The sequence below is a fragment of the Pusillimonas sp. genome, from assembly GCF_044464525.1.
GTDB lineage: Bacteria > Pseudomonadota > Gammaproteobacteria > Burkholderiales > Burkholderiaceae_B > Pusillimonas.
Window position 1 is genome coordinate 1 of the sequence record NZ_JBIQLE010000005.1, and the last position, 56,915, is coordinate 56,915.

The following is a 56,915-nucleotide window of genomic DNA, read 5'->3' on the forward strand; positions in this document are numbered from 1 at the left end:
GCCTTGGCCGCCTAACCTCTACTTTTAACGACCGTTAAAAAAGGGAGGATTACCGTGGAGCCCCACACAGCCGAAGGGATACCAATACCTGCTACCGGCACGACGCATGCCGCGAAGACAAATTGAATATTGAAGTAGCCGGGCGTTGCTGGGCGATCTTGGCAAGACATGCTTCATCTCCTTGAGCGTACACATGATTACGTCTCTAGCAATGTATGCTTACCGGCAGCAAACTATGTAGTGAGGGCGTCTCACACCACCTTGTTTTCGTCTCAACAGTTCTGTCATGGCAAGAGGCTCAAGGCGGATTCTCAGACAGAGGGCGCCCTTCCCGAAGACCGCGCGGACTAACACCAAAGCGCCGACGAAACAGCTGGCTAAGATTGGCGGGGTCGAGCAGGCCGCAGCGCTGCGCCAACTTCGCGATAGGCTGTTCGTCACACGCTGTTTGCAGCAGATCGTACAAGCGCTGCAAGCGGCGCTCTCGTATATAACCCGCCACAGTCAAATTATTCTTCTTGAATGCCCGATACAAAGTCGCCCGCGAGCAGTTGGTTACGGCACAAATCCATGCAGGGCTCAGAGAGGGATGATCGAGATGCTTTTCAATGAATCGCTGTGCAGTGAATATCAGCGTGCTCTCGGACCCCCCCTCCAGATTGAGCTTGTCCTGCATCGCACCGCGCAACATGGCCAACACAAAATCCTCACTGGCCTCCAGCATGGCATGCCGCTCTTGCGTGGCCATACGCGCCGCAGCATTGGGAAACTGCATCAAGTGCGTTTTTAGCAAAGGAGACAGCCCGCTACTGGCAAGGGCGCTGTTCACCAGAGCCGGAGTAGGAGTCTTGCCTGCAAAAATGGCTTGCAGGGCTAACCTGGGCAGATCGATCTGCACCAACTGGTGGCGAGAGACTTCTACCCTCTGTGGCAGTCGTGAGTCATACAGGAAGAAGTCGCCGGCGTTGGCGACAAAACCTTCCCGATCAAAAGCCGCTTTTATCCGGCCTCCGATAACAAAAAGCAGAGCAAGATCGTCTTCATTATTCGACCGCGCAGCCTGAGCACAGCGCTCTCCGCTAAAGCCATCAGAGAACGAATAGTGCATCTCTTTTGTCAGTGAGACCATGGAAACGATCTTGGCCCGGAAGTCTTGTCGTTGCTTTGGATCGGGCGGGTCGACTTTCACGCTTCGAACTTGCGACCCCGTCCAGAAGTGGTAGCGTTCGGATGGCGCAACGTCGTCGGACCGGATGGTCTGAAAGACTAAGTCTGAAGGCCTGCCCCTGGAAAACAAATGGGGAGGCTCTGGAACCCAGGCCGACTGCAAGGGTGGGCGATTCGTCTGTTTAGACACGCCACGCTCCTAAGTTAGTGAGCTTGCCGAGAGTTTACCAAACCCAATAAACATCCAACTTCGGGCACGCGGTCGCACTTAACGGCGTAACGCTGGACTTCCCCCTCATACGAACGCATAATCACGGACTAATTTTGTCCTAATTTTTAATATACCTAGCTCGCTTTTTTGCAGGGCGTTCGAATAATTATAAAAAGGCTTGGCGTCGTGAGACTTCTATCTTTTATTTTTCTTCTCTTCACCCTGGTCGGATGTAGCAGCGGTTCAGGAACCGACACCGACACCGACACTGACTCGTTACGCGCGAACGCGAAAGACGCGTACACCTACGGCTATCCACTGGTATTGATGGAGCGTACAAGACAAGTTTCGACCGCCGTGCCAGGCACCGAGGGGTCGCGCGCACCGATGAACCAGTATGCGCACATCAAGACGTTTCCAGACCCTGATTTCAAGGATGTAGTCTCGCCCAACGTCGACACTTTGTACTCGATTGCATGGCTTGATTTATCTTCGGAACCCATCGTGGTTGCTGTGCCGGATGCGCGCAACTATGCGCCGACCGGCGCTGACGCCAGATACTACTTGCTTCAGATGCTCGACGCCTGGACGAACGTTTTCGATTCACCCGGGCTGCGCACACGTGGGCCGCAAGCACGCGACTTTCTTTTGAGCGGGCCAGACTGGAACGGAGAGATTCCTGCTGGTTTGGAGCACATCCCATCACCCACTGCGCTCGTGTGGATCACTGGTAGAACCCAGGTTATTGACGACGCCGACTTGCCGAACGTCCACGCCTTCCAGGAACAACTAAAGCTGATCCCGTTATCAAACTGGGGCACAGCTTATACACCACCTACTAACGTGCCCGTCGAGGAAGGCATCGACTTTTCCACGCCTCCCGCTTCGCAAGTCGATAAGCTCAGCGCACAAGAATTTTTTGCAGAGTTGTCTTTGCTGATGTCGCGTAACCCTGCAGCCACTTACGATGCCGCGATACTAGAAAGGCTTGCAACCATGGGCTTTGTTCCTGGAGAGCCTTTTGATCTTTCCAGCCTGCCGAGAGCGCAGGCAGCAGCCATTGAAGCCGGCTACAGGATCGGGCGTGAGCGGCTACTGCAGCTTGCATCACGCAGTGGGGCCGACCCTGTCAATGGCTGGACGGTGTTGACGAGCGAGATCGGCTCGTACAAAAACAACTACGACATGCGTGCGATTACCGCATTGGTAGGGTTGGGGGCCAATCTGCCCGAAGATGCCGTGTATCCGCGTACAGCGATTGACGGTACCGGCGAACCGTTATCGTCTCAGCATCAATACACTCTGTCTTTCGAGGCAGGCAAATGGCCGCCTGCAAACGCATTCTGGTCGCTAACCCTTTACGATTCTGATCAAGCGTTGGTAGTGAACCCGATTGATCGATACGCCATCGGCAGCAGAGACGGGCTGGTACAAAACTCCGATGGTTCTCTGACCATTTATATCCAATCAGACGCTCCGGCCGGAGCCATGCAGAACAATTGGCTGCCTGCCCCTCAAGACAAAGAACAGCCATTCAATCTGGTCATGCGCGTTTATTGGCCGAAAAACGAAATGCTGAACGGAGATTGGGTTGTTCCCCCCGTTGTGAAGACTTCGAAATAGGCCGGAACGGCACCACTTAAGCCGCCACCCCGTCCAACGATTTCAACGGTACTTCAGTATTAACCGCCAAAGCACGATCCACAGGCTTGCCACCAGCAATCAGTTTGCGGGCCGCCATATGATCCGCGGGCATATTGATCGACTCGACGACCTTGAGCACGTCACCCTCAAAACCCAGGACAGAGAATTTGCCGGACGTGAAAGTTCCGCGCACTTCATATTCGTACTTAGGCTGAGCTAGCCCGGCAATCTGCAGGCGTATGTCCCCTTGATCCGACCAAAACCAGGGTAACGCGCCATAACTCTGTTCTTTTCCGAGAAGGTTGGCAGCGACGCAGCGGGCCTGATCATTCGCATTCTGTACAGATTCCAGACGAACCAGATGCCCCAGTATATGAGAGGGGAACCGGACACAATCACCCATGGCCCATATTGCCGGGTCTGCAGTGCGTAAGTGCGAGTCGACGACAATGCCGTCGTCGCAGTACAGGCCCGCTTGCTGGGCGAGACCGTCGTTGGGTTCAGCGCCGATGCCGACAAGCATTAGATCGGTGGGCAAGGTCTGCTCACCCACCTGCGCCGATACCACGCGACCGGCCTCAATATTGACTTGAGAAATTCGGCTATTGAGGAGTAGCTCTACCCCACGAAGACTATGATGAGCATGCAAGAACCGCGCAATCGGCTCGGACACCGAGCGGCCCAACAATCGTCCCGCAGCTTCAAGCACGGTAACGCGCTTGCCCAATTGTGCTGCGGTTGACGCCACTTCAAGCCCGATGAACCCACCCCCCACTACCAGGACACGCTGTGCCGACTCAAACTGAGCTCTCAAGCGATCGGCATCCGCAATAGTGCGCAGGGAATGAACATTAGAAAACTGGCTTGTGTCCAGGTCGGGCAATGGCCGAGCACGAGTGCCCGTTGCCAATACCAACTGGCCATACGACAGAAGCGTCCCGTCACTAAGCGACAGCCGCCGTGCCTGCCTATCGACACCGACAACTTCCGTACCCAACTTTATCGTCACGCCATGGGTCGAATAATAGCTTTCAGCGCGCAGCCAAGCCGGTGCAGCATCCGCATCCTTCAAATAGCTTTTAGATAATGGCGGTCGCTGATAGGGCACGTGCGACTCAGCGGTGATCATCACTACACGGTCGCCGGCACCGGCTTCAACCAAACTGGCACATAACTGGGCGGCAGCGTGGCCACCACCGACAACGACGATTCGACTCACAATGACTCCTTTTTTTCTGATTCCCAGTTGCTTTGAGGCGGGCATCCGTAACCCCTAGGGTATCAACCCGGATTTCGAGAACGGTCCGACGTGGGCTCGAGCTTGCCGTGAACGCGCGAGTACGAAAGTAGCGTTTCTAAAGCGAGTCACCCACCGAAACTTAAATACAATAAATTTTGACCAGTGAGTTTATTTTATTCTTTTGAATCATCAAGTTACGAGACACTCCAAGTTAAGTCACATTCCGTCAGATTATATTTTGGATATTGTACACAAAATTACTATTAAGTCTTGGTTGACACGCATTTTCCCAACTCTCTGGATAAGATGGCATAAAGTCCAGGCTTGATTCCATGGAACCCTGACCGCAAGAAACCGCGACTTCATTAACCGACCATCATTCTATTCAGAGACGAATCAATCTCTAGAAGTCCCAAAGTCAGAGGCTGAAGCATCTACGGCTTGCAAACCAACATCGGCGCTCGACCCTACCTAATGTGGGCTCTGCCCCTCTCGGAAAGTACCGTGCAATAGAAACCATACTGGCCGAAATAGCAAATAGAATATTAAATAAATATTCTGGTTCGGCTTCACCGTCTCCTTTTTACCGCAATAACAATATCTTCATAGGGGTTTTCCCGTTTCGAGGGGAAACCCTATTTCGCGAACTTTGGATATTGTGCACAATATACTTACTCATGGATGGAGACGTCCGTTTGAGGAGGTAGAACAAAGTTCCGCGGGTCCCAAAATTCGAAATGGAAACAGGAGCAATATCTCTATGACAACAACGCATCGTCCAGGCAACGCCCCGTGGGGACGCCCACTGGCCAATCTGCTTAACGTCATCTGGCCTTTCCTCTTGTTGATATCCCTGTGGCATGCTTGGATCGTCATCGACGAAGTACCGCAACTTGTAGCCCTGTCTCCTTGGCTAGCGCTCAAGGGAATGGTGAGCTACTTCGGCGAACTCGTACCCGATATGCTCGCAACCAGTGCAGTGATCGGTACTGGCTTGCTAGCGGGAATGCTGATGGGCGTCGCACTGGCGTCGTTCGCTTGGTTCTCTCCTCTGTTAGGCGGAATGCTTACGCCTGCAGTGGTATTGATAAATGCCGTGCCCTCAGTCGCCCTGATCCCTATTGTCGCGTCCATCTTCGGCTTCAACACTGCCGCCGTGGTGGCCATTGCGGCCCTGATCACGTTCTTTCCCGCCTTCGTACTTACTCGCTCCGGGCTCGATGCCGTCCCGCCTGGCTCCGACGACCTATTCAGCGTGCTCGGCTCGAGCCGACATGCCCGATTCACGCATTTGGCATTACCGGCCGCATTACCTAATGTAGCCACCGCTCTACGCATAGGCGCCATGCTAAGCGTGCTGGGTTCACTCACTGCCGAATGGCTGCTGGGTACGCAGGGCTTGGGATACCGTCTGGCACTAGCGCAACAAATTATGGATACAGAGCTAGCGTGGAGCATCTGCATGTTGGCTATCGCCTTCTCGCTCTTGGTCTTCGGTTCAGCGACCTTGTTGGAGCGATACATAGCATCGCGTTTTCGTTGATCGATTAACGCCCGATCTCACACACCACTATTCGAATACTGACAACAAGGAGCAAACCATGCGAGCAACCGACACCAACCGTAGAAAATTCTTGCGTTCCGCCGGTGCCGCCGCACTGGGCGGTACAGCCCTGCAGCTGCTTGGGCCATCCGTCGTGCTGGCAGCCCAAGACAATACCGTCTCACTCCAATTGAACTGGATACCCAGCGTTGACTTCGCTGGCTTCTACATCGCCGACTCACTCGGCTACTACAAGGATGAAGGGGTTAACGTCCGGTTTCTGCCTGGCGGCCCGAATATGCAAGCCGTGGAACAGGTGTTGGCCGGCGGCATGGGTACTGCCGGGCTACCCACATTCCTGACCAGCACCATCCAAGCGATACAGCGGGACGCCAAGTTGACGGTTATCGGCACAGTCTTCCAGACTTCCCCTCTAGCGTTGATTAGCCTCGAAGACTTGCCGCTGCGCAACGCTGAAGATTTACGTGGGAAACGAATCGGCGCAGCTCAAGGTCGCCAACGCGAACTGAACGCCGTGTTCCGAATTAACAACATGCCAACTGACTCCTATCGCTTTATGCCCATTGGCTACGATTCGGCGCCGTTAGTTAGAGGGGACGTCGACGTGATCAGTGTCTATGCAACCTCCGAACCCTTAGTACTGGCTGAGAGAGGCGTAAAAACGAACCTCATCTTATATGCCGATCTGGGCCTGCACACTTATACCTGTCCCATAGTTGTAAGAACAGACGCTATCCAGAACAACCGAGACACTTTGCTGCGGTTCCTGCGCGCATCAATCAAGGGTTGGGAAATGAACGCCAAGGACACCGCAATCGCACCCAAGCTCGTAGTTGAAAAATATGCTGGCTCGACAAAAGTGGAACTGGCTCACGAACTCAAAGTCAATGAGGCACTGACTCCTTTTACTCAAAGTGATCTAACTCGTAAGAAAGGCATGCTATGGCTCGACAAGACGCATATCTCGGGGCCTGTCTATCGAGGGCTCACCGCAGCAGGCGAATCCAATCTGCCTGATGTAGATTCCTACGTCGATACATCTTTGCTCGAAGAAGCCTTCGGCGATCGTACAACCCTATTGTCGTAAGGAAACGCATGCCCATCCAACGTCAACCGGCACTCATGAAAGAAGCGATTACTCCGACGCTGGGAGCCTACAAGGCAACCACAACTGGCACTACTACATCCGAAAAGGACTTTGTTCGGCTGGAGTCGGTCAGCAAGCAATTCAACGACGGCACGAAGGAGTTCCTGGCGCTTGATCGCGTAGACCTCACCATCAGGCAGCACGAGTTTTTAGCGCTAATCGGGCCCTCTGGTTGCGGCAAGTCAACCATCTTGAGGCTCATAGCTGCCCTCGAAACACCCACTGCAGGGCGCGTGCTGGTGGAGGACGGCGACGACCCAAAGTCATTGCTACACGGCAATCGGCTCGGTGTTGCCTTCCAGGACCACGCCCTGTTGCCTTGGCTCAGCGCCTGGGACAACATAGCCCTGGCCTTCAAAATCGCTGGACGCACACCAGACGCTCAGCACATCGCCTCGCTGTTTCAACTGATGGGTCTGAAAGGCTTTGAACGAGCCAGGCCGCGCCAGTTGTCAGGCGGCATGCGCCAGCGGGTAGCCATCGCCCGCGCGCTCGTTCTCAAACCGGACATCCTGCTGCTAGATGAGCCATTCGGCGCGCTGGACGCAGTAACGCGGCGCCGATTGAACATCGAACTGCAAACTTTATGGAGCCAAGAAAAGCTCACGACGCTGCTAGTTACCCACTCGGTGGACGAGGCTATCTTCTTAGCTGACCGCGTCGTCGTCATGTCGCCTCGACCCGGTCGGGTAGCGATGGAACGCATCATTGATTTTCCCCGTCCGCGTACGCCAGACATCATGCGAAGCCCCGAATTCCATCGCCTATCCGACGAATTGACCGCCGCGCTGGACGATATCGAAACCCAAGTCCATGACCAGCCCGAGGCATGAAGCCGTCCAGGACCCAAGTTAAGTGAGTGTAAGAAGATGGATCTACAACATCACCGCAATTCGCTATATCCAGTATGTGGCACATTGCTACTGCTAACTATCTGGGAACTGCTGGGGAGAACTAGTTTTTTCGACGGGGTAATGCCTCCCCCCAGCGAAATCCTAAACGCGGTGCTGTTTACACCAGGCCGCTCGCTGTACTTTGAAGCGCTGATGATCACCGGTCGTTCAGCCATCATCGGCTATCTTCTGGGCGTAGTTATCGGTGTGTGCTTGGCCACACTGGCACAATTGGTGCCTGTGCTACGCGCCGGCATAGTACGCTTCGGCGCTATTGCCAACGCCACCCCCATTATTGCACTGGGCCCCGTCCTAATGGCTACTATTGAACGAGCCCATCTACCCATTGCCGTGGCCGCGTTCTTCGTCTTTTTTAGCATCTTTATCGCCCTGCTTTCTGGCTATAGCGAAGCCACACGCACCCACCACGACCTATTCACTGTACTGGGGGCCAGTCGGCAACGACGTTTCCTTTACTTGGAAGGCCCTGCGGGCCTGCCGACGTTCACTGCCGGCCTGAAGGTCGCGGCCCCGGCCGCCGTGGTAGGCGCTATTTTCGGCGAATGGTTCGGGCTTGACACCGGCATAGGACCGCTCCTGATTTCGTCCATGCAAAGTTATTCGCTCGGCGCGCTCTGGGGCTCGACGTTATTAGCAGGCATGGTGGGCATGCTCGCCTACATGTTGCTGTCACAAGCAGAGAAAAAAATTACGCGGCGCTTCCGCTAAGCGGTTCGCAACAAACATTTAACTAGGAGTAATCATGCAAGCAGTCAAACCAGCCCTCTTCCAACCGGACCGGTTCGCCCATGCTAATTTGTTCGTTGCCGATGTAGACGAGTCCGTGGACTTTTACCGTGACTTCTGCGGAATCAACGTGGTATTCAGGGAGCCAGGCGTAAAGGCAGGTTTTCTGAGCAACGGAGCTACGCATCACGATGTTGGGCTCATGCAAGTCTCCGATAAGCCCCTCATAGGCAAGGACGGCAAAGTACAGAACTCCATGGAGCGTGGGCGCACGCCAGGCTTGAATCACATAGCCTTCCATGTAGGCAGCGAACAGTCGCTCGTCGACGCTTATCGCGACGCTGCAGAATATGGCATACGCATCGAAAAGGCGTTGGATCACGGCCTTTCGCGTAGTCTTTACCTATTCGACCCGGACGGCAACGCAGTCGAATTCTACATCGACATTGTAAATGACTGGCGCCAGTTTTATCGCGACCACCAGAATGAGCTCATCAGTATTAATTGGGATCCAGCCGGCGAGCCGCTTGCGCCGCGCATAGAGCCCGAACTCAACATGGATGAACCGGTCGCCGACGCCCCCGTGCACGCCCTGGAGATTTGCGGCGCAACCTTGGTTACCAGAGGGTTAACCAAGGCTGTCCAGTTCTATACCGAGGTCGGAGGCCTGCAGTTGCTGGCGCTTAATGAAAGTGACGGCGTGGCGCTGCTAGCGTTGCCGGGCAATGATTACCCCAGCCTGGCCTTATGCCAGGCTGGCGCCGACGTCAGCGAGGCTGGCCTACATTCAGTCTGGTTTCTTGCTCGCGGAGATTCCCCTGTATTTAACCAGAAGCTCGATCGACCTTCCTATACATACCTGCTTGAGCCTGACCGGCGGTGCTCAGTTGTCGACCCCAACGGTTTTCATCTAGTGTTCTATCCCGGCACCGACAAGCTGCCAAGGACACCGACTCGACACGAAGTTGTATCTGGCATCACTACCTAGGAAGCATTTGCCATGCAGATCCGTTACATACAGGCAGGTGGGGTTCGTACACGCGTGTGCGAAATTGGTAGCGGCACACCCCTGATGCTTTTGCATCCTATTGGATTTTCCGCCGATGTATGGTTGCATAATTTCACAGCACTTGGCGCGCAGGCTTCGGTTTGCGCGCCAGACCTGTTAGGGCATGGATACACTGATTTTCATGACGCGCAGGGCCGTCTTTACATCGGAGCGATGCTTGAACACCTGACGGACCTCTGCGACACACTGGGCTGGGATCACTTCGACCTCATAGGCAGTTCGTTTGGAGCCCAACTTGCGGCATTGATGGCGTTGCGCATGCCGCATCGAGTGCGCCGCCTCGTTATTGTGGGCAGTGCCACCACCGTGCAAACTCCCGAAGAGGTTTCGGCTACCCTGCGCCGAACATTAGCTAATGGCGGTAGCGCATTCGATAAACCCACGTGGGAAAGCTGCCAGCAACGCCTGGCAAATCTGTGCTATTCCGACCACGTGGACGGATCCGAACTGATGCTCAGCCAGCTAACTGCTTACGCGCGGGAGGGAGCAGCAGACGCATACAAGGCGTTGTTAAGCTCACTGTTGAACCCCGCGACTTCGGAACCCTTCTACGTATACGACAAACTAGGACATATTGAAGCAGCCACACTCTTGATCTGGGGTAAGCAAGATCCGCGCGCCAGTTACGAGCGTGCACGAGAAGCCGTAACGACATTCCGTAAGGCCCAACTCGAGGCGCTGGATGAATGCGGACACCTGCCCTTTCTGGAACACCCACGGCGTTTCAATGAGCTGGTATGCCAATTTTTGGCAAAGGCTTGACGCAGTTCATTCTGTGATGCGGCCGATGCTGCGCTGCCTTTCAGTTCTTAAGTAGTGGCAATACTGCTTCGACCGTAGCCTTCAAGTGACTGCGCGTGATGTCGGCCGCACGCTCGGCGTCGCGCTTTCTAAGCGCTCCAAGTAAATCACTAAACTGGTTGCGATGGAACGGACGCTTGGTAGCACCGATCAGTAAATTCACGTAGGGCTCAGCGCGACGCGTCAACGAGCGAATGATTTCCAGCAAGTGAATTTTTCCGCTGGCGCTATAGAACAGCTCACGAAACTGGCGATTCAAGTTGATCAGGTCGGCACGCCGATCCGATTCGTCCATCGACTGCACGATTTTTTCTACTTCAACGAGCTGCTCAGCAGTGATGGCCAGAGCGGCATGATAGGCCGCATGGCTTTCGAGCAGGATGCGGATCTCGTAGATTTCTTCTAGTTCCGCGCGAGTGGGCTTGTATACCACCGCGCCCCGATGCGGCTGGTTAATTACCAACCCTTCGGCCTGAAGAGTGATGATTGCTTCGCGCAAGGGCGTTCTAGATACGCCAAGACGGGCCGACAACTCATCTTGGCGTAACGGCTCGCCGACACCTAGGTCGCCGTTAAGAATGAGCTGCCGCAGGCGATCAGTTGTAATCGCTGTTACGGTCTGGGGCTTGGCTGGCTGCATGAAATGTGATGACATGTCGTTTTCTTCAGATCTGCGCTTCCGGTAGTCGTATGATAAGCCCATCGAGAGCATCATCCACGACAATCTGGCAGCATAACCGGCTGTTATTTTTAGGAGCCACGGCGCATGGAATCATCTCCAACTCTGTTTCAGAGGCTGGAGGTATTCTATCCAACCAAGCAGAGTCTACGTAGCCATGACAGGTAGCGCAACTGAGGGCGCCTCCGCAATCGCCCACGATGCCTTCCACCATATTATCCACTGCCAATTGCATTACCGTAGTTCCAGCGCGTCCTTCCACCAGTGTGGAGGAACCGTCGTGATGCACGAACACTACTTTGGGCATGGTTGTTGGCCTCGAGTTAAGGAGCCGGCGCGGCAATAATGATGTCAAGGTCCTCCAGATCCTGCGTGGTCAATTGCCATTGCGAGGCGGCGACGTTTTGCTGCACTTGCTCGGCGCGGGTAGCGCCAAATAGCACGCTAGCCACACCGGGGCGATCAACCACCCAAGACATCGCTAATTCGAGCAGGCTGTGGCCGCGCTCTTGTGCATAGGTGTCCAACCGTTCCACCAATTCAAAGTTTGCGGGTGTCATGACCTGGCTAAATGCGGGGAGTACTGCTAAACGCGAATTGGGGGGAAGAGACTGCTCACGCCGATATTTACCGGTCAATAAGCCCGAAGCCAGCGGAAAATACGGAATAATTCCAGTACCGAAATGCAGTGCCGCTGGCACGAGCTCACGCTCGATGTCCCTTGCCAGCAAACTCCATTCAGCTTGAGCTGCGATGAAGCGGCTACCTCTGTGACTCCGGGCCAAATGATCCGCGTCCGCCAACTGCCAAGCGCTGAAATTGGAGCAGCCGATATAGCGCACTTTACCTTGATTTACCAAACAGTCTAGCGCGTCCAAGGTCTCGTCGACGGGTGTCTGCGGATCAGGCTTATGTAAGAACAATAGATCTATATAATCAGTGCCCAAGCGACGAAGACTGGCCTCACACGCCCGGATGACGTGGCTACGCGAACCACCTCGCGGAGCTTGGCCTTCCTTCACAATGCCCAGCTTGGTAGCAATGATCGCCTGGTCTCGCCGGTTGCCTAACGCCTGCCCCAGCATACGTTCCGACTCTCCGCCACTATAGATATCAGCGGTATCAAACAGTGTGATACCGTGCTCCAGCGCGGCCGCAACCACAGCGTCGGCATCGGCTTGTTCTATACGCATGCCGAAATTGTTGCACCCCAACCCCAACGACGACACTGCCAAGCCACTGCGTCCTACGCTTCGGTATTCCATGTAACCCTCCCTTTTTAGATCAATGTCACTTGATCGGCACGCAGAACAGCCAGCACATGGCCCTTCAACGTCAGACCTTCGAAAGGTGCTCGATCTGGAGTCTGCCAGGGCCAAGCGCGCACCTGCTCTTCGTGCGTAGGATCAACCAGCAACAAGTCTTGCGGGGCGGGCATGCCAAAGATATGGGCGGGCGCTGTGGTTGCTTTTTGCCAAATCGACTCTAGATCCCAGCCGTGCTGCTCGCAGAGCGTTAATAAAGCAGGCAAAAAGTGCTGTTGAGTCTGCAGCCCTGGACTAATTGGCGGGCCGGCGTAATGCGGAGAAACGTGGTCGCTAGCGATAACATCCACGCGATCAGGAAAAGCGGAAACTAGACTTAAGCGAGCCTGTTCACTTGGCGGAGACGGCAGTACCGTCAGATTCTCATGCTTCCCCTTGGCCAACTCAAGCATGAAGTGCGGACTGCTCTGAATGGTAGCTTCAGGGGCGCGGCGCATGATATCTACCACGGGGGCTGACGTGGCGTGGCGCAGATGCAGGGGGCGCTCGCCAGCGTGTGCAACGACGCGCTCCAAATCTGCATCGTTGACGCACCACACCATCGGCTTGATGCCATGTTCCCATGCTGCATCGAGATTACGCTCGAGGTGAGGGTCAGCCGAATAAAACTTGCACACGCGCGGCATACTCTGGGGCCATGTGCGAATTTGGCGAGCCAGCCACGATCCGAAACCAGCGCTGTCCTCATGCGGCCAAACCGACAGCAAAGGGACAATGCGCACAAGTGCCTCACTCCCCATGTCTTCAGCCAATGCCCCAAGATCGGATTTCGCTACAAGTTGCCAGGCAACCGCAATATTTGTTTGACTGACACCGCCTGCGAGGGCACGTAACGCGTCGCTTCGGCGCACGCCAAATTGCACATGCGGCGCATGTGCGTCGGCATCGTACAACGCTGGAAGCAACCACCATTCGCTGCCATCAATATCTCGGCCCTGCTCAGGCGGCCAGTTGGGCGCATGCTGCGCCGGCATACCCGCCGACCAGCGCAGCGAAACTCGTTTTTGAGTCCGTCTATCCAACACGTCGTGGACGGTTGTCGTGAGGGGTGTAGGCGCAGACATACGATCTCCTTTTATCGTTGACAAGGTTTCTTCGCTCGTCTAAGCTGTATTTTATCCAATATCCAATCTAAAATCCAATTTTATTTCCCGTCACTATTATGAACAACGACTTGACGCGTTTAACGGCACGGCTGGAGACCCTGGAAGCTCAGGATGCGGTACGACGGCTACAGGCCGAGTACATGCAGGCCTGCGACGATAAGCGGGGGCGTGCTGTAGCCGACCTCTTCTGGGCGGATGGTATCTGGGAAGGAACAGGGGGATCGCGAGCGGGCAAAGTGCGCGGGATGGAGGCCATTGCCGCCATGTTCGAGTCGAGTCCGAGCGTACTGACGTTCACTGTGCACTATCTAACCAACGAGTCGATAACCGTTGAAGGTGACCGCGCAACAGGCCGTTGGAAACTATTCGAGCCCTGTACCTACCAAAACATCCAAGCCTTATGGATGGGAGGCCGCTACGAGAATATCTTCGAGCGCCGCAATGGAGTCTGGAAAATCCTGCATTTAAAGCTAGACGTCGAGTTCCGGACACCCTATGAGCGAGGCTGGCTTCAGCAACGGCATGCTGTGTTAACTCCCACCGCGTCGGAACCACCTGCGCAAACGGTCGATGCGGTGGCCTGCCGCGCTATTGACCACATCTCATTGACCGTTCCAAGCCTACGCCAGGCGACCGATTTCTTTGTTTCTGTGTTTGGCGCCGATCTTCTGTATCGACGTGAAGCGGCGGGAAACGGCTCGGAAGCTTTTGCGCTTAGTTTCGGCGTAGACCCGCGGGCAGGCTTCAAATTGGCCAAGCTTGTACTAGCGGGAGTCGCACTAGAGCTTTTTGAATACTACGGCCCCGACCTACGCTCCCGTATGTCACGCAATTGCGATCCTGGAGGCAGCCATTTCTGCATTGAGGTATTCGACATGGATGCAGCGATAGCTCGCTTAGCGGTCGAGCCTGATGTACGCCTGTTAGGCGAGCCCTCGGTGCTTCCGGAAGAACATCCACTGGCAGGACGTCGTTGGATTTACTTTCTCACGCCGTGGGGCCAGCAGCTTGAACTCGTATGCGACCGCGATCGATAGCCAGAACCTAGCCACGAAGGAACCGACCATGTCCCGCATACTAATTAAAAATGGCCACATTGTTACCGCCGACAACGCGGACCGGTGCTTCGCACCAGGGTATGTAGTTATCAAGAATGACCGAATCATAGATGTGGGGCCCTGGCCGCCAAAGCACGACTCGCTTGTCGAAGCCGATTTCGACGAGGTTATCGACGCCACCGACCGCATCGTGATGCCGGGTTTCATCAATGCCCACATGCACTCCAATGAAAGCTTCGAACAGGGCGCGTACGACAATCTACCGCTCGAGCTATGGCTCGCGCGTGCCTATCCTCCCTCCGGAGTGCCCGCTCTCGGTCCGGAGGAAAACTATCTGCGCTCAATGATTGTCGCCATTCAAAGTCTGCGCAGCGGCGTAACGACTATTCAGGACGATGTCATTAATTCTTATGCCAAAGAAGACTTCGTGGATGCCGCGGTGGAAGGTGCGGTGCGCGCCTATGCAGATGCAGGACTACGCAGCGTTGTGACAGTAAGCTTCATCAATACCAATTTCGCTGATGGCCGGCCGTTCATGCGTGACATTCTGCCCGCCGATAAATTGGCGCATGTAGACGCATCGCCCGCGCCCGATTATCGAGCGCAAATCGCGCAGTTCAATGATCTGTATGCAAAATGGCAAGGATACAAAGGGCGGACAAATATTATTCTTGGGCCCATGAGTCCACAACGCATTACCACGCCGTTCTGGGAAGAAATCAACGACATCTCACGCTCGCGCGGTATCGCCGTCCATTGCCATGTGGACGAAACACGCAATCAAGCAGTAACTGGGCGGTTATTTTACGGCTCGTCGATGATAGAGCACTTGGCCACCATAGGCGCCCTGTCGCCCCGCCTAACCATCAACCATGGCATATGGGTGACGGATCGCGACATCGAGTTGCTAGCCGAGCATGGATGCTCCGTGACACACAATCCTCTGTCCAATATGAAGCTGGGTAGTGGCGTCTGCCCCGTGCGAAAAATGCTTCGCGCAGGTGTAAACGTCGCAATCGGTACCGACGGCACCTCCACCAGCGATACAGGTGACATGATAGAAGCCATTCGCGCCGCCAGCCTTCTGCATCGCCTAGAGGGCAAACACCATGATGAATGGATAACCGCGCTCGATGTATTCAACATGGTATTGCAAGGTGGAGCCCGCAGCACTTTGATGCAGACCGAAATCGGCAGCATAGAGGCAGGCAAGAAGGCCGACATCATTCTTCTGGATCGAAACGACTGGGGCTTCATACCGTTAGCCGACCCTGTGCGCCAACTGGCGTTTAGCGTCAACTCTGGTGCCGTGCGGACCACTATCGTCGACGGGCAAGTCGTGATGCGGGATCGCGAGCTCTGCCACATCGACGAGAATGCGCTCAGAATCCAGGTCAGCGCGTTGGCCGAACGTTACCGAACCGAATACTGGCCCGCTATGCAGCAAGGCGCGGAAAGCATACTTCCATACCTTGAAGAGATGTTACGCCGCAGCGCAATGTACCCAATGCCGGAGTTTGCAGCCGAACGTAATGCGTATTTGAAACGACCCGCCTGACGCGCATCAGCCGCGTCAGGACAAAAAAGAAAGCAGCGTATCCAACGCTGCATGAACCCTCGCCGCGATCGCGGCATTAGATTCAGGAGCAGGAGCATGAAAGCCAATGATATACAGCAGCGTGATTATATCGCCGACTTGCTAAGCAAGATGGAGAGCTCGGCCGGCGACTATACTCGCGCGCGCTCGCTACCGAGCGAACTATATACCTCGCCAACCTTCTTCGAGTTTGAAAAAGAGGCCATTTTTTTCAAGAACTGGCTGGCGTTAGGCCACAAAAACCAAATTCCCAATCCGGGCGACTATTTCACGGTGGAAGTCGTCGACGAACCCCTGATCATCATCCGACAGAAGGACATGAGCATCAAGGTATTGTCTGCCATCTGCCAACACCGCGGCCACCCATTGGTATTTGACTGTGCCGATGAGAAAACGGGCAATATCAACACACTTACGTGCCCCTATCATGCTTGGAGTTACCAGATAGACGGCCAGTTGCGTGGCGCCCCCTCGATGTCGAAGACCGTTCCCCTTACTGAGCAGCGTAGCGACACTCGTCTCCCCGAACTGAAGGTAGAGCTATTTCACGGCTTTATCTTCGCCAACTTTGACCTTGATGCTGCACCGCTGGCCCCTACCCTTGCACGTGCCGACGCCGAGCTCAAAAATTATGACTTCGAAAATATGGAAGTTATGCCTACGCAGATTCACGCCGATTATCCGTGGAACTGGAAGATCTCGCTTGAGAACGGCTTAGAACCATATCACACGTCATATGTGCATCGAGGCTTTCACGAAGTTGCTCCAGCTGAGAACGCACGCTTCACAGACTACGACGACTACACGCCGGGCGAGAACTACCTGACTCATATCACTTATTTCGAAAACATGCGTGCAGACGCGGCATTCAATCCCACTGGTTTTGCACAATTTCCTATATTAGAAAAACTGACCGAAGAAGAGCGAAAACGCACTGTGTTCTCGGCTGTGCCCCCCACGCTCTTCTTCTGCCTACTGCCAGATCAGGCCTTTACCTTCCGAGTCTTCCCGCGATCGGCCGACCGCCTCGATCTGTTCGTAAACTTCTACTATCCAAAGGAAACAACCCAACTACCCAAGTTCGACTGGATGCGATCAGTGCAAGTGTCGTCCACCGGCACGTTCGGTGAGCAAGATGAGCTCACGAATAAAACCATGCAAAAAGCCTTCAAGTCGCGTTTCGCTCCACGTGGACGGTATTCGCATCTGGAGGCAATCCTGCCCGAGTTCAACCGGTGGCTGTTGGAAAAGTATAAACGCGCGCTCTAACTTGCCCGGATCGAAATAGAATCAAGCGCCTCGAACGCTGCGCCGGCTGTATGAAACAACAGCTGGCGCCGTTGATCTATGGATAGACTTATATCTTGATATCGAAAACTGTTTATCCGATGTTCGCGGCGGCTTCGTCCTCGAGCAGGCAAACTCCTTTGACAAGTCGGTCTACTATAACTAAGCCATCCCGAATGGTGTATTCAGCCCTGGGCAAATGCTTAGACAAGTCGAAGTGTCAGTTCGTCGAACTTACTCGTCAACACAGAGCACACCCGTGATCGCCTGTTGTCACGCTTGCCCACGTTTGACACAGGACCCAGGCCCCATCAACGACTAAATGGGGACGGGAAATGAAACTCGCCCCACCAAGCCATCGCGACGAGTTCTTCGTCGCAAACATACGTAATGACGCCACAAAGCGACCTCTGAGTATCAGCGGACGCGAAGCTGAAGACTTGGTCGAATTTATTGAACCCCTTAGCATCAAATAAAAGCAGGAACAGAGAAGGCGAGGCGGAAGCCGAAATTATTTCCATCGACCATTCGCGCAACCAAAGCCCAGACGATCCCCTTCTGTTCGGCATGCTGGCCGTCCGCGAGCTCGCGCTGGTTCCCCTCGGTCGCTTTGATGAGGCCGCTGAACGGGCCATGAAAGCAACGGCGCCTCCAAACGCCCATGTACACATCCAAGCCATCGCAGCTCACTGTCTTGCAATGGCGGACAAACTTGACAAAGCGCGCGGTATCGCTGCGTAACCACACAACGCTGCCAGATGGGGCCAACGATTTCATTGCTGCGTTCCGGCTTTCCGGCAATGCGGAACAATTGTTCCGCAACGCTGCTGAGCGTATCCTTGAATAAAGCCAAATCCAGCGGCGATGACTATCCCCCGTCGTCGCCCATAACCATTCCAAGCATTTTCGATCAGGAGGCACGACATGATAGAGATGGTCATTGAGCAGCGCCGACGTCGCTTAGCCGGAAGCTTTGAAGTGGGTCGGGTGTTGCCCTTTGCAAAACGACGCATGGTCGGGCCCTTCATATTTTTCGACCACATGGGTCCGCTCGACCTCGCACCGGGCATCGATCGCAGCACCGATGTTCGCGCGCATCCGCACATTGGGCTATCGACTGTCACTTACTTGTTCTCCGGCGAAATCATGCACCGGGACAGCCTCGGGGTCGAGCAAGCGATTCGTCCTCGCGAAGTGAACTGGATGACCGCCGGGCACGGAATCACGCACAGCGAACGATTCGAGCACGCAAGAGCGCACGGCGATCATTTGCATGGCATACAAGCATGGGTGGCGCTGCCGGCCGAGTACGAAGAAACGGATCCATCCTTTTCCCATCATGCGGGAAATGATCTGCCCCAGTGGAACGAAGCGGGCGTAACCGGCCACTTGATTGCAGGCAGCGCCTACGGAATGACTGCTGCGGCCGAAACGCATTCTCCGCTGTTCTACGCGCATCTGGACATGGCGCCGGGCGCGACCGCTGAATTACCAAGCGGACACGCAGAGCGCGCACTCTACATTGCGGCAGGCGAGGTAGAGCTTGGCGGCACCCGCTACGACGCGGGCAAGATGCTGGTGCTCGGTGCAAGCGCTTCGCACGTTCGAGCTACACAACACGCAACCGTGATGGCTCTAGGCGGCGAGCCTGTGGGCGAACGCTTCATTTATTGGAATTTCGTCTCGTCGTCGAAAGACCGGCTTGCACAGGCGGCATTAGACTGGAAGGATGGGAAGATGAAGCTTCCCGATGCCGATAATGCCGAATTCATTCCATTACCCGACGCGCCTGCTCCACCGGCCTTTTCGTCAAAACCTGCAGACGCTCCTTAATTAAAAGCAGCACGTCTCTCCGAAAACCCGGCCGAAGGTACCGCCGCCACTGACAGGTTTCAGGCTGGAAACACTGGGCACGAAGAAATCGTATAGGATAGGGAGACGCACCTCTCGTAGCCATATGCTTATGAATTTAAAGAAAAAAGGACTCAGCGCACACACGAATGACCAAAGATTTTCACATTGCCCAACGCTTTACGACCGAACTCCACATCCTCGAAGACCTTATTGCCAAGGCGTATCGCACACACGGCGCCCTACCCGCAGGGCTTGCACACAAAATCGCCCAAGATCTGGCAAAACACGTCCAACGTCTGCTGAATCGACACCTTCATGCCGCCCAGGTACAGCATGATTCGGCAAGTTCCCACCACGAGCAGCTCGGCCGATTGTTGAACGCCATCAGCCCTGAGCTTCTGCTTTCGTTAAAGCTGGACAACGTGCAGCTCAAGCACAAGATCGCCATGCTGGCATTGGGCCATCCCGAGCTGGCCCATGTGTCGCAACCCCTGCCCATGGAATTTGACCATGCGTCAAACGAATTTTGCTTGCGGTATTACTACATGGGCGCCCAGCCCGAATTCCGGGTACAAGTAGACAGCCATGCACTGGCGCCGTTCGCGGCCAAGATTCGCGCGCATCGCTTCTTCGACACTACGCTGTTCAAAGAGCAAATTGCCTGGTTCAGTTGGGCTAGATCAGGTGCGTTACGCATCGAAGTCAACGGAAAGCCCGTGGCCGCCGCGCTGCCCCACGCCGGTCAGTCCTCGTTGTCGGATGCCGCCGGCACGGCCGACTCGCTGCAAACCCGCCATCATCCTCAAGAGGCTCAGCTACTACGCATGCTGGCGCGCATGCCCGCTTATGTGCGGCAGTTCAAGCAGGCGTGGCTGTTTATGGACCGCGACACGCAGGCCGACGACAATGCGGAACATCTGTATCGCTACGTCAGGCGACGCCAACCGCAGGTGAACGCGTGGTTTATTCTGCGCGATACGTCGCACGACTGGCAGCGGCTCGAAGAAGAAGGGTTTCGTCTGCTGCGCTTTGGCAGCCTGGATCATAAATTGGCGCTGCTTAACGCCGACCACCTGCTGTCGTCGCACGCCGACCCTTATGTAGCGCAGTATCTGCCTATCGACTATTTCAGCGACCTGTTGAAGTTTCAATTCACCTTTTTGCAGCACGGCGTCACGCAAGGGGACTTGTCCGAATGGCTTAATTATCGTCCGATACGCCATCTGATCACGTCGGCCTCGACCGAACGGCAATCCATTGTGTCTGACGATACAGGTTACCGATACACGACGCGCGAGGCAGCATTGACGGGCATGCCGCGGCACGACAAGCTCATCCGCAAACGCGCCATCCACCGCCGGCCTCGACGCATTGTTATCATGCCTACCTGGCGCGAAAGCGTGGTGGGTGAGGCGCTTGATATGACCAACGCGCGCAGGCGCAATCCGCAATTTCGGCAAACCGCTTTTTTCAAGGCGTGGCACGGTTTGTTGACGGAGCCGCGCTTTCTACAGATGGCGCAGCGGCATGGGCACGAAATTGTGCTCTTTCCCCATGCCAACCTGCAACCCTACCTTGATGACTTTGCCGGCTCGCAAATAAAGGTTCTGGCTCATGGCGACGTAGCCAGCATCCAGGACCTGTTCCTGGACACGGCGGCGCTGATAACCGATTATTCATCTGTCGCGTTTGAGCTGGCATATCTAGAACGCCCGCTTCTTTATTACCAGTTCGATATAAACACGATATATCGAGGCGGCCACTTTATCCGCAAAGGCTATTTTGATTATCACGAGCACGGATTCGGCCCAGTGTGTGCCACCAAGAGCGCGCTGCTGGATGAATTGGAATCCTTGCTTGAGGCCGACGGCAAACCGGCCGAACCCTATGCCCGGCGCATGAAGGATTTTTTTGCTTTTCGCGATGGGCGATGCTGTGAAAGGGTGTATAAGCTGGTGGCGCAAACCGGCGTATATGACACGTACACAGAGGAACCCCCTGCCGCGCTTCCCGCCTCTTTACGCAATATCTAGGCACACCCTTGCGACCCGGCTGAATCAGTATTCATGTTTCAAACTGATAACACTTGGCCGAGAAAAAATCGTATAGCATGGCATGTGCAGACGCCCATCTCAGGCGTTTAAGTAGTGTGCCCGTTTTCCGGGGTGCATCTGCTCCGGAACCAGGCCGGGTATCCCCCGGAAAGGAGCAACCATGAGTACTCGCAAAGCCATTTTTGCGCTGCTGCTGGGCGGCTTGCTGTCCGCTCCAGCTTTGGCCGAACCACCCAAGACTCAAAACGGCCATTTCGTCGACTCGAGCGGCGCCACGCTTTATACCTTCGATAAAGACACCCCCGGCAAAAGCAACTGCGCCGACCAGTGTGCCCAGAATTGGCCGCCTGCTTTGGCCGGTCGGGACGACGTAGCCAGCGGCGACTGGACACTGGTGGAAAGCCACGACGGAAAACCGCAATGGGCATACAAGGGCCAGCCTTTATACCTATTCGCCAAAGACACCAAGCCCGGCGATACCACCGGCGACGGTGTCGGAGGAGTATGGCACCTGGCCAAGCCCTAGCGCGACGGCAACGCATAGTCAGACAAACGCAGCCCTTCCTCTTTTACCAGAAGGGCTGCTGCCCTCTAGTGGTGACGCCACCTGAGCACCGTGGGGCCTGCCAGGTTGGAACCACACAAACCACGCTCAATAGGGTAAACACCCGGTTTCCCTTCCCCATCTTCCGGCTAGAATATTTTGTGCATAAATTAAATTTTATGCCCAATAATGTAATTTACACATAGTCTTAATTAGCGTGGAATGGAGACCTCTATGCAAAAAAAAATGCCGCCGCCCAACTCACCAAGCATTGGCTCTTTGCTAGCTGCTGCTCGACGAATTCCGTTGAAAACGGTATTGGCGTCGTTCACGGCCGCCCTGGTCCTGGCGCTTTCTCCCGGGTTGACCCAAGCTCAAGCTGAAGCGCCATCCAAAGAGATGGTCGTTACCCTGCTTGGCACGGGCACTCCGCTGAACGACCCCAAGCGTTTCGGCTTTTCGAACTTGGTGCAAGCGGGCGGGTTGAATCTGCTGATAGACGCAGGCAGGGGCGCCAGTATTCGCCTCGGGCAACTGGGGTTCCACTTGGAAAAATTGACGCGGTGTTCATCAGTCATTTTCATTCGGACCATATCAACGGCCTGGGCGACATTTATGCAACCGGATATATTCCTGTACCGACCCTGGGCGGGCGCAAAGAGGCGTTGAATGTCTACGGGCCCGCCGGCACTAAACGTTTGGTCGAAGGCATGCGTGCAGCTTTTTCGCTTGATGTCGAAACCCGTATGGCCGACGGCGAAGTAAAGGAAAGCGCCACGCAAATGTTAGGCCACGAGTTCGACGAAGGAGTCGTGTTCGAGCGAGAAGGCGTGCGCGTCACCATGTTCAAGGTGTTTCATGGAGAAAACATTGAGCCTTCGGTCGGCTATCGGGTGGATTACGGCGAACGCTCTGTTACTTTCAGCAGCGACACCAAATACCATGAGAACGTGGTCAAGTATGGAAAAGGCGTAGACCTTCTGGTTCATGAAACCGGAGCCGCTCCTGTGGAGACAATGAAGAACCCCGTCGTCCAGACGATTCTGAATCATCACGCAAGCCCCGAAGATGCGGGCCGGGCCTTTTCGGAAGCTGCGCCGAAAGTTGCAGCCTATTCCCATGTGGTCAGGCTATTTGGTCCAAACGGCCAGGTAAGCATGGCGGAAGTTGTAGAGCGCACCCGAGAAACCTATTCCGGGCCGCTGGTTGTCGGCGAAGATCTTATGCAATTCCGTCTCTCGGATAAGGGCGTAAGCATTATGCAGGCGGTAACGGTTCTGTAAGTACCGTCATTGAGTACCGTCATTGCGGCTTTATCTGGCAATCTTGGCTATGCGGCGCTCTCGGTAGCGCCGCATCCGCATCCGCATCCGCATCCGCATCCAAGTATCGATTGTTGATGAAGTAAATCTGTTTCCAAGGTTAAAAAGCCGTTGACCGCCTGGTTTCAGGCATATAAAATTCGTAGATAAAATTTATCTACGATAGGAAACCGCGTGAAGCTCAGTGATGGCATAGAACAAGCGATTCACAGTGTGACCATGCTGGCCGGGCTTTCTTCCGAAGGTGTATTGTCGGCTGCAGCGTTGGCAGAGTTTCACGGAGTGTCAGCCAGCTATCTTCTTAAGCATCTGCAGGCGCTTTCCCGGGCGGGGCTGGTGCAAACCCTGCCAGGCCCAAGAGGTGGGTACCGTTTGGCGCGCCACCCCTCAAGGATCTCGCTGCTGGATATCGTGCTCGCCGTCGAAGGGCCGGCACCCGCTTTTCGCTGCAACGAAATCAGGCGCCGCGGGCCTAATCCGCTTCCCTGTGGGGTGCTGACCAGGCCTTGCAGCATCAATTCGGCCATGTTGCGCGCCGAAGAAGCGTATCGGGCCGAACTTGGAAAAGTCAGCATAGCCGACATTCTGTCCGATGTAAGTGCGATGGACGACGGGTCGATCGCGCAAAGAAGTTGCTCATTCCTGGAAGTCCACGAGCGTAGGCCATGAAGAAATGGTGAACCCGCCCCGGGCCTTCTCAACACCCTCAAAAGGAGTAGAACCATGCAAGCACGTTTCGATTTCCGGAAAGCCTCGCCGGATGCCTATCAGGCCGTCGCCGCTCTCGAAAAGTACGTGAAGGAAGAATCGGGTCTCGATGCTCGGCTGCTTCATCTAATCAAGCTAAGGTCGTCTCAGATCAATGGCTGCGCCTACTGCGTGGACATGCACGTCAAGGAATCACGCCGCGACGGGCTTAGCGAGCAGTGGATCAATCTGGTCAGTGTTTGGCAAGAGTCGCCAGTTTTCTCCGCACGAGAGCGGGCAGTTCTTGCGTGGACCGAGGCGATAACCAATGTCGCTCAAACCCGGGCCCCGGATGCTGATTTTGAGCCGCTGCGCGACTTCTTCTCGGAAGCTGAGATAACGAAACTGACGGTGGCTATCGGCACGATCAATGTCTGGAACCGCCTTTGCGTGGCCTTCCGCGCTCAGCACCCTCTGGATGAGGCAACTCAAGCAGCCTGAAATCCCTCCGGCCGTAGGCTTGCGCGAGTATGCTTCACGTCATGGATACACAATCAGCCATTCAAAAACTTCCCGGCCGGGGCGTACGTGTTGCAGCGGCCTTGTACTTTGTGTTGTGGGCTGCGCTGGGTATTTCACCCGCCGATCGCTCTACCTGGCTAATTGAGAACGCCCTGGTCTTGGGCTTGGTGTTATTGCTATGGCTGGCTCGGCGCACATTCAGGTTTTCCGACATATCGCTTTACTTGATTCTGGCTTTTCTCGCGCTTCACTCGCTAGGCTCGCACTACACTTATTCTGAAGTTCCTTACGATAGATGGTGGCAAACCCTTACCGGGAACAGCCTGAACGAAGCCCTGGGCTGGCAGCGCAATCATTTTGATCGTCTGGTTCATTTTTGCTATGGGCTGCTGCTGGTCTATCCGATTCGGGAATTCTTCCTGCGCGTGGTCGAGGTGCGCGGTTTTTGGGGCTACTTTCTACCTCTCGACGTCACGCTAAGCACGTCGGCCTTGTACGAACTGATCGAATGGGGCGCCGCCGAACTGTTCGGCGGAGACTTGGGCATGCATTATTTGGGCACGCAAGGCGATATTTGGGACGCCCACAAAGACATGGCCCTTGCGGCGCTGGGAGCGCTGATCGCAGTATTGATCATTGCCTTCATCAACCGGAGGCTGGAGCACGATCCAGCTTGGGAGTGGTCTAACAAAATGAAGACTCAGGCAAAAGGCGGGACACGTCGATAAAGCCGCAAAAGGGCGCGGCCGGCAGTTGCCGGCTCCGCATATAACGCCCGTTATAATAACGACCATTATGCTCGACTTTTAGTCTTTCCCGCTTTATTCAGGCAGGAACTCATATTTTTCAAGGGCCGCTTTCCTGCTTCATTTAAGCGGTAACGCATATTTTTAAAAGGCCAATCCAATGGGACGCCGTCGCCAATTCGATGTGGATGAAGCGCTCGACGCAGCGCTGCGTGTTTTTTGGCGCAAAGGCTACGAGGGCGCCTCTTACACAGACCTCACCGAAGCCACCGGCGTGGAGCGACCAGCGCTCTATTCGGCCTTCGGCAACAAAGAGGCACTTTTTCGTCAAGCGCTCGATCGCTACTACAAGCACCATCAAAGCTTCATACCAGAGGCGCTTGAATTGCCAACAGCACGAGAGGTGGCTGCGCACCTTCTTTACAGCTCGGTCGATCTCACCACGCGCCATCCCCAGCACACGGGCTGCTTCATCATCAATGGGGTCATGGCCGGCACAGACGACGCCGAACCTGTTCGCCAAGCCCTGATAGAAACTCGCGCCGAGGGCGAAGCGCAGCTTCGTCAACGCTTCGAGCAAGCAAGGGCCGAGGGAGATCTGCCTGCCGACGCCAAGCCTGATGTACTGGCCGCATTTTTACTGGCTGTACTTCACGGCATGGCGGTGCAAGCCAAAGCCGGGTTCAGCCGCAAGACACTGGAAGCGGTGGCTGAACAGGCGCTGTCAAACTGGCCCACGAACGAGATCGTGTCGTCTTGAAAAGCCGGGCCGGCACCAAGCGCAGAGACCGTTTGCCCCTTGCCCCTTGTCAGATGTGACACATGCGACACATCGCCCATCGCCCATCGCCCATCGCCCATCAAACATCAAACATCAAACATCAAACATCACAGGCCGCTTACATGGCAAATACAATACAAAGACCTTAAATGCCCTATAACCAACATGTCAATAAAACAAGGCTGAATATTCAGGAAAGCGACGGAGTGCGAACGCTGCATTTCGGCTCGCCTGTCGTACAGGGCGCCATGCGCATCGACCAGCCCAACAGCATGGAACTGGAATATGTTCAGCAAATGATGATGTGGCAGCTGTTTCGCGAAGACGCTGCCCATATTGTGCAGCTTGGCCTGGGCGCCGGGGCGCTTACCAAATTCTGCCACCATCACCTGCCTGCGGCTCGGGTTACCGCTGTGGAACTGGATGCAGGTGTAATCAATATCTGCCGCAGCCACTTTGCGTTGCCGCCCGACGATCAGCGCCTAAGCGTGCTCAATATGAACGCATCAGACTATGTGGCTGATTTTTCCCGCCGTCGCTCGATCGATATTCTTCAAGTCGATTTATACGATGCCCAGGCCAAAGGCCCGCTGTTAAGTAGTGACGCCTTCTATGCCATGTGCGCCAGCTGCTTGACGTCAAACGGCATGATGACCATCAACTTGTACTGCGATTGGCCGGAACACCTGCAGCATATCCAGATGATGGAAAAATCTTTCGCAGCGGTGGCGTGGCTGCCCGAGGTTCATGATGGCAACATGGTGGCCATTGCCTTCAAGCAAGCGCCGTCAGTAGATTTTGATGAGCTTTACGAGCGCGCCCAAGAAATACACGCAATAAGCGGGCTTCCTGCCCGTACTTGGGTAGACGGCCTGTACAAATGGATGGCCCACGACGAAGAGCAGCTTTAAGCGCTACGGCACACACCTGGCGAAACTTCATTCCAGCCCTCGTGCGCGCGGCGACACACTCTCGATAGCGGGCCGGCGCAAGGCTATTAATGCTACGAACGCCTCATTCGTGTTGTGATCGGCGCGGGCTCAGACCTTGGGAATAACCTCGTCGCCCATTTCCGCGATTATGTCCGTCATGGGCCGGTCGCTCTTGGGCAAATTGAATATCACATGCCCCACCCCAAGCTCTTTTAAGCGGCTCAGATAATCGACCAGGGCATGCCGGCCAGTACGCATGCCTAAATCGAGCGGCTCTGGCTGGGCTGAAGGCGACTTGAGCAGATCTAGCTGCATCGACTGGATAAAAGGCTTGTCGGCGCCGCTTGCGCTTTGGTCCAAAGCACCGCGCCATAAGCTGATGCGGCTTTGTTGCCGCGTCTCGGGACGATGATAGGTGGCCCACGCTTCGCTATGTGCAGCGATCCACTGCACCGACTGGCGTGCAGACCCGACGACAATCATGGGAATTCGGGCTTGCGGAGCGTCCATCAGGTCGTAGCCATCGGTAAGCTCGAGCAAGGGTCGGCGGTCATTTGCATCGGGCGACAAGGCCGAGCGCACGATATGCCACCGCTCACGAAACACCTCGCGGCGCGCTTCAAGATCTTCTCCGAACGACTCGAACTCGGCCGGCCTGTCGCCCGACCCCAGGCCAAGGATGAAGCGCCCGCCGCTAAGGCGATCCAAGCTCAACGCTGCTTTGGACACATGCAAAGGATGGCGCAAGGGCAACACGATGGCAGCAGCGCCCAATGCGATGGTTCGCGTTGCATTGGCAAGGCCGGCCAGCCATAAGAAAGGGTCATCGAGCGCACTGATGGAGCTATCGCTGCCCTGCGGAATCATCAACGGCACGTCGCGGGCCCAAAGGGCTGCAAAGCCATGCTGGTCAGCCAGTTCGGCTTGTTTGAAAGCTTCGTCAAGACGAGCCGGCTTGCCTTCGTGAGCGAGCGGAGTCATCAAGCCAACCGTTAACCGGCCAGGCTGGAAAACCTTTTGGTATGCGGCGTTGAACCCAGACATATCCCTCCTACCGTTGCGCGAAAGCCCGGCCGGCCCCATTAACCGCTATTACCGCCACCGCCAGAACAAGGGGCACAAAAGAGACCCAAAGCACCATGTCCCAATCATAAGCCGCCAATATTCCGCCCGAAGCGAACGAGCCCACAGCCATCGTGCCGAATACGACGAAGTCGTTCAGCGACTGGACCCGGGCTTTTTCTTCGGGTCGGTGGCATTCAAGGACCAAGGCCGAAGCACCGATGAAGCCGAAGTTCCAGCCTACGCCCAGCAGTACCAGTGTGATCCAGAAATGGGCTATTTCCAGGCCGGTCAGGCCCACAGCCACCGATATACCGATAAGAGCCAGCCCGAGCGCGACAATGCGCCCGGCTCCAAAGCGGGAAATGAGTCGGCCGGTGAAGAAGCTGGGCGCATACATGGCGATGACGTGCCACTGAAGCCCAAGATTGGAGCTTTCCTGTGAGTGGCCGCACAGCCGCATAGCCAGTGGAGCGGCTGTCATGAGGAAGTTCATGAGCATGTACGAAACCGCGCCGCAAATGACCGCCGTGATGAACAACGGCTGGCGCGCGATGATGCGAAGCGGTCTTCCGCCCGCTATTTCGGCTGCGGTAGGCATGGGCAGCTTGACGCCAAGCAGCACGAGCGCTGAAACCGCGGCGACCGCAGCCTGCGCAAGGAAGGTGGCGGCAAACATATAGGCCGGCCATATATACATGGTGTGGGTAACCAACTGCGGGCCCACGATGCCGGCCGCCACGCCGCCGCCCATTACGAACGACAGCGCCCGCGGCCGCATGGCGGGGCTGACGCCGTCGGCGGCGGCAAAGCGGAACGACAGCACGACGGCGGCATATGCCCCGCCGAAGAACGTAGCCAGGCAAAACAGCCAGAAGGAACCCCATAATACGGCCAGCGCCCCTACCAACCCCGCCAAAACACCGCTGCCGGTTCCGGCCAGGAACGCCGCGCGCCGCCCGTAACGTTGGGCTATCACGCCGGCGGGCAAAGTACACACAGCCATGCCCACCACAAAGATGGAAATGGGCAGGGTCGCCAGCGCTTCGTTGGGCGCGTACATGTGACCCACAATGGCCCCGGTGGCAAAGACAATGACGGCGTTCGCGCCGGCCAGCGCCTGCGCAGCGGTAAGACGCGCAATGTTGCCGCGTTGGTCACGCCTGGAAAGCGTTTGAGGCTCCGATTGCGCGGAAGAAACTGCTACGTCTGGCAAGATATACCTCGAATAAAAACAGTGGCGGGAGCACTTGGCCTTTGACCAAAGAACGCTGGGTCATACGTGCGAATATGAGTAATGTAGTCCATCCGGCTGTAATCCTAGCCAATTCCGCACCCCTTCGCCCGCCCACAAGCCTTGAGCCAGGCAGGCGGTCAGCAAATAGCCGCCGGTGGGCGCCTCCCAATCCAGCATCTCGCCAGCCACAAAAACGCCCGGCAAGGCTTTGAGCATCAGATGCTCATCGACCTCATCGAAACGCAGGCCGCCCGCCGAGCTGATGGCTTCGGCCACCGGACGGGCGGACGTCGCAGTAACAGGAAGCGATTTGATTGTATGCGCCAGCCGCACTGGGTCGGTCGCGGCATTCTTGCCAAGAGCCTCCCACAGCAACGCCATTTTTACACCCGAAATACCCAGCCTGCCCTTCAGATGGCTGGATAATGAACGCGCACCACGCGGATGCTGCACACCTGCCAGAACCTGCTCTATGCTTCGGCCGGGAGCCAAGTCGATCATGAAGGTGGCGTTACCCTTGGCTGCGATGGCTTCGCGCAGAGCTTGCGAGCAGTGGTAGATCAAACTGCCCTCGACGCCGTAGTGGCTGATAATGAGTTCGCCCTGGCGCTCGCTGACCCGCCCAAGCGCGTCTGTGAAGCGCAACGCCACCGATTTCAATTGTGCACCTGCGTGTTGTTGGCGCAAATGGTCGCTCCAGGCCACGTTGAACCCGCAATTTGCGCTTTGCAAAGGCGTCACGGCAATGCCTTTTTCTTGCAACCAGGGCAACCATGACCCATCGGAACCAAGTTGCGGCCAACTTCCGCCCCCAAGCGCGAGCACGGCCGCGCGGGGCCGCACACCAAGCTCGCCTTCGGGGGTGTCAAACAGAAGGCTTCCGTCCGCTCTCCATCCAAGCCAACGATGACGTAAACGGAATTGCACGTCCAGGCCCCGCAGACGCTGCACCCAGGCTCGCAGCAAAGGCGCCGCCTTCATCCCTTCGGGAAACACTTTGCCCGACGACCCCTCGAACCAGCGCACGCCAAGCGACTCCATCCAGTCTCTTACCGCCGCCGGCGGAAAGCGATCCAACATGGGCTGCAACTTTTCTTGACGATCACCGTAACGGGCAAGAAACAGCGGATAACTTTCGTTGTGGGTGATGTTCAGGCCGCCGATACCGGCGCGAAGAAACTTGCGCGCAACTGAAGGCTTGGCCTCATAGACGGACACAGCAAAGCCATCATTGGCAAGCGCTTCGGCGGCCATAAGCCCCGCAGGCCCTCCACCGATGACGGCGACATGGTCTTGGGTGGGATGAGGCATGCATGGGCTTTCTGAAAAAAAGGGAGCTTATTGTAATGCGACCCCAATTTGGCCACCTCAACACGCGGTCTGATTTTTGCTGATTTTTACGTCGCCACTTTCGCAAGGGCGAAGGCGCCGGCAAACTACCCGGCGAAAAAATGCAGCCTACTGCGTCGCCTACGCCTGCTTTTTTTTACGCCAAACCCGCTATCCTGGCTGCCACGGCGCGCCTTGCCATCGGCAGGCTGCCTGCACAGGCAAGAACGAGGTTGCGCGTCCAGCGAAGGGCCGGTGCTTGCAGCGTGGCGATGCGCGTCAGTCGTGCGGTCATGGCCAGCACTTTACGCGCGGCGGTTCTGCGCTCGGCAGCGTAGCGATCCAGATCTGCATCGTGCGCCGACCCAAGCACGTTTGCCAGGCAGTCGCCCAACGCAACGGCGTCGCGCAGGCCAAGATTCATTCCCTGGCCGCCCGCCGGGCTATGCACATGGGCAGCATCGCCAACCAGCAAAACAGGGCCGGCGCGGAATTGATCCGCCAGCTTGTGATGAACCTGAAACCGCGACCCCCACAACAAGTCATGAACCATGGCGCCCGAGCTAAGACCACGTTCGTTGATAATGCGCTGTACATCACCAATGGCGGGCTCTGACGGAGCGTTCTCAAGTTGTGCCACCACCCGATAACGTTCGTTCGACATCGGCACCACAACCAGAACACCGCCTTCCGCGAAGAACAGGGTCACCTCGCTTTTGGGCAAGGGCCAATCCATGCGAACATCGGCAAGCAGAAAGGAACCATAGGTGTGGCCTGGAAACGGAATGCCCGCGCAACATCGTACAGTGCTTTTCTCTCCATCGGAGCCCACAATGTACCGTGCCTCGACCACGACGCTGCCGTCGGGGCCATCCACCGTCGCGCGCACGCCTTCGTTCGTGGACTCGAACCCGCTCAGGCGGGCCGGCCTGATTATTCTCTGGCCAAGCTTCGCAAGGCGGTTGATTAGAATCGCCTCGGTCTCGTCCTGCGGGATCATCAGGGCATACGGCCAAGGGCCGGGTAAAGATGAGAAATCCCCATGAAACAGCACCGCGTCTCGCTCGCGAACCCGGAAGTGCGGTACTTTGATACCCTGGCAGATCAGTTGGTCCGCCACGCCCAGCTTGCCCAGGCTTTGCAGCGTGGCCGCATGAATAACGGCCGCCCGGGAAGTATTTTGCGCTTCCGGCAAGGCATCGACGATTACGAACTTGACACCCGCCTGGGCCAAACTGACGGCGGTGGCCAGGCCGGCCGGCCCGGCGCCGACGATCAACACTTCAGTAGATAGCTTGCTCATGCCGCTTCCCCTTGATGCCGTTTTTCGGGTCGTGCTCGTGGCATCATAATGATGCTGAACATTTAATAATATAGCGCCACTTCTCTGGCGCACCATCACCCGTTTCAAGTCCTGAAGATGAAGAAAATCGCGAAGGCCGCGCTCCGGCCGTGCCCGTGCGGAAGCGCCCTATTTGAAGGCAACGCGGCAGACATGAAATGGTTGGGCTTACAAGTGCGCAGCCACAAACAACACGACGCCGACCACGCTACGGTCGAATTTATTGCGCGCTCTCGTCTTCAAGGGCGAGCGAGCCGGCTGCATGAGATCAGCCGCTTCGTTCGTGAAGACGGGCGATGGTTGTACGTGGATGGGAGCTTCGTGGAAAAAGCACTGTAGCGTCGGCCTATCTGCCCACGTAATTGCGCTGATACACCGTCGGCCCCATCGCCTTGATTTGCTGCTCGACCATTACGTGGAATGGTCTCAACAATGGCCGAAAATCTTGCGCGGGCTCAAGGATGCCAAGCGCATGCACGATCGCCTCGATAGTCGACAGCGCATGAGGCTCACGAGCCCTGCGCACGATATATTCCGATGCTTCGGCGCTGTGCAGGCTCAGGCGCGGCAGAGCTTGCAAAGCCGTATTCGCATTGACAATCCGGCGAGCTTTTCGCCATGTTCCATCTGGAACAATCAGAAGCCGGGCCTTGCTCTGGGCCGATGACGCCTCTTGCGGCGGGCAAATCGCAGGCTGAACCGCATCTTCTTCAGTGACTAGCGTTTTCTTGGTTTTTTCCGACGCGCTTTCATCCTTGGCGGGGAACAACAAAACCGCGTCGCCCGCCAAGACCAGTTGGTCATCCAGATCAGGAAAAGTCTCGCCGACAAGCAGGTTGGCATGCCGCAACCCCAGCACCGCCAGTCGGGCGGTGTTCATCGGGTGCTTGGCCTCGTCCGGGTGCTGCAGTATCAAGACTTGCGTGTGATTATCAATGACACTGATGTGCGCACACAGGCAGTGCGACACTGGACGTCGGCAATGCTCGCAACGAGGCCTGGATGATTTTTCCTGTAAGGGCATGGCTCTATTCTACGAGAGCCTCTGGCTACACCGATGCAACCGGCGGGGGTGGCTCCGATGCATCGTTTTCTTCTTCAACTGACGACGTCAGCCATTCGAGCAGTTCGCTTTGCGGCTCCAGCTTATGCAGTACGGGCGAATAGCGCTTGCGCAAGCGCATCTGCCACAGCGCAAAGGGTATCCGATAAGGCTCCATGTCGCTGTACTGGCTTAACGTTTCAAAAGCAGACTCGCGTATGGCCAGGTCGGCATACATGCGCTTCTTCAAGCCCTGCAGCACGGCCTCTCCTGGTTGACCTGGGCAGGCGCGTCGAGGGCCCGCGTGCTGGCAGTAATACACCTTGGCTCGCGGCGCCGGGTATAAGGGAATCTGCGCCATAGCCGCCCGCAACAGGAACTCATCATCCTCCTGCGAGGTCAGCACCGGGTTCCACGGCCCAATGTGCTCCAGAGCCGAACGGGTAAAGAGATATCCGTGAATCGGCACGAACCACGTGCCCTGGATCATGGTTCGAAGGGCGTCCTCGGCGCCCACTGCCTCCGGATAAATGCAGGCGCCCAATGGGTTGCCGTTCTCCCAATATTGATAAGAGGCCATCGCGATGCCTTTGCGCGCATCTTTAAGCGCATCGGCAAGATGAGCCAGCGTATCCGGACACATAAGATCGTCGTCATCCAGGAACTGGATCAGTTCCCCTTGGCCGGCCTCCACGCCCCGGTTGCGCGCAGTGGCCGGCCCCTGGTTCTCCTGCCATTGATAACGAACGGCGAATTCGGGCCTGGCCTGCTTTTTCCAATGTTGCACGGCTTCGCGGGTGGCGGGGCCGGAACCATCGTCCACGATTACCACTTCCAAAGGCCGGTACGTTTGCTTAGCCACGCTGGTCAAGGTGCGCAGCAAAAGCTGTGGACGCTCGTGCGTGGCGATGATGATGCTGATGAGTCGGTTGTTGTTAGTACTCAATTCTCCCTCCAAAAGACGAACGAAATCGGCCCGCGCGAAATATCGCACGAGCTGTCGTGACTACTGAGTTTTCCAGATCAGTGGGGTTTGATCGCGGCTTAAGCCGCTTTGGAACGCGCGCTAGGCGCAATGCGGCGGAGCAGTACTTCCGTGGCTCCAGGATATGGGATTTGGTACAGTCATCGTAACCTCCTGTAACAGCGGGCGCACTAAAGAAGGCGCTGCCGGAGTATCCAGCGGCGCCGGAAAATAAATATTCAGGGCACCCGTTAGCCATATGGGGGCGACAAGGCGAATTTCAAGGCGTTTGCACGTGATAAGCGCTTTCTGTACAGTGACGGCACGCCTCGAAGCCATCACGGAAGCACTCAATGACACAGCCCCAGTGGATGATATTGGCCGTTCTCGTTGCAACTCTGGGCCTGTTTCTATATGGCCGCTGGCGCCACGACATTGTCTCGGCCGCCGCTCTGCTTGCCACGGTCCTTCTGGGCCTGGTGTCCGCCGAAGATGCTTTCCTGGGGTTCTCGCACCCGGCAGTGGTTACAGTGGCCTGCGTGCTGATTCTTAGCGGCGCCTTGCTGCATACGGGAGTGGTGGATCATCTGGCGGAACGCTTGCTACCCACTGATACCGGGCCGACCATCGCCATTACCGCCCTGTGCTGCCTGGCGGCGGTGCTGTCCAGCTTCATGAACAATGTGGGCGCCCTGGCCTTGCTGATGCCCATCGCCATGCAGATGGCGCAGCGCCAGGGCATCGCGCCCGGCAAAGTTCTGATGCCTCTGTCGTTCGCCACCATGATGGGCGGCATGACCACCCTCATCGGCACGCCTTCCAACCTTATTGTCTCCGGCTTTCGAACCTATGACGGCCTGAGCGGCTTTCGAATGTTCGATTTCGCGCCGGTGGGCGTGGCGGTGGCCGTGGGCGGCCTGCTCTTCATCGGGCTGATCGGCTGGCGCATCGTGCCCGCGCGTGAACGTGCGGGGGCCGACTCTTTTGACACCGGCGCCTATCTTACCGAAGCGCGCGTGGCGCCCAACTCCAAAGCTATCGGCATGGTCTTGAACGAAGCCGAAAACGCCCTCGAAGAAGCTGACGCGCAAATTATCAGCCTGGTGCGCAACGAGGTGCGCGTATCGCCATATGCCGCCGGTCCTTTGCGGGAAGGCGATGTTGTGTTGATTGAAGCCGACCCGGAGACATTGGCCAAGGCCCTGGATAGCCTCGGGCTCGTATTTGGTGAAGATAAGTCGAAAGAAAGCGATGAGGAGGCGGACGAGCAAGAACAAGATGATGGCCAAGATGAAGAACAGGTAGAACACGACCGCGAACAAGTGGAGAACGACAACCCACCCGGAAACCGGGCTGCCCCCGAAGAGGCGATCGACAAAAACGACACGGACGCCGACGGGCAAACCGACGAAGAGAAACAGAACAAGAAAATCGAACGTTCCGCCAAGCTGGCCGACACCGAACTTGTAGAACTGGTGATCTTGCCGGGGTCGGCGTTGCTGGGCCGCAGCGCCACCGATCTTGACCTGCGCAAGCGCTACGGCATCAGCTTGCTGGCCATATCCCGGCAGGGATCGCGCATACATAGCCGCGTGCGCCACACGACGCTGCGTGACGGTGATGTGCTGCTGATGCAAGGACCAAGCGACCTGATTTCAGACTTCGCCTCGGACACTGGCTGCGCCCCGCTGGCAGCCCGCCCTTTGCGCACGCCAAATCGCCAAAACATGCTTACCGCCGCCGCCATCATGGCATTGGCAGTGGGCCTTACTTCCGTGGGCGTGCTGCCGGCGGCGATCAGCTTTCTACTGGGTGTGCTGCTATTAATGGTGTTGCGCGTATTGCCTTTGCGCAAGATGTACGAGTCTGTCGATTGGTCGGTAATCGTGTTGCTGGGCGCGCTGTTGCCGGTGGCCCAGGCCATGGAAAATACGGGTGCGGCTCAATTAATTGCCGTGTTCTTGCTGGAGAACGTGGCCCAAGGCAACGCCATTGTTGCGCTTGTGGTGGTGCTGGCGGTTACCATGACGATGTCCGACGTGATCAACAATGCGGCCACGGCCGCCATCATGTGTCCCATCGCCATAGGCACGGCCAATCAGTTGAACGCGAACCCCGACGCCTTTTTAATGGCCGTGGCCATCGGCGCGTCGGCCGCCTTCCTGACACCCATCGGACACCAAAACAATACGCTTATCCTTGGCCCCGGCGGATTCCGGTTCGGCGACTACTGGCGCCTGGGGCTGCCCCTGGAAGTGGCCCTGGGCATAGTCTCTGTCCCGATGCTGTTGTTGATCTGGCCGCTTTAAGCATGCGGAACACCGAAGCGCGGCGCTTTTTTAGCGACTACCGCGCTGCCAGGCCACGCCATACTGCAGCATGCCGGTTTGGGGATGGCAATTGACGTACTCAAAACAATTACCCATCAACAACACAAAAAGCTCATGCCAGGTAATGACCTCGCGCTTTTCTTTGTGCAGGCGATTCATGGCGATGGCGTGCCGGTAGATATCAAGATGAGTTTCATGGCTGGCAGCCCATTTTTCGAGCTTGTGCATGGAAGAAAATGCACCCAGCACCGAGGTTTCGGCCCGGGGGCTGCCGTCTTCGTTCAAGTTGGTCATGATGCGCAATGACATGCAGCCGGTTTCAGCCTTGTTTTCAGCCAGATAGCGCATGCCTCGAAGAAGCTTGGGCTGAAGAGCCTCCATGTAGTCTTGCAACTGCTCTTGGCCGGCGCCTTCCCAATACTGGCCGGAGCGCAGAATGGTGACGTTATGAGGCACCTGCACCATCAGGTGCCGGCCCAGAGTTGAGCGATTGGAGTGTGGCACAGGCTCAAGGGGTGCATCCAGAACGTCAATCGCGGAAACCGGCAGGCGGTCGCGAGCTGCGCCGAAGAAGCCATTATTGGTAATGGGCACCACCACTGTATCGGGGGTTCGACCGAAACCGATACGATAGTCTGGCCCGGAATAGATGGTCTCGTGGCGGTCGTATGGGACCACAATGGCTTCCCACCAATAACCTGCGCCGGCATCCAGATGGCTCTCTTGGTTGTACCACTGGCGGAATCCAGATTGCTCAGCCCAGCGGGCATAGCGGGTTGGATCGGTCCAGTAAGCCGCAACGATGCCGTTGGTATAGCCGGCCTCATCTTCGCAGCGCATTATTTCGTAGGATTCCGGCGCATCTTCCCCTGTGAACATGCCGCGCAGCATTTCGTAGAATGCGTTTTCCACCGACCAATCCAGCGGCTTGGCCTGAATGCCGAAATACACGCTGGCCAGAGCAGGCACCGGGCGATTCCAGCGCAGCGAGAACCGAGGCGCGGCCGGCTGGTGTCCTTCCGGGCGCCGGGCCGGAACGGTTCTATCGTATTCAATGTGAAAAGGCATTTACATGTCTCCTGTTGCTAGCCTTCGGATGCAGAACGTACTACCTTCATGGCCCTGTCCTGGATGGTAAGCTGGAACACATCGGGGCGGCCATAATGGCCCACCACATCAAAGTCAATCTTGCTGCGGACCAGATCCTTGGTATCCAGCTCGGCTGTTAATATGCACTCGCCCGAAAAATCGGGTCCGGCAAGAACCATTCCGTAAGGATCGACGATGACGCTGCCGCCGCGCATCAGCACTTCACCGGCATCGTCAGTGATATGGTTCTGGAACACGTCGGGAAACTGATCTCGGGTGAGATATTGGCAAGCCGATAAAACAAAGCAACGGCCTTCGAGAGCCACGTGCTGCATCGTTGGAACCCAGGTATCGCGGTCGTCCGCGGTGGGGGCGCAATAAATCGCGAGATTCTGGTTATACATGGCGGTGCGCAGCAGCGGCATGTAGTTTTCCCAGCAGATTACTGCACCCATATTGCCCCAGGGTGTGGGCACTGCCGCCAAGGTGGAGCCATCGCCGAACCCCCAGCATAAACGCTCGGCGGCGGTGGGCATGAGCTTGCGACGCTTACCCAATAGCTCGCCCTCGGGTCCGAAAAATAACGCCGTGCAGTACAGGGTGCCGCCATCGCGCTCGATTACGCCTATGGTGACGAATATGCCGGCATCATGCGCCGCCTGCCCGATGGCAAGGGTCTCTGCACCTGGCACGGCGATGGCATGTTCGAAATACGCCCGGAACTCTTCACGGCCTTCAAAGGTGCGCCGGCCTATGGATATGCCGAAATTCGCCCCCTTTGGATAGCCGCCGATAAATGCCTCGGGAAACACCGCCAACTGGGCGCCCCGCCTGCCGCACTCTGCTATTAGATCTGCCGCCTTTTCAACCGTCGCTGCGGTATCAGCCGCCACTGTCGACGCTTGAACCACTGCTGCTACAAACTTTGACACGTTGTTCTACTCCTTAGATGCCCAGATATGTCCGTCGGATTTCATCGTTCTCCTCGAGTTGCCGCGCCGTGCCTTCCAAGGCAATGTGCCCGCTTTCCAGCACGTAGGCGCGCGAAACAACCTTCAGCGCGCTGGCCACGTTTTGTTCAATTAGCAGCACGGCTATGCCCTCTTGGTTGACCTTGAGGATGGCCTGGTGCACCTCGTCGACCATCATCGGCGCCAGACCATGGCTGGGCTCATCAAGCAGCAGCAACTTGGGATCAGCCATTAATGCCCGGCCCAACGCCACCATTTGCTGTTCACCGCCAGACAACGTGCCCGCGGCTTGGTCACGCCGCTCTGCGAGGCGAGGAAATAAATCGAAGCAGCGCTTCAATCCGGACTCCAGCGACGCCCTGCGCCGATGGTATGCACCCATCAAAAGGTTTTCGTATACGCTCATTTCGGGAAAGACGTGCCGGCCTTCGGGTACGCATGCCATGCCCAGACCAACCCTTCGATGCGCCGGCAGACGGATGAGATCGCGTCCACTGAACTGGATGCTGCCCTGTACTTTGGGCAGCAAGCCGCATATGGCCTTGATGATGCTGGATTTGCCCGCCGTGTTGGCGCCCAGTATGGCTACCGTTTCTCCTTCGGCAACGTTGAGGCTGACCTCGTGCAGCACGGGCCGCGCGCCATAGCCTCCGGTAAGCTTAGTGATGTTGAGCATGATCGCCTCCCAGGTAGGCCTTGATGACGTCTTCGTTGCGCGACACTTCGGAAGGAGACCCATCGGCGATGAGCTTGCCGAAATTCAGCACCAGCAGCCTTTCGGAAAGCCGCATGATGGCGCGCATGTGATGCTCCACCACGATCAGGGTCAAACCGTCACGGTCGCGCAGCTCGCGCAAGGTCTGAATGACTGTGTCCATCTCGATGGGAGTCAACGCAGCCATGACCTCATCAAGCAGAAGCACACGCGGCTGAGTGGCCAGTGACCGCGCCACTTCGCCAAGCGCCCGCTGCGGAAACGTCAGGTCGTCCACGTCTACGTCCGCGAAGCGCTTAAGCCCCACCCGATCGAGGCAATCCATGGCCAGCGCGCGTGCTTCGCGCAAGGGGTGGCGCAGCAACCCCGCGGTGGTGACGTTATCGAGCAGGCTCATTTCGGGAAACAAAGCCGTGTTCTGGAACGTTTTGGTCATGCCTTGCCTGGCGATGACGTGTGGCCGCTTGCCATCGACACGCTCTCCATCGAAATGGATGGCGCCCTGGGTGGGCTTCTGCAAGCCAACCAACATGCTGAACAATGTCGTCTTGCCCGCGCCATTGGGGCCGATCAAGCCAATGATTTCTTGCGGTTCAACAGTAAAGGAAACATCATTGACTGCGACGAGGCCGCCAAAACGAACAGTAAGGTTTTGCGTCTGCAATACGGTCATGTCTTGGCTCCTGCACGTGCTTTCGATGCGAAGCCCGAACCTTGTCCTGTCGCCTCGCCGGCAGCCTCCGGCTCCACGCCGCTGCCGCGGCGGCTTCTGAATATGGATACCAGCCCGCGCGGACGCAATATGACGACCGCCACCAGTATCAGGCCAAAGATGAAGGGCGCGATTCCTGCCGCATCATTTGAAAAATAGGTGGTCAGGACTTCTTCGAGCGGAACGATAAGGAGGGCCCCGATGATCGGACCCGCCAGCGTACCCACGCCCCCGACAATAGCGATAAGCGCGGCTCGAATTGAAATATGAGACAAGCTGAAGACGCTTTCAGGGTCGAAGAAGAAGGTGAACTGGGCAAACAAAGTGCCCGTCGCGGCGGTAAGTGCGGCGGAAATCAAGCTGCCCATAAGCTTGACCCTGAGCGTGTTGACGCCAGACACCTCGGCCGCCTCTTCGTTCTCTCGTACCGCACGCAGCAGGTAACCCATTTTGCCGTAGGCGAGCAGTGCAAATACGATGCTGACAACAAGGAACAACCCCACGAACAAGTACACGTAGTTGCCCGCGCCCTTGAACTGCATCATTGCCCAGGAATCGCCGACGAAAGGAACCGAAATGCCCTGCGGCCCGCCCGTGACGCCCGGAAGTGCCGTTGCCAGGATTCGGCAGGCCTCGCCAAACGCGAGTGTAGCCAGGGCAAAATAAGGGCCCTTGAGGCGCATGGTGGGTAAGGACAGGATGAAAGCTGCGACCATGGCCAGCAACATCCCCAGGAACATGCCCAGCCAGGGTGTAATGCCCCACTGCACTTGCAGCACCGTCGAACTGTAGGCGCCAATGCCGAAGAAGGCGGCATGCCCGAGTGAAATCTGGTTCGCCAGACCGCCCACAATGTTCCAGCACTGACCTAAAGTGGCCGCCAGCAGAATCAGGCAAACAACACGCAGGGCATAGCCGCGCGGGTCAAGAGTAAGCGCCAGGATAATCGCCGCTATGGCGATGAGGCCGACCAAAAACAAAGAACGTTTCATCGGGCGGCCCTCCCCAGCAGTCCTTGCGGCCAAAAGGCCAAGGCAATGATGAATATGACGAACAAGACGAGGTTCTGCAGCTGAATTGGCATGAATAGGGTGGAAACGGATTGAATGACGCCAACCAGCACACCGCCGACCAGCGCCCCCATCACGCTGCCGAGCCCGCCCAACACCACCACGGTGAACATCAACACCACGAACTGCGCGCCTGCCGTCGGACTAACCGAAGCGTACGAGAGAATGATGCCCCCGCCAAAGGCGGTAAGCCCCGTGCCCAAGCCGAAGGCGATGGTGTAGATAAGGCGCGTATCCACGCCGAAAAGTTGAGCCGCATCCTTTGCTTGCGAGGTTGCACGAATAGCCCGCCCCAGCCAGGTATGGTTCAGCAGCAGGAACAAAAGAACCGATATCAAGACAGCCGCAACGAAGGCGACCAAATAGGGGACGGAAAGAAAGATCGGCCCGAGTTCGAGCGCGATAGTCTGGTATGGCGTGCGCACCGAACGGAAGTCGGAACCGAACACCAGCAGAGCACCGTTTTCAAGTACGGTCAGCAAGCCGACCGTCAGGAAGATCTGGGCCACCGCGGGAGCATTGAGGATGTGCTGTACAAATAAACGTTGGCAGATTGCCCCCAGGGCAAAACCGATCAGAAGCGCGACGAAGGCGCCCAGAATCGGATCCAAGCCCAGATACGCCCAGGCGAACCAACCGGCATACATGCCGATCATAAGAAACTCTGCTTGCGCGAAGTTGACGATCTTGAGGACGCCAAAGACCAGGGAAAGCCCCACGGCAATTACGCCGTAGACCCCCCCGATCAGGATTCCGTCGACAAGCGTTTGTAATAATGCGGACATGATGAAAACGCCTTTCTAGCCTATTGTGTAAGTAGCCGCCCGAGCGATCACTTGACCTCTTGTCCGCGCCAGCGCGCCGGTGCAGTGGCGGCTTCTTCCGGATACACCGTCAGCAGTTCCTCTCCGCGCCATTGGACAAAGATGGGAAATGCCGTGGAGCTGAGCCCGGTTTCGCCGAACGCAGTGCAGCCGCCAGGGATACCGGCCGAGAAGCCGTCGCACTTCTTGAGGCCCGCAATGGCATCGCGCACCTTGTTGGAATCGGTGCTGCCGGCAACTTTTACAGCTTCGACCATGTGTTGCAAGGCCGCGCCATACATGATCGACTCGTGGGCCATGAAGACGCCGTGCTTCTGCTTGTAACGCTCGGCGATGTCTGGAACGGCGTCATAGTTGGCCGGCGCGATCGAATAGACATCGTCAGAGAATTCGCCCAGAGCTTTCTGGAAATCGGGCACGATATAACCTGCGGCGCCGCCCACAATCGGCAAATCGATCTTTTGCTGGCGCATGGTACGAATGATCAACAATGCGTCATTGAAGTACGACACGGGAAACACGAGTTGTGCGTCAGAGCGACGCAACTTGTTGATAAGAGGCGCCACGTCGGTAATGCCCAGCGGATAGGCGTCGTCAATCACAACGTCGATACCCGCCGCTTTGGCGCCATTACGGATACCGTTGGCCTGAGCGGTACCGTAAGCCGTGTCTTCGTAGAAGATGGCGATCTTGTCGATTTTTTCGCCCGCTTTCTCGGCCACATCGATGGCGTACTGAAACTGCTTTTCGCCGAACGTGGTGGCCTTGGGGCTTACTTGGAAAATATAGCTATAGCCGCGGCTGGTGATCTGGTCGGCGAACGAGTGCGTGATCATTGGGGTTTCGGTGCGCTCGGTTACCTCTGACGCGGCCAAAGTGATGGAGCTGACGAACGCCCCAACAACGCCGGACACGTTTTCGCGGCTGACCAGACGCTGAACCGCCGAAGCAGCCGCGTTGGGTTCGGGTACATCTGCATAGATAAGCTTGACGTCGGTACCGTCCTGCTTGATGTCTTCAAGGGCCATTTCGATGCCGTTTCGGGCGTTGATGCCGAACTGGGCATTGGGGCCGCTTAGTGGCAGGACCACCCCAATCTTGATGGTTTCGGCTGTTGCCTGGAACGATGTGCCGGATAGTGCAGCCACAGCGGCAAAACCGATAGCGAACTTGCGCAGCATGATCTCCCTCCTGGATTAAGAATGTGCGTGATGTTGGAATGCAGTGTATCCAGCGCCGGCTACAAAGGTCAAATAATTTCGACAAAAATGTAGATCATATGGTGATAACCCCTACTAAATGCCTTATTTTTAAGGTTTTTTTATGGTAAATTGTTGTCGAGATTAATCGACATTATATTAATGAACATGTTAGAACGACTCACAGCCCTGGGCCTGGACGACAAAGAACAACGGTTTTACCTGGCCGCGCTCCAATTGGGCGCCGCACCCGTGGCCGATATCGCCACCCGGGCCGGCGTTTCCCGCACCAATGGATATGACCTGTTCGAACGACTCGAACAAAAAGGTTTGCTCAGCCAAACCAGCGCAAGCAAGGGAGTGCGCAAGGTCGTCGCCGAAGATCCCGCCGTGCTGATACGCGACTGGGAACGCAAGCGCATGATGCTCAACGAGCTGGTGCCTGAACTGCGCTCCATCTACAACGGCAGTTCCAGCCGGCCGCGCACCCGCCTGTACGAGGGACGAGAAGGCATTGAGCGCGCCTTGTGGGAAACCCTGGAGTGCCGATCGAAAATGCTGTATGCCATCTTGTCGATGCACGAGCTTCGCGAAGTGCCCGGCCTGCAATGGATGGAAGGCTTCATCGCCGAGCGCATCCGCAAACGCATCGAACTCAAGGTGCTTCGGTCGCCCGCGCGCGAAACCGACAACATCTGGCCCACCGAGGCGTACCGCGAAGTGCGCTTCGCTCCAAAAGGCGTGGACCTGAGCATGTCCATGTACATCAACGATGACACGGTCACCTACGTTTCATCCAAAGTAGAGAACTACGCCCTCATCATAGAAAGCCGCGAACTGGCCACGCTCAACCTTACTTTCTTCAATTCCATCTGGTCCTTCAGCGAACCGCTGGCGCCATCGCCCTGAGACGGGCATACAAGGTTCTGTATACAACAGCGGATGTATTTTTCACTGGTGATTCTTCCTGGGCGCAACAGCGCCAGTGAATCAATGCACCCAAAATCGTGTAAAAAGGAGTGGTGCCGAGCATGGCTCGCCACCATGCTTTGAACATCAACCCAGGAGCCCAGCCATGACCGCCAAACTCAGGCATTTCGCCATCTGTGTCACCGACCTTGAAGCCGCCGCCAAGTTTTATCAGAATGTGTTCGGGCTGAAGCGGGTGGGTGAAGAGACGCTGGAGATGGGCTCGGGCGTTTATTTGAGCGACGGCGTGGTGAACCTGGCGCTGCTCAAGGGCTCGCCGGGCAGCGCGATGGACGGCTACGTGGGCTCTCACCATTTCGGCTTTATTGTCGAAGACGCCGATGCAACGGCAAAAAACATCGAACAACATGGCGGAAAGTTCTTCTTCAGCCTTGGCGACCCCGAAAAGCACAACTTCGAGCAAAAATTCAAGGACCCCGACGGCATCGTGTTCGACATTTCCACCAAGGGCTGGCTGGGCACCTGACAAGACGTCCCTGCATTGACCGGGCGGATCAGTCTCTAAGCGGCTCCACGTCTCGGGGCCAATCATCCACCCTGGAAAACCGCGACAGCGCGAGGGATGCGTCGATGCCGAAAGGCTCCAGTCGCCGCGCCAGGTCGGCGGCATTCTGTTGCAGGGTCTCGTCGGCGGGCAAGCCGGACGGCACGGCGATGATCACGCGGTTGCCGTCCAGCCGGGCGCGCAGGTTGAAGAAAGAGCCAAATACCTGGCCATAGGTGGCCGACTCTCGGTCATACAGTTCGCTTCCGGCGAATGAATTGCCCGCCACCACGCCCTGCTCCGACAAGATCGACTTGATTTGCTCGAAGAATTCGACCGTCAACAGGTGACGCGGGATGTAATCCACGTCGAAGGCGTCGAGCATCACCATGTCGTATTTGTGGCCTTCGCGGGCGGCGCGCTCGACGAACTCGCGGCCATCCTCTACGAAGACGCGCTGCCTGGACCCGGGTTGATAGCCAAAATAAGATTGCGCCACCTTGACGACCGCCGGGTCGATTTCCACGCTGTCTATGACGGCATCGGGCGCGATGCGGGCCAAGGCGGTGGGCAGCGTGCCGCCACCCAAACCGATAATCAGAATGTTGCGCGGCTGCGGCAATACCAGCAACGCGCTGGTCATCATCCGGGTGTATTCAAACACCATTTTGTCCGGGTCGGACAATTGAAAGCAGGTCTGGCGACCATCGGCGTCCATGCTCTCGAAGCTCATGCAGCGCTCGCCATAGCGTTCGTAGACCACCACGGTGGAAAACCCGGAGGGCTCTTCGTGCACCAACTGGGCCTGGCCGGTTAGCCCCGACGGCGCAAAAACGATGAACACGACGGCAACCACCGCCGCCAAGAACAAACCACCCGATGCGAATCGCCGCCACCGCTTATGCAATAAACCCACGTCGTCCTCCTTTGGTATGCCTGCCGCACAGGCATCTCCCGCCGCTATTACTCTACTCGCGTCACGGCCGCCCAGCGCGGGCGCAACCGCCCCCGAATGGCGCTCCGCCGCTGCCGACCCGGCCCCGCATTCTACGCGGCCCGCCGCCCAATCGGACCTATACTTCGACTTTCATCTTCAATCCGCAGCCCCATGCTCGACATTATCTTCCCCTTTGCCGGGGGGCTTGGTCTTTTTCTGATCGGAATGATGCTGCTGTCCGAAGGATTGGTGGCGTTCGCCGGCGGATCGCTGCAGCGCGTGCTGCTGACACTTACTGGCAGACCCATCAAGGCTTTCGCCTCGGGCGCATTGGTCACCGCGCTGGCGCAGTCCTCCACCGCCACCACGGTGACGCTCATCGGCTTCGTCAGCGCGGGGCTGATCACCTTTTCACAGGCAATCGGTGTGGTGATCGGCGCAAGCCTGGGCAACACCGCAACAGGCTGGATCGTGTCGGGCCTGGGCCTGAAGATCAACCTGGGCTTCTACACCTTGCCCCTGATAGGCATCGGCGCCTTGATGAAACTGCTGGCCAGGGGAAGAGGCAGCGACCTGGGCCGCGCCCTGGCGGGCTTCGGCATGCTGTTCCTGGGCCTAAGCACGCTGCAGGACGGCATGCAGGGGCTGGCCGCCTCGTTCAGCCTGGCCCATCTTCCGGCGGGCGGCTACGGCGCCTACCTGCTGATCATGCTGGTCGGCCTCGCGCTGACCGCCGTGCTTCAATCCTCGACCGCCGCCATCGCCATGACACTGACGGCCCTGGATGCAGGCGCCGTCAACTTCGATCAGGCCGCCGCCGTGGTGATCGGCGCCTCCATCGGCACCACCCTGACCGGCGCGCTGGTGTCCATCGGCGCCACCGTCTATGCCAAGCGAACGGCAGTGGCCTACATTTTGTTCAATGTGGCCTCGGGCCTGATCGCCCTATTGCTGCTGCCCTGGCTTCTGCCGGCCCTGCATGCCGCAGGCGCCTACATCGACGTGGTTCCCGGCGCCATTGCGCTGGCGGCCTTCCATAGCGCCTTCATCGCCATTGGCGCATTGATCGCCCTGCCGTTCACAGATCGATTCGCCGCATTGGTGAAGCGGCTGGTTCCAGGGCGTATCGCACAGCTCGAGCACCATCTGGACACAAGCCTGCTGGGCGTGCCGGCGGTGGCGCTCGAAACCTCGCAACGCACTCTGTTGGACGTCGCCAGCCGGCTAATCGACCTGTATCGCCAAACCCTGGACAAATCCATGCCGGTCTCCGCGGCCGAAGAACTGCGGCGGATGGACAAGATACTGGACGAAGCCTATGAGTTCATGGTGCGCATGCAGCTTCCATGGGACGACGAGCGCATGAACGAACGGCGCAGCGCGCAACTGCATGCCGTCGATCATTTGCTGCGCCTGCTTGGACGCATCCAGGGCATGGCGGCGAACGGCACGGATTTTCAGAACCCGGCCTACCGTGCCGCCTTGGCGCGGGCCATGAACATGGCCGAAACCGCGCGACAAGGCTTGGACGGAAAAGCGCCGGCAACATGGCTGCAAGAGCTGGAAACGGGCTCCGCCGCCCAGGCGGATCTGCTGCGCGAGGCGCGATGCGAACTGCTTGCGGGCTCGGCGCCCGACAGCCAAGCATCGCTTACCCTGCGCACGACCGAGATCTACCGTTGGCTCGAGCGTACCGGCCGGCATATCTGGCGCGCCAGCCACTACCTTCATCAAAGCGCCGGCGAGCCCGCGCCCCCTTGAGACCAAAAAACCGCCTCCTCGCCGCCAGCTGCTCTTTAGCAACCTGCCGGCGCTATTCGACAACCGACAGCAGCTTGCTTCCTTTGACCACCGTCCCCGCGTCGTCGATCCAGCCCATGCGCAGCTCGCCGGACCGGCGGGCCACGAAAGTAAACTCGATATAAGGGTTCTGCGAAACGGCGGTTTCGGGTTCCCAGGTGAACAGCAGGTCGTCGTCGAGCCTGGCCTCGAACTTCGAGACGATGTTGCGCGCTATCGTCTTGCCGTCCGGGCCAAGCCGCATTCCGCTTTCCATGCGATGTTCGATCAGAGCGCGTACACGCACCACCTCGCCCTGCTTGGGAGAGTCGTTGCTGATCCATATACGGGGAGTGCTCATTTGCGTTGGATTCCTACATTCCGCATCCGCCGGCCGTAACCGTGATGTGCCGGCGAGCCGCCAGGACCCGGCCGTCGCTCATGCGCGCCAAGGCCTGGATAGACTGCGTTTCGATCAGGCGCAGGCGCACGGCGACTTCGGTCGTGCCCGCGAGCGGCGTGAACTGGAAGCGGCAGGCCATCGGCCTGGGATTGCCCTCGGCGATGATGACCAGTTCCTTGCAATAGGAATCGGCCGTGATCGGCACATCGAGTATCGCCTTGACCGGCACCGCCGCCGGGTTGTCGCCCAGAACGGGCATGTCGAGCTTCAGCCCTTCGTTGAGCGATTGGGCGCCATCCAGAAAGGCGTCGACGATGGCCTGAACCTCGGCCGGATCGGCGCCCTTTAGTTCCGGCTGGCTTTGCTGTGCGCGAAGCGCCGGCGAGGCCAGCGCGGCGCCCAGGCCCAGCGCCACACCTTCGAGCAGGCGGCGGCGCGTTCGGAAGCCCTTGGCGTGCTGTTTAGAGAAAATCATTGAAACGGCTCTTGATCCATTCAAAATCTTTGGCGACCAGATCGGCCGAACGCACGTCCATGTCTATCTGGGATTGCAGCACTTTTCCGGTGGGGTCGACCTCGTACTCGAAGACCACGGAAATTTCTTCTTGAGGGTCTCCGTTGACCATCATGTAGCAAAGGTTGTCGGGCAGAACTGGAACGACCTCTTTGCCCGCCACGCGCTCGGCGATGTTCTTTGCCACGATCTTGCCGATGGCATGCGCCACGTGGGCGCTTTTGGGATAGTGACCGAATTGGTCGGAAATGGCCCCCATGGCATCGCCTACCACATAGACGTCGTCGTCATCGCTGGCGGTGAACAGGCGAGGGTGGATGTCGGCCCAGCCGGTGGGCTTGCCATCGGGCCCCTTGCCGATGAGGCCGGCATACCAGACCATGTCTGCCGCCTGGTGCGGAGGCATAAGGATGGCGTGGTCGAAATCGAAATCGCCCGCGGCCGTTTTGATGCGCTTGTTGAAAGGATCGACTTCTTTGACCGCGGCGTTGGGCACGTGGGTGATGATGTCGGGGTATAGCTCTTCGAATGCAGCGCGATAGCCCTCGCCAATGGGCGCGATCTTGGCTTTAGGGTCGAGGATGATAATCTTGCCGGGAATATTATTCGTCTTGAAATGCCAGGCAATGAGGCAAGCACGTTCATATGGCGACGGCGGGCAGCGATGTGGCGGCGGGGGCAGGGTCATGACCACAGTGCCGCCTTTGAACCCTTTGAATTTACGCTTCAAGGCCATCATCTCGGCATTCGGTATATACGCATTCGGGAAATGTCGGCGCGTATATTCGGCGGCGTAGCGGTCGTCGCCAAACCAGGCATCGTAGGCGTCCCGGATGCCGCCAGACAAAATGAGATAGTCGTAGTCAATGGCGCCATGCGTCGTGCGGACGGTTTTCTTGTCGCGCTCGATGCCGTTAACTGTGGTGTTGATCAAGGTGTAGCCGTACCGATTAGCCGGATCGAGCATGTCGTGGTTGAGGAAATCGGTGTCGACGATATCGATCAGCCATTTGTTGCTCATGGGGCCCGACCAGAAGGTCGGGTTACGCTCGAGCAGTACGACATCCGCGTCGGGAATATATTGACGCAAGTAGCGCGCGGCAGTCATGCCGCCCCATCCGCCCCCGGCGACGACAATGCGCGGCCCCTTGCCGCGACGCGGCAAAAGCGTGGTCTTGCTGTGGATGGCGGCCGGTGAGGCCAGGGTGGTGGAAGGAAGACCCAGGGCTCCGATGGCCAGGGCGGGAGGGGCAAGCAAAAAGCTTCGACGGTCCATTTTGTTCTCCTCGCAGTCATACATGACATACCGAAGGGGCAGACCAGCCCCGCTAGTTCGGCAAGCTTATCAGCAAACGCCGAATAACTCCATGCAACACAAGGCAATGGCCGGCGTGTGCCGGCCGCTTGCTTATCCCGGCGACACCATTACATGATCGTGGGACGAGGCGTCTCGGGCGTGCTGGCCGGCAGGATGGGGTACTCGACCTGCGGCTGATCGCCGGTAAGGGTGTGCAGCCAGGCGGTAATGGCCTTGACCTCTTCGCCATTAAGCTCTTGACCCAGTTGGCTGGTGCCCATGATGGCCACGGCCATTTCAAGATCCCAGACCTCGCCGCTGTGGAAGTACGGCGCCGTCAGGGCGATGTTGCGCAAGGGGCCTGCACGAAATACATATTCGTCCGATGCTGTTGCAGTGACGGTGAAACGGCCCTTGTCGTCGGGCGGCAGGATGTCGGCGCCGGGGCGCTTGATGACACCGAAGGGAAAGTAACCCTGGCCGCCGACGTTAACGCCGGAATGGCAGGCTACGCAGCCTTTGTTGATGAACAGGCTGAGGCCCTTGATTTCGAGGTCGTCCATGGTGTCCTTACCCGCCAGGAACTGATCGAAACGCGAGTTGGGCGTAACCAGCGTACTTTCGAAAGCCTCGATGGCCTTGGCCATGTTGTCGAACGTGACCGGGTCGGCCTCGCCCGGGAAGGCCTTGGCGAAGAAGTCGACATAAGCCGGAATGCTTTTCAACGTGTCTTCCACATGATGGGGCGTGGCGTTCATTTCGACACTAGCCTGTACCGGGCCCTTGGCCTGCTCCGCCAGGTCGGCCGCGCGACCGTCCCAGAACTGGGCGGCGTTGAACACCGCGTTGAACACTGTGGGCGAGTTGCGCGGACCGGCCTGCCATCCGTGGCCGATGGAGGTGGGGATGTTGTCGGCGCCGCCCGTGCCCACGCTGTGACAGGTATTACAGGTAATGATATGACTGCTGGACAAGCGGGGCTCGAAGAACAGCCATTTGCCCAATTCAATCTGGTCGCCAGAAAGCTTTCTCTGCTCGATCACTTCTTGTACCTGCGGAATCGGCGTGAACAGCCGACCTGCGAGTTCACGAAGCTCGTCAACGTTTGGGGCTTGGGCAAAGGCGGTTGCACCGACCAGCAAGGCGGGCAAAGCTAACAAAGAAGAAAAAGCGCGTCTCATGGCGATACTCTCCGGCGTAAAGACTCGAACAAGGCAAAGAAGCAACATTAGCCCAGTTTTGTGCCGTCAAGGATACTATCCGAGCCTTGCGTTTGCGTTAAGTCAATAGTCGTGCGAATCGGACGGTTAGACGATGAAGTCCGTATAATCCCGATGCAAAACTCTCGTACCCAAAGCACTTGCTCTGGTGCGGGACACTTCTTTTATTGTTTCTCTTCAATGTCCCCCTCCCCTAAAGCCTCCTACGCACGCACCTTGTATATCGGCTCCTTGGTTGCGCTGCTTTCGCTTGGCGTACGCGCCACCTTCGGCCTGTTCATGCAGCCCATGGGACTGGAAAACGGTTGGGGGCGCGATGTATTTTCGATGGCTTTCGCCATCCAGAATCTTTTCTGGGGCGTGGGCTCGATATTCATGGGCATATTGGCCGACCGTTTCGGCTCGGGCCGTACAATCGCGGTCAGCGCGTTGCTGTATGCACTTGGCATGTTCGGCATGTATTACTCGCATACCGAGATGCAACTCTACTTTACGGCCGGCCTGCTGGTGGGCCTGGGTCAGGCCGGCACCACGTTTCCAGTCATTCTGCCCGTTGTGGCGCGTGCCGTTCCCCTGGCTTACCGCAGCACCGCCATGGGCTTGGCCAGTGCCGGAGGCATGCTTGGGCAGTTCCTTATCGTGCCCGGAGCGCAAGTGCTGATCACCAGCACCGACTGGACGAGCGCGCTGTGGGTAATGTCTTTACTCATGGCCGCGGCTATTCCGCTTGCCGTATTCTTGAAGGGACGTCCCGACACTCCTGCCGGCACGCTTTCCCTGGGCGGCGCCGTCCGCCAGGCCCTGGCCCACAAATCGTTCCACTTGCTGTTCTGGAGCTATTTTGTCTGCGGCTTCCATACGGCCTTCGTTACCTTGCACCTGCCGGCATACCTGACCGACGGCGGCCTGAACGCCGGCCACGGCGCAACGGCTCTGGCCCTGATCGGGCTGTTCAATATCTTCGGCTGCTACGGCGCAGGCAAGCTGGGCGAACGCATCAGCAAGAAGACACTTCTTGCCTGGGTGTATTTCCTGCGCGTCTTCGGCATCATCTGGCTGATTTCCCTGCCCATGACCCCATTCGTGGTCTATGTGTTCGCCGCCTGGATGGGCTTGTTCTGGCTAGGCACAGTGCCGCTTACCCTGGGCCTGATCGGGCAGATCTACGGCTTGCGCTACGCCTCCACGCTATCGGGCATCGCGTTCCTGGGCCATCAGGTGGGCAGTTTCGTAGGGGTCTGGTGGGGCGGCTATGCCTATCAAACCACCGGCAGCTATACAATGGTATGGATGGTCAGCATTGCGCTGGGTCTCCTCGCCGCGGTGCTTTGCCTGCCCATCAAGGAAAGGCCGCTGGCGGCGCCGGCGGCGGCTTGATGCGCTCGCCTCCATGCCATGCGCTGCGCGCCATGAACCAGCAGCCTCATCGCTGCCAGCCTTGTTAGTTGCATAGGTCGATACCATGTACGATTCATCCAGCCAGTTGCCGCATGAAAACAAACCCCGGCGCTTCAAGCCCGCCCGGGTGGCCGGTCTGGCATTGCTGGCCGCGGTGCTGGCGCTGGCCTTCGTCGGCCACCTCACCCCCGACATGAAGGTGCAATGGGCCAATTTCGTGTCGATGTGCGGGTTTTAAGGCGTCGTCACAAAAAAATGGCGCCGGAATAATCTCCCGCGCCAAAGGTTTCAAGGCCGCTCCGCGCAACGACGGCGGGCGTCCCCAGGCTCAAAAGTCCACGGTCAGGCCGGCGTAATAGCGGCGGCCGTCAAGGTGCTTTCCATACATTTCGCTTTCGATCTTCTTGTCGAACACGTTGTATATGCCCACGAATCCGCTTACGTTGCGATTGAAGCGATAGTTGGCGCCGACGTCCACCAAGGTGTATGAAGGAAGGCGATCCTCGCCGCCATCGATGGTGTCGCTCTTGAACTTCAGCTTGCCCCATACGCCCAGTTGGCTGGAGGCCGTCCAGTTCAGGCCCAGGTTGAACATGTGCCTGGGCGTATTGTTGAATGGCTTGCCGGCGTCGGCGCCGCTCTTGATCTCGCTGTCTGAATAGGTGTAGTTTGCGGTCAGGCGCACGTCGCCGATAGGCATGCCGAAGCTGGCCTCGACGCCTTTCAAGTCGGCCGAATCCAGGTTGATGTACTGCTGGATGCTTTCGCGGGTTTCGCCGTTGTAGGTGCAGCTTGGCGGGGCGCCGGCCGGAGTCCTGCAAACATAATGCTTGTCGATCTTGTCCTTGAAGCGGGTGTAGTAGGCCATCACGCCGAAGTCCATCTGCTCGGGCGTGGTCCACGCAAAGCCCAGCTCGTAGTTGGTGCTGCGCTCGGGCTGAAGGTCGTTATTGCCCATGTCCCACGAACGGCCGCGCCCGGCCTGTTCGACAATATTGCTGTCGGCCTGCTTGAGCGTCGGCGTCCGGAAGCCGCCGCTGACTCCGCCCTTGAGCACCAGGTTGTCGTTCAGGTGGTACACGCCGTACAGCCTGGGCGTGACGTGATTGCCGTAATGCTCGTTCTTGTCCAGGCGGACGCCGCCTGTCAGGGCGAAGCTGTCGGTCAGGTAGTACTCGTCCTCGGCAAACACGGCGGCCTGCCAACGCGAAAGATTCAGTGTCTTCGAACCCGGAAAGCGATCCGCATCGTGCAGGGTTTCCTCCTTCTTGTATTCGGCGCCCACCGAAAGCACATGCGACTCGAACGGCATCACCGACTTCGTGTTGAAAATGGTGGACTTGTACTCCGACTCGTTCGTGCTGTTGACGATGGTGACGTCTTCGCTCAAGACATAGGTTTTGGTGTTGGCGTTGGAGCCCCACTTCCAGTCATGGGTCAGGCCGTAGTGGACCCGCTTGTTGTCCATGTCCATGGGGGTGCCCGACTTTGCGGTGCGCAGGTTGTCGGTGGTGGTGATTCCGCCCTCGAATTGCAGGCTGTGGTTGTCCGTCAGTATCCAGTCGAGCTTGGCGTTGTTCGACGTGATGCGCTGGTCCGCATAGCCGGATTCGATGTCGTCCTCTGCCCGTCGAAAATGCGAGCCGTACACGGTCAGGCCCAGGCGTTTATCGACCAAGGGGCCGCTTAGGTAATACCGGCCCTGGTAGGCGTTGCCGGCTTCGGAATGCTGCTGCATGGTCGTGTCCAGGGTGACGCTGCCTGTCCAGGTGTCCGAGACTTTCTTGGTGATGACGTTGATCACCCCGCCCAGAGCGCTTGAGCCATACAGCGAAGACATCGGCCCCCGAATCACCTCGATCCGCTCGATGGCCGACACGGGCGGCAGCCAATTGGCCTGAGCGCCTCCGCCAAAGCCGTTGTAATACACCTCGGAGGACGAGCCCAGCGGCTTGCCGTCGACAAGGAATAGCACGTATTGCTCTCCCATGCCGCGGATGTTCACCTGGGTGTTTTCCAGCTTGCCGCCGGCGCCGCCCTCGATCGACACGCCGGGCACATCCTGGAGCGCGTCGGTGATGTTGCGGTAGGCCTTTCCCTCCAATTCCTCTTTGGGAATGACCGTGATGGTGGCCGGCGCATCGGCGATCATCTGCTCGAAACCCGAAGCGGTGACCACGACGTTGGGCAATACCGTCACTTCTTCGCCCGTCGCCGAGGCGGGCAGCGCCAAGGCGGCCAGGGCCGCGGTGGCGTATACAAGGCGATGACGCTTGGGCAGGCGGCACCCGGCGCGAGTCGATCGACGAACAAACATGATTCCCCTCTATTTCTGAATTTCTCGGTTATTTCAAGCCAAACCGGCAGATTGACTAAATACGAATCAATCTTATTATTTGTTGAAACCAGGGAATTTTAAGGACTGACTCTGACTGAAATCTGACGTGCGGGCGACTCAGTTCGCAATGGCGAAGGTCAGGCGCAGCACACACGGCGCCGACTGGACGAAACAGGCGTCCCCTCCGGCATTGCGCATGACGCGGCGAACGATGGCCAGGCCCAGCCCCGAGCCGTCGCCATCCTGCCTGCCCTTGCGAAAGCGGCGGAACAGCTCGTCCTGAGATGCCAAAGGAATACCTTCGCCTTCGTCGGAAATATCCACGGCTGCAAGCCCGTCGTCGCATGCAAGCAGGCGTACCCGCACAACGCCCGCACCATGATGCAAGGCATTCTCGACCACATTGCGGACAGCTTCGCGCAATTGATCCGGATGGCCCAGGACCCAGACAGCCTCCGCCTCCACCCCTGCGAAAACCTCGACGACCCGCCCGCGATCATCAAACAAGGGCAGCAGCTTGGCGACGGCTTCCCGCACGATGCGCGGCAGATGCGTGCGATGCGAGCCCGCCAGCGCTGCGTCCTGCGAGCCGCAATCGGCACGGGCCAGCAATAAAAGCTGGTTGACCAGTTTGCAAGCCTGCACGACTTCGCGTTTTACCGTATCCCAGTCGACCGGGCCGCCGCTGTCGCATTTTTGCAGCCGCAGGCTCAGCACCGCCAGGGGCGTGCGCAATTCGTGGGCTGCGTCGGCGACAATACGTTGCTCATACGCATAGGCTTGCGACAAACGCTCGAGGCCGTCATTGGCCGCCTTGGCCAGCGGCATGATCTCGCGCGGAAGTTTGTCCAGCGGAATGCGCCGCCCCGGATCGTGCGGACCGATGTCCGCGGCCAGCCTCGCCGCCTGCCTGACCGGACGCAAGGTCCAGTGCAACAGCGCGAGCACCAGCGCCAGCCCCAGCAAGCTGAAGGGCGCCAGGACGAGCAGCCCCTGCAACACCCGCGTCTGGAGAAAATTTTCTATCATCCTGCTCTCGAGGCGATCTTCCTTGGCCACCATCAGGATGGAACCGTCGTGCAGAGGAACCGGAACACTGATGATTCGCCCGCTGTGCATGGCCCAGCGGAAGCGGCTGGCCTCTTCGGCGAAAGAGCCTTGCTTGAGACGGCGCGGCCGCTCGAGATTGCTCGAATACCACAAGACCTTGCCATCGCCGTCGTAAAGCGTATAAGACATCTCACCGCCCCGCTGCCGCAAGGGAAGCCGATTGGGATCGCGATGCGATAAGAAATCCTCGGCGATTTCCTGGGCATGGATGTAGACCATGCCTCGGCGCAACTGGTCGCGCGTATCGAACAAATGGTAGGCCAGCACGCCAAAACCCAGCAAGAACGCGGCCAGCAGCGAAACCAGGACCCGGCATCGGAGACTATGGGCGCACATGCCCGTCTCCGGCAACCAACCGGTATCCCAAACCTCGCACAGTATCGATGTGGACGCTCGCACCCGCGGCCTCGAGCTTGCGCCGCAGGCGCGATATCAGCGCCTCGACGGCGTTGAGCGTCACGCCTTCGCTGTGCGCATACAGGCGCTCTTCGAGAACGTCTTTGATCACAAGACGGGGCGCCGAGCGCAGCAATTCTTCGAGCAGCATGGCTTCGCGGCGCGGCAGGCGCAGCACCTTGCCCGACACCGTGGCATGGCGAAATTCCGGCTCGTAGGAAAGATTACCCTGCGTAAGCGCGATGAAGCCGTGGGCGGAACGCCGCAACACCGCGCGGACGCGCGCCTCGAGTTCCGCCACCTCGACGGGTTTGAGCACATAATCGTCCGCACCCGCGTTCAGGCCCGCCAGTTTGCTTTCGAGCGCATCGCGTGCGGTAAGAACGATGCAGGGCACTGGTCCGTTGCGGCTGGCGTTGCGGGCGGCCAATACCTCGATGCCATCCATGTCGGGCAGGCCCAGGTCAAGAATGATGGCATCGTAGCGGGCCACCTCCATGGCATCCATGGCCTGCCTGCCCGTGCTTGCCAAGTCAACGACAAAGCCGCAGCGCTGCATGTGTTCACCCAGCAAGCCCCTTAACGGGCCATGGTCGTCGACGATCAGAAGTTTCATGCAGCAATCCATTTTCAGGCCATGGAAGCACGTCAGCCAGCCATCAGCAAAAGCTTGCATTATATGCTCCAAAATGAAATTGATAGTCGTTCGCATTCAATTATGAGCACACGGAAAACAAACAAACCACAAAAGCTGCCGCCGACCGCCCACAGGTGGAACATCGCCTCGCGCACGCTACTGGCGGTGGCGGGCGGCTACGCCATTGCCGCCGCGGCCACGGCAAGCCTCAGCCTGGCGCTGCCCCTGCCGCGCGCACAAGCGGTGATGGCCGCCACGCTGCTGTCGTTCGCGCTGTACTGCGCCCTGGCCGTTTGGGCCTACAGCGCCGCCACGGCGCGCCGGGCCTGGGCAGTGGCCGCCGTCCTGGCAGTGCTTCCGGCGGGTCATTTGGCATTAAGGTGGGCTACGGCATGAACGGACTCGGATTGCGCCAGGCCAATTCCTGGCTCCACACATGGTCGGGCCTATTGCTGGGCTGGCTGCTGTACGCGGTTTTCTTCACGGGGGCGCTGAGCTTTTTTCGCGACGAGATCAGCTTCTGGATGCAGCCCGATCAACATGCATCGG

Annotated in this window: 55 protein-coding genes and 1 pseudogene (1 of these 56 running past the window's edge); 28 read left to right on the forward strand and 28 right to left on the reverse strand. The window is 57.6% G+C overall.

All coding sequences use genetic code 11. The features are described 5' to 3' along the window. Nucleotides 1–298: 298 nt before the first annotated feature. Nucleotides 299–1,357, reverse strand: coding sequence for a helix-turn-helix domain-containing protein (locus ACIY1O_RS03985; RefSeq protein WP_397473788.1), 1,059 nt, complete (start codon nt 1,355–1,357; stop codon nt 299–301). A gap of 207 nt (nt 1,358–1,564) precedes the next feature. Between ACIY1O_RS03985 and ACIY1O_RS03990 the strand changes: the two genes are divergently transcribed. Further along, the gene (locus tag ACIY1O_RS03990; protein WP_397473789.1) at nt 1,565–3,001 is read left to right on the forward strand and encodes a DUF1254 domain-containing protein; all 1,437 of its coding nucleotides are present in this window, start codon (nt 1,565–1,567) and stop codon (nt 2,999–3,001) included. A 16-nt stretch (nt 3,002–3,017) separates the two neighbouring features. Here ACIY1O_RS03990 and ACIY1O_RS03995 read toward each other — a convergent pair whose 3' ends face one another. Continuing rightward, nucleotides 3,018–4,241, reverse strand: a complete 1,224-nt coding sequence (locus tag ACIY1O_RS03995; RefSeq protein WP_397473790.1) for an NAD(P)/FAD-dependent oxidoreductase — start codon at nt 4,239–4,241, stop codon at nt 3,018–3,020. Nucleotides 4,242–5,022: 781 nt separating this feature from the next. Here ACIY1O_RS03995 and ACIY1O_RS04000 point away from each other — a divergent pair. Genes ACIY1O_RS04000 through ACIY1O_RS04025 form a run of 6 tightly spaced genes read left to right on the forward strand, consistent with a single transcriptional unit; the run spans nt 5,023 to nt 10,444 of the window. After that, nucleotides 5,023–5,805, forward strand: a complete 783-nt coding sequence (locus ACIY1O_RS04000) for an ABC transporter permease (protein ID WP_397473791.1) — start codon at nt 5,023–5,025, stop codon at nt 5,803–5,805. A gap of 58 nt (nt 5,806–5,863) precedes the next feature. Then, nucleotides 5,864–6,913: an ABC transporter substrate-binding protein gene (locus ACIY1O_RS04005; RefSeq protein ID WP_397473792.1), complete on the forward strand. Its 1,050-nt coding sequence runs from the start codon at nt 5,864–5,866 to the stop codon at nt 6,911–6,913. An 8-nt stretch (nt 6,914–6,921) separates the two neighbouring features. Further along, nucleotides 6,922–7,806 carry an ABC transporter ATP-binding protein gene (locus ACIY1O_RS04010; RefSeq protein ID WP_397473793.1) on the forward strand — a complete coding sequence of 295 codons (885 nt, stop codon included), beginning with the start codon at nt 6,922–6,924 and terminating at the stop codon, nt 7,804–7,806. A 36-nt stretch (nt 7,807–7,842) separates the two neighbouring features. Then, entirely contained in the window at nt 7,843–8,595 is a 753-nt protein-coding gene (locus ACIY1O_RS04015; protein WP_397473794.1) for an ABC transporter permease, read from the forward strand. Nucleotides 8,596–8,629: 34 nt separating this feature from the next. Then, on the forward strand, nt 8,630–9,601 hold the full coding sequence (locus ACIY1O_RS04020) for a VOC family protein (protein WP_397473795.1): 972 nt from the start codon (nt 8,630–8,632) through the stop codon (nt 9,599–9,601). Between the two features lie 12 nt (nt 9,602–9,613). Beyond that, nucleotides 9,614–10,444: an alpha/beta fold hydrolase gene (locus ACIY1O_RS04025; RefSeq protein WP_397473796.1), complete on the forward strand. Its 831-nt coding sequence runs from the start codon at nt 9,614–9,616 to the stop codon at nt 10,442–10,444. 40 nt (nt 10,445–10,484) lie between these two features. Here the strand turns inward: ACIY1O_RS04025 and ACIY1O_RS04030 are convergent, their stop codons facing one another. From ACIY1O_RS04030 to ACIY1O_RS04045, 4 genes are read right to left on the reverse strand one after another with little or no spacing between them, the layout of a single operon-like run. Continuing rightward, the gene (locus tag ACIY1O_RS04030) at nt 10,485–11,138 is read right to left on the reverse strand and encodes a GntR family transcriptional regulator (protein ID WP_397473797.1); all 654 of its coding nucleotides are present in this window, start codon (nt 11,136–11,138) and stop codon (nt 10,485–10,487) included. 10 nt (nt 11,139–11,148) lie between these two features. Then, nucleotides 11,149–11,469, reverse strand: coding sequence for a 2Fe-2S iron-sulfur cluster-binding protein (locus ACIY1O_RS04035; protein WP_397473798.1), 321 nt, complete (start codon nt 11,467–11,469; stop codon nt 11,149–11,151). A 16-nt stretch (nt 11,470–11,485) separates the two neighbouring features. Continuing rightward, entirely contained in the window at nt 11,486–12,427 is a 942-nt protein-coding gene (locus tag ACIY1O_RS04040) for an aldo/keto reductase (protein WP_397473799.1), read from the reverse strand. A 14-nt stretch (nt 12,428–12,441) separates the two neighbouring features. Next, nucleotides 12,442–13,461 carry an amidohydrolase family protein gene (locus ACIY1O_RS04045; protein ID WP_397473800.1) on the reverse strand — a complete coding sequence of 340 codons (1,020 nt, stop codon included), beginning with the start codon at nt 13,459–13,461 and terminating at the stop codon, nt 12,442–12,444. Nucleotides 13,462–13,661: 200 nt separating this feature from the next. Between ACIY1O_RS04045 and ACIY1O_RS04050 the strand changes: the two genes are divergently transcribed. The 3 genes from ACIY1O_RS04050 (at nt 13,662) to ACIY1O_RS04060 (ending at nt 17,517) form a co-directional block, all read left to right on the forward strand. Further along, on the forward strand, nt 13,662–14,630 hold the full coding sequence (locus tag ACIY1O_RS04050) for a nuclear transport factor 2 family protein (RefSeq protein ID WP_397473801.1): 969 nt from the start codon (nt 13,662–13,664) through the stop codon (nt 14,628–14,630). A gap of 28 nt (nt 14,631–14,658) precedes the next feature. Beyond that, on the forward strand, nt 14,659–16,209 hold the full coding sequence (locus ACIY1O_RS04055; protein WP_397473802.1) for an amidohydrolase family protein: 1,551 nt from the start codon (nt 14,659–14,661) through the stop codon (nt 16,207–16,209). Between the two features lie 96 nt (nt 16,210–16,305). Further along, nucleotides 16,306–17,517 carry an aromatic ring-hydroxylating oxygenase subunit alpha gene (locus ACIY1O_RS04060; protein ID WP_397473803.1) on the forward strand — a complete coding sequence of 404 codons (1,212 nt, stop codon included), beginning with the start codon at nt 16,306–16,308 and terminating at the stop codon, nt 17,515–17,517. 486 nt (nt 17,518–18,003) lie between these two features. Here the strand turns inward: ACIY1O_RS04060 and ACIY1O_RS04065 are convergent, their stop codons facing one another. Next, entirely contained in the window at nt 18,004–18,312 is a 309-nt protein-coding gene (locus ACIY1O_RS04065; protein WP_397473804.1) for a hypothetical protein, read from the reverse strand. 147 nt (nt 18,313–18,459) lie between these two features. Between ACIY1O_RS04065 and ACIY1O_RS04070 the strand changes: the two genes are divergently transcribed. The 9 genes from ACIY1O_RS04070 to ACIY1O_RS04110 all read left to right on the forward strand — a co-directional run bounded on the left by ACIY1O_RS04070 (nt 18,460) and on the right by ACIY1O_RS04110 (nt 26,956). Next, nucleotides 18,460–19,368: a pirin family protein gene (locus ACIY1O_RS04070; RefSeq protein WP_397473805.1), complete on the forward strand. Its 909-nt coding sequence runs from the start codon at nt 18,460–18,462 to the stop codon at nt 19,366–19,368. A gap of 167 nt (nt 19,369–19,535) precedes the next feature. Beyond that, nucleotides 19,536–21,422 (forward strand): CDP-glycerol glycerophosphotransferase family protein, encoded by a 1,887-nt coding sequence (locus tag ACIY1O_RS04075; protein ID WP_397473806.1) that lies wholly within the window; start codon nt 19,536–19,538, stop codon nt 21,420–21,422. A 181-nt stretch (nt 21,423–21,603) separates the two neighbouring features. Next, nucleotides 21,604–21,969 (forward strand): COG4315 family predicted lipoprotein, encoded by a 366-nt coding sequence (locus ACIY1O_RS04080; RefSeq protein ID WP_397473807.1) that lies wholly within the window; start codon nt 21,604–21,606, stop codon nt 21,967–21,969. A gap of 407 nt (nt 21,970–22,376) precedes the next feature. Continuing rightward, nucleotides 22,377–23,270, forward strand: coding sequence for an MBL fold metallo-hydrolase (locus tag ACIY1O_RS04085; RefSeq protein ID WP_397473943.1), 894 nt, complete (start codon nt 22,377–22,379; stop codon nt 23,268–23,270). Between the two features lie 213 nt (nt 23,271–23,483). After that, nucleotides 23,484–23,978, forward strand: coding sequence for an Rrf2 family transcriptional regulator (locus tag ACIY1O_RS04090; RefSeq protein ID WP_397473808.1), 495 nt, complete (start codon nt 23,484–23,486; stop codon nt 23,976–23,978). A 54-nt stretch (nt 23,979–24,032) separates the two neighbouring features. Further along, on the forward strand, nt 24,033–24,497 hold the full coding sequence (locus tag ACIY1O_RS04095; protein ID WP_397473809.1) for a carboxymuconolactone decarboxylase family protein: 465 nt from the start codon (nt 24,033–24,035) through the stop codon (nt 24,495–24,497). 41 nt (nt 24,498–24,538) lie between these two features. After that, nucleotides 24,539–25,246, forward strand: a complete 708-nt coding sequence (locus ACIY1O_RS04100; protein WP_397473810.1) for a DUF2238 domain-containing protein — start codon at nt 24,539–24,541, stop codon at nt 25,244–25,246. Between the two features lie 178 nt (nt 25,247–25,424). Next, on the forward strand, nt 25,425–26,024 hold the full coding sequence (locus ACIY1O_RS04105; protein ID WP_397473811.1) for a TetR/AcrR family transcriptional regulator: 600 nt from the start codon (nt 25,425–25,427) through the stop codon (nt 26,022–26,024). Between the two features lie 170 nt (nt 26,025–26,194). Next, complete coding sequence (locus ACIY1O_RS04110) at nt 26,195–26,956, forward strand: spermine/spermidine synthase domain-containing protein (protein WP_397473812.1); 762 nt, start codon at nt 26,195–26,197, stop codon at nt 26,954–26,956. A 129-nt stretch (nt 26,957–27,085) separates the two neighbouring features. Here ACIY1O_RS04110 and ACIY1O_RS04115 read toward each other — a convergent pair whose 3' ends face one another. The 4 genes from ACIY1O_RS04115 to ACIY1O_RS04130 all read right to left on the reverse strand — a co-directional run bounded on the left by ACIY1O_RS04115 (nt 27,086) and on the right by ACIY1O_RS04130 (nt 31,908). Then, nucleotides 27,086–28,060 carry a TIGR03571 family LLM class oxidoreductase gene (locus ACIY1O_RS04115; protein ID WP_397473813.1) on the reverse strand — a complete coding sequence of 325 codons (975 nt, stop codon included), beginning with the start codon at nt 28,058–28,060 and terminating at the stop codon, nt 27,086–27,088. Next, entirely contained in the window at nt 28,029–29,255 is a 1,227-nt protein-coding gene (locus ACIY1O_RS04120) for an MFS transporter (RefSeq protein WP_397473814.1), read from the reverse strand. The genes ACIY1O_RS04115 and ACIY1O_RS04120 overlap by 32 nt, the downstream gene beginning before the upstream one ends. A 60-nt stretch (nt 29,256–29,315) precedes the next feature. Continuing rightward, nucleotides 29,316–30,587, reverse strand: a complete 1,272-nt coding sequence (locus ACIY1O_RS04125; RefSeq protein WP_397473815.1) for a TIGR03862 family flavoprotein — start codon at nt 30,585–30,587, stop codon at nt 29,316–29,318. 175 nt (nt 30,588–30,762) lie between these two features. Then, nucleotides 30,763–31,908: an FAD-dependent monooxygenase gene (locus ACIY1O_RS04130; RefSeq protein ID WP_397473816.1), complete on the reverse strand. Its 1,146-nt coding sequence runs from the start codon at nt 31,906–31,908 to the stop codon at nt 30,763–30,765. Nucleotides 31,909–32,082: 174 nt separating this feature from the next. Between ACIY1O_RS04130 and ACIY1O_RS04135 the strand changes: the two are divergent. Next, a pseudogene (locus tag ACIY1O_RS04135) lies at nt 32,083–32,286 on the forward strand (YchJ family protein); the annotation flags it as partial. Between the two features lie 7 nt (nt 32,287–32,293). Here the strand turns inward: ACIY1O_RS04135 and ACIY1O_RS04140 are convergent. Together ACIY1O_RS04140 and ACIY1O_RS04145 are read right to left on the reverse strand one after the other, a co-directional pair. Next, complete coding sequence (locus tag ACIY1O_RS04140) at nt 32,294–32,971, reverse strand: tRNA-uridine aminocarboxypropyltransferase (protein ID WP_397473817.1); 678 nt, start codon at nt 32,969–32,971, stop codon at nt 32,294–32,296. A 25-nt stretch (nt 32,972–32,996) separates the two neighbouring features. After that, complete coding sequence (locus tag ACIY1O_RS04145) at nt 32,997–33,935, reverse strand: glycosyltransferase family 2 protein (protein ID WP_397473818.1); 939 nt, start codon at nt 33,933–33,935, stop codon at nt 32,997–32,999. A 371-nt stretch (nt 33,936–34,306) separates the two neighbouring features. On the opposite strand from ACIY1O_RS04145, the gene ACIY1O_RS04150 reads away from it, so the two are divergent. Then, a complete protein-coding gene (locus ACIY1O_RS04150; RefSeq protein ID WP_397473819.1) occupies nt 34,307–36,262 on the forward strand; it encodes an SLC13 family permease in 1,956 nt (651 codons plus the stop codon). Between the two features lie 30 nt (nt 36,263–36,292). Here ACIY1O_RS04150 and ACIY1O_RS04155 read toward each other — a convergent pair whose 3' ends face one another. Genes ACIY1O_RS04155 through ACIY1O_RS04185 form a run of 7 tightly spaced genes read right to left on the reverse strand, consistent with a single transcriptional unit; the run spans nt 36,293 to nt 42,845 of the window. Then, on the reverse strand, nt 36,293–37,351 hold the full coding sequence (locus ACIY1O_RS04155; RefSeq protein ID WP_397473820.1) for a phenylacetaldoxime dehydratase family protein: 1,059 nt from the start codon (nt 37,349–37,351) through the stop codon (nt 36,293–36,295). 17 nt (nt 37,352–37,368) lie between these two features. Further along, nucleotides 37,369–38,304, reverse strand: coding sequence for a carbon-nitrogen hydrolase family protein (locus ACIY1O_RS04160; protein WP_397473821.1), 936 nt, complete (start codon nt 38,302–38,304; stop codon nt 37,369–37,371). 13 nt (nt 38,305–38,317) lie between these two features. Next, nucleotides 38,318–39,019, reverse strand: coding sequence for an ABC transporter ATP-binding protein (locus ACIY1O_RS04165; RefSeq protein ID WP_397473822.1), 702 nt, complete (start codon nt 39,017–39,019; stop codon nt 38,318–38,320). After that, nucleotides 39,003–39,731, reverse strand: a complete 729-nt coding sequence (locus tag ACIY1O_RS04170; protein WP_397473823.1) for an ABC transporter ATP-binding protein — start codon at nt 39,729–39,731, stop codon at nt 39,003–39,005. Before ACIY1O_RS04170 ends, ACIY1O_RS04165 begins: the two co-directional genes overlap by 17 nt. After that, nucleotides 39,728–40,762, reverse strand: coding sequence for a branched-chain amino acid ABC transporter permease (locus tag ACIY1O_RS04175; protein ID WP_397473824.1), 1,035 nt, complete (start codon nt 40,760–40,762; stop codon nt 39,728–39,730). Before ACIY1O_RS04175 ends, ACIY1O_RS04170 begins: the two co-directional genes overlap by 4 nt. Next, nucleotides 40,759–41,625, reverse strand: a complete 867-nt coding sequence (locus ACIY1O_RS04180; RefSeq protein ID WP_397473825.1) for a branched-chain amino acid ABC transporter permease — start codon at nt 41,623–41,625, stop codon at nt 40,759–40,761. The genes ACIY1O_RS04175 and ACIY1O_RS04180 overlap by 4 nt, the downstream gene beginning before the upstream one ends. A gap of 47 nt (nt 41,626–41,672) precedes the next feature. Then, entirely contained in the window at nt 41,673–42,845 is a 1,173-nt protein-coding gene (locus tag ACIY1O_RS04185) for an ABC transporter substrate-binding protein (protein WP_397473826.1), read from the reverse strand. 180 nt (nt 42,846–43,025) lie between these two features. On the opposite strand from ACIY1O_RS04185, the gene ACIY1O_RS04190 reads away from it, so the two are divergent. Together ACIY1O_RS04190 and ACIY1O_RS04195 are read left to right on the forward strand one after the other, a co-directional pair. Then, nucleotides 43,026–43,772, forward strand: a complete 747-nt coding sequence (locus ACIY1O_RS04190; protein WP_397473827.1) for a TrmB family transcriptional regulator — start codon at nt 43,026–43,028, stop codon at nt 43,770–43,772. Between the two features lie 166 nt (nt 43,773–43,938). Beyond that, entirely contained in the window at nt 43,939–44,319 is a 381-nt protein-coding gene (locus ACIY1O_RS04195) for a VOC family protein (protein WP_397473828.1), read from the forward strand. A gap of 28 nt (nt 44,320–44,347) precedes the next feature. On the opposite strand, the gene ACIY1O_RS04200 is transcribed toward ACIY1O_RS04195, so the two are convergent. Then, nucleotides 44,348–45,253 carry a spermidine synthase gene (locus tag ACIY1O_RS04200; protein ID WP_397473829.1) on the reverse strand — a complete coding sequence of 302 codons (906 nt, stop codon included), beginning with the start codon at nt 45,251–45,253 and terminating at the stop codon, nt 44,348–44,350. A 192-nt stretch (nt 45,254–45,445) separates the two neighbouring features. Between ACIY1O_RS04200 and ACIY1O_RS04205 the strand changes: the two genes are divergently transcribed. Continuing rightward, complete coding sequence (locus ACIY1O_RS04205) at nt 45,446–47,035, forward strand: Na/Pi cotransporter family protein (protein ID WP_397473830.1); 1,590 nt, start codon at nt 45,446–45,448, stop codon at nt 47,033–47,035. A gap of 52 nt (nt 47,036–47,087) precedes the next feature. Here the strand turns inward: ACIY1O_RS04205 and soxZ are convergent, their stop codons facing one another. From soxZ to ACIY1O_RS04225, 4 genes are all read right to left on the reverse strand, one after another. Next, nucleotides 47,088–47,414 (reverse strand): thiosulfate oxidation carrier complex protein SoxZ, encoded by a 327-nt coding sequence (gene soxZ, locus ACIY1O_RS04210; RefSeq protein WP_397473831.1) that lies wholly within the window; start codon nt 47,412–47,414, stop codon nt 47,088–47,090. 13 nt (nt 47,415–47,427) lie between these two features. Next, on the reverse strand, nt 47,428–47,931 hold the full coding sequence (locus tag ACIY1O_RS04215) for a thiosulfate oxidation carrier protein SoxY (protein WP_397473832.1): 504 nt from the start codon (nt 47,929–47,931) through the stop codon (nt 47,428–47,430). Next, on the reverse strand, nt 47,918–49,246 hold the full coding sequence (locus tag ACIY1O_RS04220) for an FAD-dependent oxidoreductase (RefSeq protein WP_397473833.1): 1,329 nt from the start codon (nt 49,244–49,246) through the stop codon (nt 47,918–47,920). Before ACIY1O_RS04220 ends, ACIY1O_RS04215 begins: the two co-directional genes overlap by 14 nt. 149 nt (nt 49,247–49,395) lie before the next feature. Then, nucleotides 49,396–50,448: a cytochrome-c peroxidase gene (locus ACIY1O_RS04225; protein ID WP_397473834.1), complete on the reverse strand. Its 1,053-nt coding sequence runs from the start codon at nt 50,446–50,448 to the stop codon at nt 49,396–49,398. A 219-nt stretch (nt 50,449–50,667) separates the two neighbouring features. On the opposite strand from ACIY1O_RS04225, the gene ACIY1O_RS04230 reads away from it, so the two are divergent. Then, the gene (locus ACIY1O_RS04230; RefSeq protein ID WP_397473835.1) at nt 50,668–51,864 is read left to right on the forward strand and encodes an MFS transporter; all 1,197 of its coding nucleotides are present in this window, start codon (nt 50,668–50,670) and stop codon (nt 51,862–51,864) included. Between the two features lie 85 nt (nt 51,865–51,949). After that, a complete protein-coding gene (locus ACIY1O_RS04235) occupies nt 51,950–52,123 on the forward strand; it encodes a hypothetical protein (protein WP_397473836.1) in 174 nt (57 codons plus the stop codon). A gap of 90 nt (nt 52,124–52,213) precedes the next feature. Here ACIY1O_RS04235 and ACIY1O_RS04240 read toward each other — a convergent pair whose 3' ends face one another. From ACIY1O_RS04240 to ACIY1O_RS04250, 3 genes are all read right to left on the reverse strand, one after another. Beyond that, nucleotides 52,214–54,202: a TonB-dependent receptor domain-containing protein gene (locus tag ACIY1O_RS04240; RefSeq protein ID WP_397473837.1), complete on the reverse strand. Its 1,989-nt coding sequence runs from the start codon at nt 54,200–54,202 to the stop codon at nt 52,214–52,216. Nucleotides 54,203–54,340: 138 nt separating this feature from the next. Beyond that, a complete protein-coding gene (locus ACIY1O_RS04245; RefSeq protein WP_397473838.1) occupies nt 54,341–55,669 on the reverse strand; it encodes a sensor histidine kinase in 1,329 nt (442 codons plus the stop codon). Then, the gene (locus tag ACIY1O_RS04250; RefSeq protein WP_397473839.1) at nt 55,656–56,345 is read right to left on the reverse strand and encodes a response regulator transcription factor; all 690 of its coding nucleotides are present in this window, start codon (nt 56,343–56,345) and stop codon (nt 55,656–55,658) included. Before ACIY1O_RS04250 ends, ACIY1O_RS04245 begins: the two co-directional genes overlap by 14 nt. Before the next feature lie 102 nt (nt 56,346–56,447). Here ACIY1O_RS04250 and ACIY1O_RS04255 point away from each other — a divergent pair, with 102 nt between their 5' ends. Both ACIY1O_RS04255 and ACIY1O_RS04260 read left to right on the forward strand, forming a co-directional pair. Further along, on the forward strand, nt 56,448–56,762 hold the full coding sequence (locus ACIY1O_RS04255) for an iron transporter (RefSeq protein ID WP_397473840.1): 315 nt from the start codon (nt 56,448–56,450) through the stop codon (nt 56,760–56,762). Then, nucleotides 56,759–56,915: the 5' end (the start) of a PepSY-associated TM helix domain-containing protein gene (locus ACIY1O_RS04260; RefSeq protein ID WP_397473841.1), read on the forward strand. Its footprint extends 1,436 nt past the window's final position; only the first 157 of its 1,593 coding nucleotides appear in the window; it begins with the start codon at nt 56,759–56,761; the stop codon falls past the right edge of the window. The genes ACIY1O_RS04255 and ACIY1O_RS04260 overlap by 4 nt, the downstream gene beginning before the upstream one ends.

Coding starts and splice junctions, on each gene's coding strand:
- ACIY1O_RS04230 (WP_397473835.1), top strand. CDS start 50,668: ATGTCCCCCTCCCCTAAAGCCTCCTACGCACGCACCTTGTATATCGGC.
- ACIY1O_RS04190 (WP_397473827.1), top strand. CDS start 43,026: ATGAACATGTTAGAACGACTCACAGCCCTGGGCCTGGACGACAAAGAA.
- ACIY1O_RS04060 (WP_397473803.1), top strand. CDS start 16,306: ATGAAAGCCAATGATATACAGCAGCGTGATTATATCGCCGACTTGCTA.
- ACIY1O_RS04065 (WP_397473804.1), bottom strand. CDS start 18,312: ATGAAATCGTTGGCCCCATCTGGCAGCGTTGTGTGGTTACGCAGCGAT.
- ACIY1O_RS04245 (WP_397473838.1), bottom strand. CDS start 55,669: ATGTGCGCCCATAGTCTCCGATGCCGGGTCCTGGTTTCGCTGCTGGCC.
- ACIY1O_RS04140 (WP_397473817.1), bottom strand. CDS start 32,971: ATGCCCTTACAGGAAAAATCATCCAGGCCTCGTTGCGAGCATTGCCGA.
- ACIY1O_RS04175 (WP_397473824.1), bottom strand. CDS start 40,762: ATGAAACGTTCTTTGTTTTTGGTCGGCCTCATCGCCATAGCGGCGATT.
- ACIY1O_RS04235 (WP_397473836.1), top strand. CDS start 51,950: ATGTACGATTCATCCAGCCAGTTGCCGCATGAAAACAAACCCCGGCGC.
- ACIY1O_RS04115 (WP_397473813.1), bottom strand. CDS start 28,060: ATGGGGCCGGCCGGGCTTTCGCGCAACGGTAGGAGGGATATGTCTGGG.
- ACIY1O_RS04005 (WP_397473792.1), top strand. CDS start 5,864: ATGCGAGCAACCGACACCAACCGTAGAAAATTCTTGCGTTCCGCCGGT.
- ACIY1O_RS04100 (WP_397473810.1), top strand. CDS start 24,539: ATGGATACACAATCAGCCATTCAAAAACTTCCCGGCCGGGGCGTACGT.
- ACIY1O_RS04040 (WP_397473799.1), bottom strand. CDS start 12,427: ATGGAATACCGAAGCGTAGGACGCAGTGGCTTGGCAGTGTCGTCGTTG.
- ACIY1O_RS04030 (WP_397473797.1), bottom strand. CDS start 11,138: ATGTCATCACATTTCATGCAGCCAGCCAAGCCCCAGACCGTAACAGCG.
- ACIY1O_RS04010 (WP_397473793.1), top strand. CDS start 6,922: ATGCCCATCCAACGTCAACCGGCACTCATGAAAGAAGCGATTACTCCG.
- soxZ (WP_397473831.1), bottom strand. CDS start 47,414: ATGAGCACTCCCCGTATATGGATCAGCAACGACTCTCCCAAGCAGGGC.
- ACIY1O_RS04110 (WP_397473812.1), top strand. CDS start 26,195: ATGCCCTATAACCAACATGTCAATAAAACAAGGCTGAATATTCAGGAA.
- ACIY1O_RS04025 (WP_397473796.1), top strand. CDS start 9,614: ATGCAGATCCGTTACATACAGGCAGGTGGGGTTCGTACACGCGTGTGC.
- ACIY1O_RS04180 (WP_397473825.1), bottom strand. CDS start 41,625: ATGTCCGCATTATTACAAACGCTTGTCGACGGAATCCTGATCGGGGGG.
- ACIY1O_RS04255 (WP_397473840.1), top strand. CDS start 56,448: ATGAGCACACGGAAAACAAACAAACCACAAAAGCTGCCGCCGACCGCC.
- ACIY1O_RS04000 (WP_397473791.1), top strand. CDS start 5,023: ATGACAACAACGCATCGTCCAGGCAACGCCCCGTGGGGACGCCCACTG.
- ACIY1O_RS04080 (WP_397473807.1), top strand. CDS start 21,604: ATGAGTACTCGCAAAGCCATTTTTGCGCTGCTGCTGGGCGGCTTGCTG.
- ACIY1O_RS04095 (WP_397473809.1), top strand. CDS start 24,033: ATGCAAGCACGTTTCGATTTCCGGAAAGCCTCGCCGGATGCCTATCAG.
- ACIY1O_RS04045 (WP_397473800.1), bottom strand. CDS start 13,461: ATGCCGGCGCAGCATGCGCCCAACTGGCCGCCTGAGCAGGGCCGAGAT.
- ACIY1O_RS04150 (WP_397473819.1), top strand. CDS start 34,307: ATGACACAGCCCCAGTGGATGATATTGGCCGTTCTCGTTGCAACTCTG.
- ACIY1O_RS04250 (WP_397473839.1), bottom strand. CDS start 56,345: ATGAAACTTCTGATCGTCGACGACCATGGCCCGTTAAGGGGCTTGCTG.
- ACIY1O_RS04240 (WP_397473837.1), bottom strand. CDS start 54,202: ATGTTTGTTCGTCGATCGACTCGCGCCGGGTGCCGCCTGCCCAAGCGT.
- ACIY1O_RS04020 (WP_397473795.1), top strand. CDS start 8,630: ATGCAAGCAGTCAAACCAGCCCTCTTCCAACCGGACCGGTTCGCCCAT.
- ACIY1O_RS04225 (WP_397473834.1), bottom strand. CDS start 50,448: ATGAGACGCGCTTTTTCTTCTTTGTTAGCTTTGCCCGCCTTGCTGGTC.
- ACIY1O_RS04075 (WP_397473806.1), top strand. CDS start 19,536: ATGACCAAAGATTTTCACATTGCCCAACGCTTTACGACCGAACTCCAC.
- ACIY1O_RS04035 (WP_397473798.1), bottom strand. CDS start 11,469: ATGCCCAAAGTAGTGTTCGTGCATCACGACGGTTCCTCCACACTGGTG.
- ACIY1O_RS04105 (WP_397473811.1), top strand. CDS start 25,425: ATGGGACGCCGTCGCCAATTCGATGTGGATGAAGCGCTCGACGCAGCG.
- ACIY1O_RS04185 (WP_397473826.1), bottom strand. CDS start 42,845: ATGCTGCGCAAGTTCGCTATCGGTTTTGCCGCTGTGGCTGCACTATCC.
- ACIY1O_RS04130 (WP_397473816.1), bottom strand. CDS start 31,908: ATGAGCAAGCTATCTACTGAAGTGTTGATCGTCGGCGCCGGGCCGGCC.
- ACIY1O_RS04205 (WP_397473830.1), top strand. CDS start 45,446: ATGCTCGACATTATCTTCCCCTTTGCCGGGGGGCTTGGTCTTTTTCTG.
- ACIY1O_RS04125 (WP_397473815.1), bottom strand. CDS start 30,587: ATGCCTCATCCCACCCAAGACCATGTCGCCGTCATCGGTGGAGGGCCT.
- ACIY1O_RS04055 (WP_397473802.1), top strand. CDS start 14,659: ATGTCCCGCATACTAATTAAAAATGGCCACATTGTTACCGCCGACAAC.
- ACIY1O_RS04155 (WP_397473820.1), bottom strand. CDS start 37,351: ATGCCTTTTCACATTGAATACGATAGAACCGTTCCGGCCCGGCGCCCG.
- ACIY1O_RS04070 (WP_397473805.1), top strand. CDS start 18,460: ATGATAGAGATGGTCATTGAGCAGCGCCGACGTCGCTTAGCCGGAAGC.
- ACIY1O_RS04195 (WP_397473828.1), top strand. CDS start 43,939: ATGACCGCCAAACTCAGGCATTTCGCCATCTGTGTCACCGACCTTGAA.
- ACIY1O_RS04215 (WP_397473832.1), bottom strand. CDS start 47,931: ATGATTTTCTCTAAACAGCACGCCAAGGGCTTCCGAACGCGCCGCCGC.
- ACIY1O_RS04015 (WP_397473794.1), top strand. CDS start 7,843: ATGGATCTACAACATCACCGCAATTCGCTATATCCAGTATGTGGCACA.
- ACIY1O_RS04220 (WP_397473833.1), bottom strand. CDS start 49,246: ATGGACCGTCGAAGCTTTTTGCTTGCCCCTCCCGCCCTGGCCATCGGA.
- ACIY1O_RS04170 (WP_397473823.1), bottom strand. CDS start 39,731: ATGACCGTATTGCAGACGCAAAACCTTACTGTTCGTTTTGGCGGCCTC.
- ACIY1O_RS04165 (WP_397473822.1), bottom strand. CDS start 39,019: ATGCTCAACATCACTAAGCTTACCGGAGGCTATGGCGCGCGGCCCGTG.